General features: G+C 68.6%; 58 protein-coding genes (2 of these 58 only partly in view). 28 read left to right on the top strand and 30 right to left on the bottom strand.

The genetic code is table 11. The features are described from left to right. The 12 genes from ACU6XJ_RS24365 to pafA all read right to left on the bottom strand — a co-directional run. A protein-coding gene (locus ACU6XJ_RS24365; protein ID WP_476316167.1) for a GNAT family N-acetyltransferase crosses the window boundary here: on the bottom strand, positions 1–1,170 show its 5' portion. It extends 54 nt beyond the left edge of the window; 1,170 of the gene's 1,224 nt are visible here — the first part of the coding sequence; its start codon is at positions 1,168–1,170; its stop codon lies beyond the left edge, outside the window. A gap of 115 nt (positions 1,171–1,285) precedes the next feature. After that, positions 1,286–1,834 carry a DUF4333 domain-containing protein gene (locus ACU6XJ_RS24360; RefSeq protein WP_476316164.1) on the bottom strand — a complete coding sequence of 183 codons (549 nt, stop codon included), beginning with the start codon at positions 1,832–1,834 and terminating at the stop codon, positions 1,286–1,288. 88 nt (positions 1,835–1,922) lie between these two features. Beyond that, positions 1,923–4,676, bottom strand: a complete 2,754-nt coding sequence (locus ACU6XJ_RS24355) for a DEAD/DEAH box helicase (RefSeq protein ID WP_476316161.1) — start codon at positions 4,674–4,676, stop codon at positions 1,923–1,925. A gap of 38 nt (positions 4,677–4,714) precedes the next feature. After that, positions 4,715–5,062: a DUF3817 domain-containing protein gene (locus ACU6XJ_RS24350; protein ID WP_476316159.1), complete on the bottom strand. Its 348-nt coding sequence runs from the start codon at positions 5,060–5,062 to the stop codon at positions 4,715–4,717. Next, on the bottom strand, positions 5,059–5,466 hold the full coding sequence (locus tag ACU6XJ_RS24345) for a hypothetical protein (protein ID WP_476316156.1): 408 nt from the start codon (positions 5,464–5,466) through the stop codon (positions 5,059–5,061). The genes ACU6XJ_RS24350 and ACU6XJ_RS24345 overlap by 4 nt, the downstream gene beginning before the upstream one ends. 211 nt (positions 5,467–5,677) lie before the next feature. Next, positions 5,678–6,568 carry a diacylglycerol/lipid kinase family protein gene (locus ACU6XJ_RS24340; RefSeq protein WP_476316153.1) on the bottom strand — a complete coding sequence of 297 codons (891 nt, stop codon included), beginning with the start codon at positions 6,566–6,568 and terminating at the stop codon, positions 5,678–5,680. A gap of 9 nt (positions 6,569–6,577) precedes the next feature. Further along, positions 6,578–7,411 carry a twin-arginine translocase subunit TatC gene (tatC, locus tag ACU6XJ_RS24335; protein WP_476318613.1) on the bottom strand — a complete coding sequence of 278 codons (834 nt, stop codon included), beginning with the start codon at positions 7,409–7,411 and terminating at the stop codon, positions 6,578–6,580. A gap of 102 nt (positions 7,412–7,513) precedes the next feature. Next, positions 7,514–7,792, bottom strand: coding sequence for a Sec-independent protein translocase subunit TatA (gene tatA, locus ACU6XJ_RS24330; protein WP_476316150.1), 279 nt, complete (start codon positions 7,790–7,792; stop codon positions 7,514–7,516). 50 nt (positions 7,793–7,842) lie between these two features. After that, entirely contained in the window at positions 7,843–8,064 is a 222-nt protein-coding gene (locus tag ACU6XJ_RS24325) for a bacteriophage holin (RefSeq protein WP_476316147.1), read from the bottom strand. Positions 8,065–8,074: 10 nt separating this feature from the next. After that, the gene (locus ACU6XJ_RS24320; protein ID WP_476316144.1) at positions 8,075–9,055 is read right to left on the bottom strand and encodes a helix-turn-helix transcriptional regulator; all 981 of its coding nucleotides are present in this window, start codon (positions 9,053–9,055) and stop codon (positions 8,075–8,077) included. Positions 9,056–9,074: 19 nt separating this feature from the next. Further along, positions 9,075–10,049, bottom strand: coding sequence for a helix-turn-helix transcriptional regulator (locus ACU6XJ_RS24315; protein WP_476316141.1), 975 nt, complete (start codon positions 10,047–10,049; stop codon positions 9,075–9,077). Positions 10,050–10,192: 143 nt separating this feature from the next. Continuing rightward, positions 10,193–11,551 carry a Pup--protein ligase gene (gene pafA / locus ACU6XJ_RS24310; protein WP_476316138.1) on the bottom strand — a complete coding sequence of 453 codons (1,359 nt, stop codon included), beginning with the start codon at positions 11,549–11,551 and terminating at the stop codon, positions 10,193–10,195. A 123-nt stretch (positions 11,552–11,674) separates the two neighbouring features. Here pafA and ACU6XJ_RS24305 point away from each other — a divergent pair, with 123 nt between their 5' ends. The 6 genes from ACU6XJ_RS24305 (at position 11,675) to ACU6XJ_RS24280 (ending at position 18,132) form a co-directional block, all read left to right on the top strand. Further along, positions 11,675–13,168: a phosphatase PAP2 family protein gene (locus ACU6XJ_RS24305; RefSeq protein WP_476316135.1), complete on the top strand. Its 1,494-nt coding sequence runs from the start codon at positions 11,675–11,677 to the stop codon at positions 13,166–13,168. A gap of 45 nt (positions 13,169–13,213) precedes the next feature. Then, positions 13,214–16,264 (top strand): AfsR/SARP family transcriptional regulator, encoded by a 3,051-nt coding sequence (locus tag ACU6XJ_RS24300; protein WP_476316132.1) that lies wholly within the window; start codon positions 13,214–13,216, stop codon positions 16,262–16,264. A 103-nt stretch (positions 16,265–16,367) separates the two neighbouring features. Next, positions 16,368–17,261 (top strand): helix-turn-helix domain-containing protein, encoded by an 894-nt coding sequence (locus ACU6XJ_RS24295; RefSeq protein ID WP_476316129.1) that lies wholly within the window; start codon positions 16,368–16,370, stop codon positions 17,259–17,261. Continuing rightward, positions 17,224–17,415: a DUF397 domain-containing protein gene (locus tag ACU6XJ_RS24290; protein ID WP_476316127.1), complete on the top strand. Its 192-nt coding sequence runs from the start codon at positions 17,224–17,226 to the stop codon at positions 17,413–17,415. The genes ACU6XJ_RS24295 and ACU6XJ_RS24290 overlap by 38 nt, the downstream gene beginning before the upstream one ends. Positions 17,416–17,504: 89 nt before the next feature. Then, complete coding sequence (locus tag ACU6XJ_RS24285; protein ID WP_476316124.1) at positions 17,505–17,666, top strand: hypothetical protein; 162 nt, start codon at positions 17,505–17,507, stop codon at positions 17,664–17,666. A 100-nt stretch (positions 17,667–17,766) separates the two neighbouring features. Then, entirely contained in the window at positions 17,767–18,132 is a 366-nt protein-coding gene (locus ACU6XJ_RS24280) for a hypothetical protein (RefSeq protein ID WP_476316121.1), read from the top strand. A gap of 44 nt (positions 18,133–18,176) precedes the next feature. Here the strand turns inward: ACU6XJ_RS24280 and ACU6XJ_RS24275 are convergent, their stop codons facing one another. After that, positions 18,177–18,506, bottom strand: coding sequence for a hypothetical protein (locus ACU6XJ_RS24275; protein ID WP_476316118.1), 330 nt, complete (start codon positions 18,504–18,506; stop codon positions 18,177–18,179). Between the two features lie 215 nt (positions 18,507–18,721). Here ACU6XJ_RS24275 and ACU6XJ_RS24270 point away from each other — a divergent pair, with 215 nt between their 5' ends. Further along, on the top strand, positions 18,722–19,213 hold the full coding sequence (locus ACU6XJ_RS24270) for a Pycsar system effector family protein (protein WP_476316115.1): 492 nt from the start codon (positions 18,722–18,724) through the stop codon (positions 19,211–19,213). A gap of 32 nt (positions 19,214–19,245) precedes the next feature. On the opposite strand, the gene prcA is transcribed toward ACU6XJ_RS24270, so the two are convergent. The 4 genes from prcA to dop all read right to left on the bottom strand — a co-directional run bounded on the left by prcA (position 19,246) and on the right by dop (position 22,787). Next, entirely contained in the window at positions 19,246–19,998 is a 753-nt protein-coding gene (gene prcA, locus ACU6XJ_RS24265) for a proteasome subunit alpha (protein WP_476316112.1), read from the bottom strand. A gap of 52 nt (positions 19,999–20,050) precedes the next feature. Beyond that, on the bottom strand, positions 20,051–20,896 hold the full coding sequence (prcB, locus tag ACU6XJ_RS24260) for a proteasome subunit beta (RefSeq protein WP_476316109.1): 846 nt from the start codon (positions 20,894–20,896) through the stop codon (positions 20,051–20,053). Positions 20,897–20,933: 37 nt separating this feature from the next. Next, positions 20,934–21,128 carry a ubiquitin-like protein Pup gene (locus ACU6XJ_RS24255; protein WP_476316106.1) on the bottom strand — a complete coding sequence of 65 codons (195 nt, stop codon included), beginning with the start codon at positions 21,126–21,128 and terminating at the stop codon, positions 20,934–20,936. A gap of 159 nt (positions 21,129–21,287) precedes the next feature. Then, positions 21,288–22,787 carry a depupylase/deamidase Dop gene (gene dop, locus ACU6XJ_RS24250; protein WP_476316103.1) on the bottom strand — a complete coding sequence of 500 codons (1,500 nt, stop codon included), beginning with the start codon at positions 22,785–22,787 and terminating at the stop codon, positions 21,288–21,290. A 442-nt stretch (positions 22,788–23,229) separates the two neighbouring features. Between dop and ACU6XJ_RS24245 the strand changes: the two genes are divergently transcribed. Genes ACU6XJ_RS24245 through ACU6XJ_RS24225 form a run of 5 tightly spaced genes read left to right on the top strand, consistent with a single transcriptional unit; the run spans position 23,230 to position 26,255 of the window. Then, the gene (locus ACU6XJ_RS24245; RefSeq protein ID WP_476316100.1) at positions 23,230–23,727 is read left to right on the top strand and encodes a YbaB/EbfC family nucleoid-associated protein; all 498 of its coding nucleotides are present in this window, start codon (positions 23,230–23,232) and stop codon (positions 23,725–23,727) included. Beyond that, complete coding sequence (locus ACU6XJ_RS24240) at positions 23,727–24,083, top strand: hypothetical protein (RefSeq protein WP_476316097.1); 357 nt, start codon at positions 23,727–23,729, stop codon at positions 24,081–24,083. The genes ACU6XJ_RS24245 and ACU6XJ_RS24240 overlap by 1 nt, the downstream gene beginning before the upstream one ends. Next, positions 24,083–25,189, top strand: coding sequence for a WXG100 family type VII secretion target (locus tag ACU6XJ_RS24235; protein ID WP_476316094.1), 1,107 nt, complete (start codon positions 24,083–24,085; stop codon positions 25,187–25,189). The genes ACU6XJ_RS24240 and ACU6XJ_RS24235 overlap by 1 nt, the downstream gene beginning before the upstream one ends. Positions 25,190–25,198: 9 nt before the next feature. After that, positions 25,199–25,627 (top strand): hypothetical protein, encoded by a 429-nt coding sequence (locus ACU6XJ_RS24230; protein ID WP_476316091.1) that lies wholly within the window; start codon positions 25,199–25,201, stop codon positions 25,625–25,627. 4 nt (positions 25,628–25,631) lie between these two features. Further along, the gene (locus ACU6XJ_RS24225) at positions 25,632–26,255 is read left to right on the top strand and encodes a hypothetical protein (RefSeq protein WP_476316089.1); all 624 of its coding nucleotides are present in this window, start codon (positions 25,632–25,634) and stop codon (positions 26,253–26,255) included. On the opposite strand, the gene ACU6XJ_RS24220 is transcribed toward ACU6XJ_RS24225, so the two are convergent. The 3 genes from ACU6XJ_RS24220 to ACU6XJ_RS24210 all read right to left on the bottom strand — a co-directional run bounded on the left by ACU6XJ_RS24220 (position 26,256) and on the right by ACU6XJ_RS24210 (position 32,034). Beyond that, complete coding sequence (locus tag ACU6XJ_RS24220) at positions 26,256–28,739, bottom strand: FtsX-like permease family protein (protein ID WP_476316087.1); 2,484 nt, start codon at positions 28,737–28,739, stop codon at positions 26,256–26,258. A 69-nt stretch (positions 28,740–28,808) separates the two neighbouring features. Next, on the bottom strand, positions 28,809–31,286 hold the full coding sequence (locus ACU6XJ_RS24215; protein WP_476316085.1) for an ABC transporter permease: 2,478 nt from the start codon (positions 31,284–31,286) through the stop codon (positions 28,809–28,811). Between the two features lie 4 nt (positions 31,287–31,290). Beyond that, positions 31,291–32,034, bottom strand: coding sequence for an ABC transporter ATP-binding protein (locus ACU6XJ_RS24210; protein WP_476318611.1), 744 nt, complete (start codon positions 32,032–32,034; stop codon positions 31,291–31,293). Positions 32,035–32,216: 182 nt separating this feature from the next. On the opposite strand from ACU6XJ_RS24210, the gene ACU6XJ_RS24205 reads away from it, so the two are divergent. Next, on the top strand, positions 32,217–32,762 hold the full coding sequence (locus ACU6XJ_RS24205; protein ID WP_476316082.1) for an NUDIX hydrolase: 546 nt from the start codon (positions 32,217–32,219) through the stop codon (positions 32,760–32,762). 102 nt (positions 32,763–32,864) lie between these two features. Beyond that, positions 32,865–34,544: a phenylacetic acid degradation protein PaaN gene (gene paaN / locus ACU6XJ_RS24200; protein ID WP_476316079.1), complete on the top strand. Its 1,680-nt coding sequence runs from the start codon at positions 32,865–32,867 to the stop codon at positions 34,542–34,544. 44 nt (positions 34,545–34,588) lie between these two features. On the opposite strand, the gene ACU6XJ_RS24195 is transcribed toward paaN, so the two are convergent. Together ACU6XJ_RS24195 and arc are read right to left on the bottom strand one after the other, a co-directional pair. After that, positions 34,589–35,542, bottom strand: a complete 954-nt coding sequence (locus ACU6XJ_RS24195) for a DUF1996 domain-containing protein (protein WP_476316076.1) — start codon at positions 35,540–35,542, stop codon at positions 34,589–34,591. A gap of 175 nt (positions 35,543–35,717) precedes the next feature. Continuing rightward, positions 35,718–37,514 carry a proteasome ATPase gene (gene arc, locus ACU6XJ_RS24190; RefSeq protein ID WP_476316074.1) on the bottom strand — a complete coding sequence of 599 codons (1,797 nt, stop codon included), beginning with the start codon at positions 37,512–37,514 and terminating at the stop codon, positions 35,718–35,720. Between the two features lie 434 nt (positions 37,515–37,948). On the opposite strand from arc, the gene ACU6XJ_RS24185 reads away from it, so the two are divergent. From ACU6XJ_RS24185 to ACU6XJ_RS24175, 3 genes are all read left to right on the top strand, one after another. Then, a complete protein-coding gene (locus ACU6XJ_RS24185; RefSeq protein ID WP_476316071.1) occupies positions 37,949–38,797 on the top strand; it encodes a hypothetical protein in 849 nt (282 codons plus the stop codon). A 150-nt stretch (positions 38,798–38,947) separates the two neighbouring features. Further along, complete coding sequence (locus ACU6XJ_RS24180) at positions 38,948–39,751, top strand: hypothetical protein (protein WP_476316068.1); 804 nt, start codon at positions 38,948–38,950, stop codon at positions 39,749–39,751. 96 nt (positions 39,752–39,847) lie between these two features. Next, the gene (locus ACU6XJ_RS24175) at positions 39,848–40,264 is read left to right on the top strand and encodes a hypothetical protein (protein WP_476316066.1); all 417 of its coding nucleotides are present in this window, start codon (positions 39,848–39,850) and stop codon (positions 40,262–40,264) included. A 75-nt stretch (positions 40,265–40,339) separates the two neighbouring features. Here ACU6XJ_RS24175 and ACU6XJ_RS24170 read toward each other — a convergent pair whose 3' ends face one another. Then, positions 40,340–41,173, bottom strand: coding sequence for a tRNA (adenine-N1)-methyltransferase (locus tag ACU6XJ_RS24170; RefSeq protein ID WP_476316064.1), 834 nt, complete (start codon positions 41,171–41,173; stop codon positions 40,340–40,342). Between the two features lie 46 nt (positions 41,174–41,219). Beyond that, positions 41,220–42,353: a site-2 protease family protein gene (locus ACU6XJ_RS24165; RefSeq protein ID WP_476316061.1), complete on the bottom strand. Its 1,134-nt coding sequence runs from the start codon at positions 42,351–42,353 to the stop codon at positions 41,220–41,222. A 103-nt stretch (positions 42,354–42,456) separates the two neighbouring features. On the opposite strand from ACU6XJ_RS24165, the gene ACU6XJ_RS24160 reads away from it, so the two are divergent. Beyond that, positions 42,457–43,371, top strand: a complete 915-nt coding sequence (locus ACU6XJ_RS24160; protein WP_476316058.1) for a RecB family exonuclease — start codon at positions 42,457–42,459, stop codon at positions 43,369–43,371. Here the strand turns inward: ACU6XJ_RS24160 and ACU6XJ_RS24155 are convergent. Continuing rightward, positions 43,311–43,856 (bottom strand): DUF3995 domain-containing protein, encoded by a 546-nt coding sequence (locus ACU6XJ_RS24155; RefSeq protein WP_476316055.1) that lies wholly within the window; start codon positions 43,854–43,856, stop codon positions 43,311–43,313. The two genes, ACU6XJ_RS24160 and ACU6XJ_RS24155, sit on opposite strands and share 61 nt — an antisense overlap. A gap of 136 nt (positions 43,857–43,992) precedes the next feature. Here ACU6XJ_RS24155 and ACU6XJ_RS24150 point away from each other — a divergent pair, with 136 nt between their 5' ends. The 5 genes from ACU6XJ_RS24150 to ACU6XJ_RS24130 all read left to right on the top strand — a co-directional run bounded on the left by ACU6XJ_RS24150 (position 43,993) and on the right by ACU6XJ_RS24130 (position 48,065). Beyond that, positions 43,993–45,273, top strand: coding sequence for a sensor histidine kinase (locus tag ACU6XJ_RS24150; protein WP_476316052.1), 1,281 nt, complete (start codon positions 43,993–43,995; stop codon positions 45,271–45,273). Further along, positions 45,270–45,920 (top strand): response regulator, encoded by a 651-nt coding sequence (locus tag ACU6XJ_RS24145; protein ID WP_476316049.1) that lies wholly within the window; start codon positions 45,270–45,272, stop codon positions 45,918–45,920. The genes ACU6XJ_RS24150 and ACU6XJ_RS24145 overlap by 4 nt, the downstream gene beginning before the upstream one ends. 120 nt (positions 45,921–46,040) lie before the next feature. Continuing rightward, positions 46,041–46,964: a lysyl oxidase family protein gene (locus ACU6XJ_RS24140; RefSeq protein ID WP_476316046.1), complete on the top strand. Its 924-nt coding sequence runs from the start codon at positions 46,041–46,043 to the stop codon at positions 46,962–46,964. A gap of 31 nt (positions 46,965–46,995) precedes the next feature. Then, positions 46,996–47,403 (top strand): DUF6157 family protein, encoded by a 408-nt coding sequence (locus ACU6XJ_RS24135; protein ID WP_476316044.1) that lies wholly within the window; start codon positions 46,996–46,998, stop codon positions 47,401–47,403. A 59-nt stretch (positions 47,404–47,462) separates the two neighbouring features. Further along, the gene (locus ACU6XJ_RS24130) at positions 47,463–48,065 is read left to right on the top strand and encodes a GNAT family N-acetyltransferase (RefSeq protein WP_476316041.1); all 603 of its coding nucleotides are present in this window, start codon (positions 47,463–47,465) and stop codon (positions 48,063–48,065) included. Positions 48,066–48,115: 50 nt separating this feature from the next. Here the strand turns inward: ACU6XJ_RS24130 and ACU6XJ_RS24125 are convergent, their stop codons facing one another. Continuing rightward, complete coding sequence (locus ACU6XJ_RS24125; protein ID WP_476316038.1) at positions 48,116–49,693, bottom strand: FAD-dependent oxidoreductase; 1,578 nt, start codon at positions 49,691–49,693, stop codon at positions 48,116–48,118. 129 nt (positions 49,694–49,822) lie between these two features. On the opposite strand from ACU6XJ_RS24125, the gene ACU6XJ_RS24120 reads away from it, so the two are divergent. Beyond that, entirely contained in the window at positions 49,823–50,479 is a 657-nt protein-coding gene (locus ACU6XJ_RS24120) for a TetR/AcrR family transcriptional regulator (RefSeq protein WP_476316035.1), read from the top strand. Positions 50,480–50,496: 17 nt separating this feature from the next. Here the strand turns inward: ACU6XJ_RS24120 and ACU6XJ_RS24115 are convergent, their stop codons facing one another. The 3 genes from ACU6XJ_RS24115 to ACU6XJ_RS24105 all read right to left on the bottom strand — a co-directional run bounded on the left by ACU6XJ_RS24115 (position 50,497) and on the right by ACU6XJ_RS24105 (position 52,341). Next, complete coding sequence (locus ACU6XJ_RS24115; RefSeq protein WP_476316032.1) at positions 50,497–50,994, bottom strand: DUF3291 domain-containing protein; 498 nt, start codon at positions 50,992–50,994, stop codon at positions 50,497–50,499. Between the two features lie 62 nt (positions 50,995–51,056). Next, entirely contained in the window at positions 51,057–51,617 is a 561-nt protein-coding gene (locus tag ACU6XJ_RS24110) for a PadR family transcriptional regulator (RefSeq protein ID WP_476316029.1), read from the bottom strand. A gap of 250 nt (positions 51,618–51,867) precedes the next feature. Next, positions 51,868–52,341 carry a flavoprotein gene (locus ACU6XJ_RS24105; protein ID WP_476316026.1) on the bottom strand — a complete coding sequence of 158 codons (474 nt, stop codon included), beginning with the start codon at positions 52,339–52,341 and terminating at the stop codon, positions 51,868–51,870. Between the two features lie 254 nt (positions 52,342–52,595). On the opposite strand from ACU6XJ_RS24105, the gene ACU6XJ_RS24100 reads away from it, so the two are divergent. Further along, positions 52,596–52,796 carry a hypothetical protein gene (locus ACU6XJ_RS24100; RefSeq protein ID WP_476316023.1) on the top strand — a complete coding sequence of 67 codons (201 nt, stop codon included), beginning with the start codon at positions 52,596–52,598 and terminating at the stop codon, positions 52,794–52,796. A gap of 225 nt (positions 52,797–53,021) precedes the next feature. Further along, positions 53,022–53,624, top strand: coding sequence for a DUF4383 domain-containing protein (locus ACU6XJ_RS24095; protein ID WP_476316020.1), 603 nt, complete (start codon positions 53,022–53,024; stop codon positions 53,622–53,624). 46 nt (positions 53,625–53,670) lie between these two features. Here ACU6XJ_RS24095 and ACU6XJ_RS24090 read toward each other — a convergent pair whose 3' ends face one another. Then, entirely contained in the window at positions 53,671–54,618 is a 948-nt protein-coding gene (locus ACU6XJ_RS24090) for an LCP family protein (protein ID WP_476316017.1), read from the bottom strand. Positions 54,619–54,933: 315 nt separating this feature from the next. On the opposite strand from ACU6XJ_RS24090, the gene ACU6XJ_RS24085 reads away from it, so the two are divergent. Together ACU6XJ_RS24085 and ACU6XJ_RS24080 are read left to right on the top strand one after the other, a co-directional pair. After that, a complete protein-coding gene (locus tag ACU6XJ_RS24085) occupies positions 54,934–56,103 on the top strand; it encodes a metallophosphoesterase (protein ID WP_476316015.1) in 1,170 nt (389 codons plus the stop codon). Between the two features lie 41 nt (positions 56,104–56,144). Next, positions 56,145–56,192 carry the 5' portion of a peroxiredoxin gene (locus tag ACU6XJ_RS24080; protein ID WP_476316012.1) on the top strand. The gene runs 417 nt beyond the window's last position, so 48 of the gene's 465 nt are visible here — the first part of the coding sequence; it begins with the start codon at positions 56,145–56,147; its stop codon lies off the right edge, out of view.

Genomic DNA, 56,192 nt, shown 5'->3' with positions numbered 1-56,192 from the left:
TGCCGACACCGACTGCTCGTCACACACGGTGATCCACCCGGTGGCTGCCAGGACGCTCGGCAACGTGCCGCCCAGGAAGATCGACCCCAGCGCGGCCACGTCCAGCACCAGGCCCGCCTCCCCTGGCGTGCTCAACCGCCGAGCCCCGGTCGCCGAGATCCGGTACCGCCCGTTGTTGCGTGGCAGCAGGTGGTCCACCACCTCGATCACCACAGACGGCCCCGGCCCGTAACCCCGCGCCGCCAGCGCCGCGGGCACATCCACCAGTCGCACCCACAACTCGTCGTCCAGTGCCTCGGTGCGGCATGCCCTGCGGTCGGCCAGCAGCAGTTCCAGCGGATCGTCCAGCGGACGCCCCCACAGGCGGATTCGGCTGGCCAGGTCGATCCCGGTGAGGAAGCGCAGCAGGCCGCTGTGCGCCGCGATGCTCGCGCTGTGCATGTCCAGCACGTCCAGGCTGGAGGTGTAGGCCGAGGCGTTGTCGACCTCGTCGCGCTCGGCGTTGTAGACGAGGTAGCCGTCGTCGCCGTCCTCACCGGTATGCACCGCGGCCACCCAGTGTTCGCCGCTGGCCAGCGGGCGCCGCACGATGACCTCCCACCAGCCCTCCGGGCGACTCATCATCCCCGGCCGGTGCAGCCCCAGCCGCTCGTACAGCGGCGGGATCTCCTTCACGATCTCCTCGCCGTACACCAGCCGGATCTCCCCCGCCGCGGGCGCGCCGGGATGCAGCGCCGCCGCGGCCCGGTCCAGAGTGATCGCCCGGTGCGCGGTGGCCGCGCCGAAGCCGAAGCGCCGGTAGATGGTCGGCTCCGTGGCCCGCAGGCAGGCGACCGACTCCCCGGCCGCCGCCACCGCCGCAAGCTGCGCCTTCATCAACGCCGACAGCACCCCGCGGCGCGTCCGGTCCGCCCGCACCCCGACCCTGGACACCGCCGCCATCGGCAGCACTCCCCCACCCGGCACGGCGATCCTGGCCGCATAGGACTGCGCGGTACCGATCAGGGAGTCGTTCTCGAACGCGCCGAAGATCCGCCCCGTTTCATACGAACGCTCCGCGTAGGGCCACTGCTCATCGGGCATCGGACCGTGGTGCATCGTCGCGCGGAACAGGGTGTGTGCGCCGCGGTACTCCGCGGGCTCGAGTAACCGGACGAGAAGATCTCCCACCTCAACGATACTGCCCTGCGGAGCCGGGGAGAGCGAGCAACTTTGGTATCCCGCGACATGATCGCCGCCCACCCGTCGCTCGTGAGCGCGGAGTTCCGTGCGGACGCAACTACCCTTACTTGGGCCGCGCCACCTCGTAGAGGCCGTCCTCGTTCTTCACCGTGATGGCCACCGTCTGCTCGCGGTTGTCCACCTTCACCGTGCACTCGAAGGTGTTGCCTGGCTTGAGTTCCCGCCCCTTCGGGCAGGACACCGCTTCCAGCTTTTCGATCTTGTAGTCGGTGGTGAGCACCCGCCGGACGCCGTCCTCCAGCGCCGCGTGCTCGAACACCTTCTTCACGAACCAGCCCGGCCACACGAACCCGAGCACCGCCACCGCGGCTACCAGCAGCACCGCTGCGATACCGATCAGCAGCGGTGCCTTGGACTTCTTCGGCTGCTTAGTCGCGGGCTGGGCGTAGGCGCCGGGGTACTGACCGGGTTGGCCGTACGGGGACTGCTGGCCTGCGGGCGCGGGTTGGCCGTACAGCGGCTGACCGGCGGGCCCAGGCTGGTCTGACTGCGGCGCAGCCCAGCCGGGAGGCTGCTGCTGACCAAAACCGCCGCCCGGCGGCTGACCCCACTGCGGATCGCCCCCACCGGATGGACCATACGGGCTGGTCATGGACTGCGCCTCCCCACCTCGACCTCGCGGAGTTCCTCCTGGCCGCGATCCAACCACAGGCCCCGCGGGCCACCACCACCGGCGGTGATCACATCGTCGCCATGGCGACGACGCCGCGCCGGATGGCCTTCACCGCGTCGTCGGCCGCCCGGCCCACCGGGTCCTTGCGGCCCAGCACATCGCGGATCTGGTCCAGGAAGTCGATCACCTGGCGGCACCAGCGCACGAAGTCACCCGCCGACAGCTCCTGGCCGGCGGTTTCAGCCGCGGTCAGCACCTTCTCCAGGCTGTCCCCGCGCGCCCACCGGTACACCGCCCACACGAAGCCGGGGTCCGGCTCGCGGGTGCGCTCCAGGCCGTGCCTTCGCTCGTCGTCCTCCAGCACCGACCAGATCCGCATCGTCGTGTTCAGCGCGGTGCTCACCGCGCCCTCCGGCAGGCGTGGCGCCGCCGACTCCCGCCGCGACTCGTACACCAGCGCCGAGGCCACCGCCGCCAACTCCGGCGCGTCCAAACCCGCCCAGGCGTTTTCCCGGAGGCACTCCGCGGCCAGCAGGTCCGACTCGCTGTAGATGCGGGTCAGCCGCTTGCCGTGCTCGGTGACCTCCTCGCCCTCCCCCGTCCGCAGGTAACCCCGCTCGGTGAGCAGCGCCCGGATGCGGTCGAAGGCCCGCGCCAGCGAGTGCGTGCGCGCCGCGACCTGGCGCTCCAGCTGCTCGGTCTCGGCGGTCAGCCTGCGGTGCCGATCACCCCACCTGGCGTGCTCTTCCCGCTTGTCACAGCCGTGACAAGCGTGCGCCCGCAGCGCCCGTCGCAGCGCGGCCAGCTCCCCGTCCTCATCCGAGGCCGTGCGGCTCCTGCCGCGGGCGGGTGGCGTGATGCCGGTGTTGTGCAGGCTGGAGGCGATGTCCCGGCGCACCCGCGGCGAGCGGACGTCGACGTGCTTGGGCAGCCGCAGCTTGCCCAGCGCCTCCACCGTCACCGGGAAGTCGGTGATGGACAGCCTGCCCGCCCAGCGGTCCTCGGTGATCACCAGCGGCCGCGGCTCATGCAGCGGCTCCAAGCCGGGGTCGATGACCACCGCGAGGCCGCTGCGCCTGCCGCTGGGCACCGCGATCACGTCGCCGCGCTTGAGCTTCTCCAGCGAGGTCGCCACCTCAAGGCGGCGGGCCGAGCTGTTCTGCCTGGACAGCGCCCGCTCCCGGTCGCCGATCTTGCGGCGAAGCTCCATGTACTCGGGGAAGTCCCCGAGATGACAGCCCATCGACTCGGCATACCCCGCGAGGGCCTCGCGGTTCTTGTCGATGCGGCGAGCCAGGCCCACCACCGAGCGGTCGGTCTGGAACTGCGCGAACGACTGCTCCAGCAGCTCACGCGCCGCCGCCGCGCCGACCCGGTGCACCAGGTTGACGGCCATGTTGTAGCCGGGGCGGAACGACGAGCGCAGCGGGTAGGTGCGGGTGGAGGCCAGGCCCGCGACCGCCTTGGCGTCAACACCCGGCTGCCACAGCACCACCGCGTGGCCCTCGATGTCGATACCGCGGCGGCCCGCGCGTCCGGTGAGCTGCGTGTACTCCCCCGGCGTCAGGTCGACATGCGCCTCGCCGTTGTACTTGACCAGCTTCTCCAGCACCACGGTGCGGGCGGGCATGTTGATGCCCAGCGCCAGCGTCTCAGTGGCGAACACGGCCTTGACCAGGCCGCGCACGAACAGCTCCTCGACGGTTTCTTTGAACGCGGGCAACAGTCCCGCGTGGTGGCCCGCGACGCCGCGCTCCAGCGCCTCCCGCCACTCCCAGTAACCCAGCACCCGCAGGTCCGCCTCCGGCAGGTCGCCGGTGTGCTCGCGGATGATCTTGCGGATCTCGGCGACCTCGGCTTCGGTGGTCAGCCGCAGCCCCGCCCGCACGCACTGGGTCACCGCCCCGTCGCAGCCCGCCCGGCTGAAGATGAACACGATCGCGGGCAGCAGCCCCGCGTTGTCCAGCCGCTTGACCACGTCCACACGGGACGGTGGACGGAACCGGGCCCCGCCCGGTCCCCCATTGCGGCGCGGGCCGCCGCGGCGGCCGAACGGGACGAAGTGCCGCGCGAGGTCCTCGCTGCTGCGCACCACCTGCGGATTGATCTTCAGCTGCCCGTCCGGCGCCTCACCGGCGAACAGGTCCAGCATCCGCCCGCCGACGATCATGTGCTGCCACAGCGGAACCGGCCGGTGCTCGTCCACCACGACCGTGGTGTCGCCGCGCACCTCGACCAGCCACTCGCCGAACTCCTCGGCGTTGCTGACGGTCGCCGAGAGGCTGACCAGGTTCACGTCGTAGGGCAGGTGCAGGATGACCTCCTCCCACACCGCGCCCCGGAACCGGTCGGCGAGGTAGTGCACCTCGTCCATCACGACATAGGCCAGACCGTCCAATGCGGACGATCCGGAGTACAGCATGTTGCGCAGCACCTCGGTGGTCATCACCACGATGGGCGCGTCCCCGTTGATCGAGGTGTCGCCGGTCAGCAGGCCAACCGTCTCCGACCCGTAGCGGGCGGAGAGGTCGGCGTGCTTCTGGTTCGACAACGCCTTGATCGGGGTCGTGTAGAAGCACTTGCCGCCCTCGGCGAGTGCGAGGTGCACGGCGAACTCCCCGACGACCGTCTTGCCCGCGCCAGTCGGAGCGCAGACCAGCACCCCGTGTCCGGCCTCCAGTGCCTGGCACGAGGTGATCTGGAAGGGGTCAAGCTCGAAGGAGATCTCGGCGGTGAACTCCGTCAACAGCGGATAGGCGCTGCGCCGCTGAGCGGCGGTATAGGCCTCTGCTGGACTGGACTCGGGCGAACGGCTGGCCACAGCACCAGGTTTTCATACTCGGACCGCTGGTGTGCGGATTAGAGCGCCTGGCCTGCCTTGATCTTCCGGGTGACCTTGCGCTCGGCGTAGAAGGACAGGAACGGGATGGTGCCCGCGAGCAGCACCAGCAGCGTCTTGCCCAGCTCCCAGCGCAGCCGCTGGGCCAGCAGGAACGTGATGACCAGGTACACCGCGTAGAGGAAGCCGTGCACCTGCGCCGACCAGGTCAGGCTGGTGTTGTCGTAGCCGTACTTGAGGATCATCGAGGCGACCAGCAGCAGCAGGAAGACACCGACGACGTAGGCCATCACCTGGAACGCCTTGAGCAGGCCGCCCGCGGCCTGGACCGGGGTCTGAGCCTCGGTCACGATCTCGTTCTGGGTCATCCGCCCTGCCTCTCCGCATTGAGCTCCGCGAGATACCTGTTGTACGCGGCAAGCTCGTCGTCCTCGTCGTGTCCGGCCCGCATCGAGATCTGCTTGCCGATCTCCTGCGGCAGCGGCCTGCGCTCCACCACCGGCGTGGTGACCTTCCGCTCGACCTTGACCTCTGGCGTGGCGGTCTGGATGCCGAGGCGCCGGGCCTCCATCAGCGGGATGCGCCACCACATGTAGACGGCGAACGCCCCGAAGAAGGGCCACTGGAGGGCATACCCGAGGTTCTGAAAGCTCCCCGTGGCCGACTGTGACCGCTCCCACTGCCACCAGCCGGCCCACAGACACGCCACCACGGCGACCACCGTGGCGACATGCAGCCACAGCGGCCGCCGTGGCAGCCGGGTGTCGGACACACAACGACGTTAACACCGCTCATCAGGTGACCTACGCCCGCCTGCCTCTTCCCGTGCCGGGCGCCGTGAGGCGCTATGAGGCTCGAGGTGACATTGAGGTCCTTGATGACCACGCCGAGGGTTATCGGACTTGATTTCAGTTAGCACTGAAGCTATCGACACAATAAAGGCTGCGGACAGCGCGAAGCTCAGCGTGTCGAAAGAGGTGCGATCAGCCGACGGGGGAGATCACCGTGAGCGCGTTCGGTTCGCAGTGGACGGTGATGGGCAGGCGGGTCTGGCGCTCGCCGTCGGCGTAGGCGGTCCAGCCCTGGCCCCCGGTGAGGCGGACCGAGCGGGCCTGCAGGGTGGTGACCGCGGGGTGGCTGACGTGTCCGCCACTGCGCAGCCTGCTCAGCACGCGCAGCAGTTGCGGCACCGAGACCGCGCCCGCGACGGTGATGTCGAAGTAGCCATCGGTGGGCTCGGCATCGGGGCACACCGGGATGCCGCCGCCGTAGAACCGAGTGTTGCCCACCGCGACGAGCAGCGCGTCCAGTTCGAGGTCGCCCGATTCGGTGCTGACGATCAGCCGCTTCGGCCGAAGCCTGGCCATCTCGGCGAGGATCGCCAGGTCATAGCGCCGCCGGCCCGCGGGCCACCGCATGCTGTTGGCACGCTCGTTCACCGCGGAGTCGAACCCGGCGCACAGCACCGTGCCGAACCACTCCCCGCCGACGACGCGCCCCAGGTCGATGCTGCGGGTGGATTCGGTCCGCAGGCCCTCGGCGATGGCCTCGGCGGCGGCCAGCGGATGCTGCGGCACACCGAGCGCGGTCGCTAGGTCGTTGCCGGTACCGGTAGGCAGCACGGCCAGCGCCGTGGAACTGCCCGCCAGCGCCTGAATCGCCAGGTGCGCGGCGCCATCCCCACCGAGCACCGCCACCACATCGACACCGTCGTCTACGGCCTGCTGCGCGAGCGCCCTGGTTTCCGCGGCCGTGGTCGCCACGACCGCCTTGAGACTGTCCGTCCCGGTACGCAGCCGTGCCGCTACGGACCCGGCGATGCGCGCACCCGCTCCCCCGCCCGCGGCCGGATTGACCACCAGCACAGTGTGCATCGGCAGAGCTTAGGTCGCGTCGGCCGTGTCGTGGCGCTTGGTGTCCTGTTCGTCATCCGCCCAGTCGTCGACCCAGCCCTCTTCCCTGTCCTTGATCGCCTTCCGCCGGTCATGCACCCGGCAGATCTGCACGGCGATCTCGAACAGCACCACCAGCGCGACGGCCAGCGCGAGCATCGAGAACGGGTCCTGACCCGGTGTCGCGATGGCGGCGAAGACGAAGAGGCCGAAGATGATGCCGCGCCGCCACTTCGACAGGCGCTGGTAGGTGACCACACCGGCCCGGTTCAGCATGACGATGAGCAGCGGCAACTCGAAGCTGACGCCGAAGATCACCAGCAGCGTGAGGATGAAGCTGATGTAGTCGGTACCCGCCAGGGCGGTCGCGAAAAGTTCCCCACCGAAGCTGGACAGGAAGGTCAGCGCCTGCGGAACGATGATGTAGGCGAGGACCGCACCAGCGGCGAAGAGGATGCTGGCGAAGAACACGAACACCGAGGCGAACTTGCGTTCCTTGGCGTACAGACCAGGGGTGATGAACGCCCAGACCTGATACAGCCAAACCGGGCTGAACAACACCGCCCCTGCCGCGACGCCCACCTTCATCTGGATCATGAAGGCCTCGAACGGCTTCGTCTGCAACAGCTGGCAGGTGCCGTTGGGCTCGAAACGCAGGTGCCTGGGGATCTGGCAGTACGGGTCGGCCAGAAGCTTACTCAGCGACGGGATGCCGAACGGCGCCCACTCGAACCAGAAGAACCCGAGCGTGCCGCCGATGACGATGGCAATCGACGCGATCATCAAGCGGTGCCGCAGCTCGAAGAGGTGCTCGATGAGCGTCATGGTGCCGTCAGGGTTGTGCTTGCGGCTCCATTTGCGGCGTTTGCCCGAGCGGCGGAGCGGGTTCGCCACCGTGCCGACCGTCCCTTCGTTCAGGCGAGCTGATCAGCTGGCGTTGTTCTTGTTCTGCGCAGTCTGCTCAACCGGCGGCGCGACCTGGGGCTGAACCGGCGGCAGCGGCTGAGCCTGCGCTTGGGCCTGCGGCGGTGCGGTCGTCGTGGTGTTGGCCTGGCTGCTGTCCTCGCGCAGGCCCTTGGTCTCTTCCTTGAACGCCTTGCCTGCCTTGCCGATGGACCTGGCCAGCTCAGGCAGCTTCTTCGCGCCGAAGAGCATCACCAGGAGCACAGCCAGAATGACGAACTCCCAGCCTCCGAGAGTCGGCATAGCGAACCTCCTAAGTCTTTGTTGCTGCTACCGATGTTACGCGTGGTGACTTAGCGGTCGCCGTCGTAACTGTTGCCATCACGGCGCTGGTCGAGCGCCACCTTCAGGGCGGCCGCACGCGCCTTCAGCAAGCCTGAGCCGCCGCCCATCTGCTCACTGTAAGCCCGTTCTACCACCCTGAAGCGGCGGATGGCTGCCACCGTGCGGGCGGCGAGCGCGCCGACGACCATCACAGCGAGGACCACCAGGATCAGGGCAACCATGTACGCCACGCCCACAACGTTAACGAGCCAAGGTGGACGGCTGGTGACCAGCCCGTCGCAAAGCAAGATCGGCTCGTTCACGGATTTGGGCGGCCACCTCGGCGGGTTCCTCCACCACGGCGTCGCCGCCGAGGCCGAGCACGAGCCGGACGAGCCAGGACTCATCGGTATAGCGCAGCCGGACGCGGGCGGCGCCGCCGGGCAGTTCCGTGAGCTCGTCCACCCGGTAGTACTCCGAGACCCACCGGCCCGACGGTTTGAGGCGCAGGACGGCCGTGTGCTGGTCGGGTTCGGGCTGGTAGAGGCCGTCCGAGAAGTCCGTGGGCGCCGCGTGGGCTGGCGGGTTGGCGGGCTCGTCGCGGATCTGGACGTCGTCGATGCGGTCCAGGCGGAACATGCGGACGGCCTCGGCGTGGCGGCACCAGGCCTCCAGGTAGCTGCGGCCGTCGATGAGCAGCAGCCGCATGGGGTCCACGATGCGCTCGGTGATCTCGTCGCGGGAGGCCGTGTAGTACCGCAGCCAGCACACCCGTCCCAGCTGCACGGCGCGGGTCAGCGCGTCGCGGGTCTCGGCGATGCCGGTGCTCTCCCGCATGCTCAGCCCGACGACGACCGCGGCCGGTTCGGCCTGGCCCGCCGCGGCCTCCACCTTGGCCACCGCGCGGCGCACCGCGTCGGTGTCGGTCACGCCAGGGGTGTCGGCCAGCGCACGCAGCGCCACCAGCAGCGCGGTGGCCTCGGCGCCGGTCAGGCGCAGCGGCCTGCTCATACCGGCGTCGAAGGTCACCGTGACGGTGTCGCCCTCGAAGGACAGGTCGATCAGGTCCGCGGGCGTGTAGCCGGGCAGGCCGCACATCCACAGCAGTTCCAGGTCCTTGCGAAGCTGCTTCTCGGTAATGCCGAAGTCGTCGGCGGCCTCGGTGATCGGGATGCCGGGGCGGGCCAGCAGGTAGGGCACGAGCGCCAGCAGCCTTGGCATTCGTTCGGTGCTGGTGCTCATACGACCCCCAGTGTTGTGCTCATCCAGCCTCCACGACACCGCGCAGCCGGGTGCGCACGGTGTCGGCCAGCGATTCCGGCTCCAGGACCACCACGTCGGGGCCATAGCCCGCGATCCAGTCGGCGGCGGAGTCCGGGAAGGACAGGTCGATCTCCACGATGTCGCCGGACTCGTCGTCCAGCACGGCCTGCTCGACCACCTTCGACCTGCGCCGCAGGCCCTGGGCGCGGCCGTCGGCAACCCAGAGGCGGGTCGTGGAGGCGGGCGGGATCGGGTGGTGCTGGTGGCGGGCGACGTACTGCATGAGGTCCAGGCCCTCGGGGCGCCGCACGACGCCAGGCCTGCCGATGGGCTTGGCCTCGCCCTGGATGCGGGAGAGCCGGAAGCAGCGAGTTGCGGCGCGGTCCCGGTCGTGACCGACGAGGTACCAGCGGCCGCGCCAGGACACCACTCCCCACGGTTCGACGGTGCGGGTGCGGATCTCTTCGTAGCCGGAGCGGCGGTAGTCGAAGGTGACGGCGCGGCCCGCCTGCACCGCCGCCAGCAGGTCGGCGAAGGCGGGTTCGCTGGCACGCACCTTCGGCTCGATCACCGCCGGGGTGTGCTGGTCGACGTCGACGCCCGCGGCGCGCAGTTTGATCAGAGCGCCGTGCGCGGCGCCGGTGAGTTCGGGCGAATCCCACAGCCGCGCCGCCAGCGCGACGGCGGCGGCTTCGTCGGGTTCGAGGTCGATCTCACCGAGTTCGTAATCGCGGCGGGCGATGCGGTAACCCTCGGCCTGGTCGAAGGCGCCATTGCGCCCTGTCTCGAGTGGGATGCCGAGATCGCGGAGTTCGGCTTTGTCCCGCTCGAACATCCGGAAGAACGCGTCGTCGGACGGCGCGTCCCGATATCCGGGCACGATGCCCCGGATGCTGTCCGCGCTGAGGTACTGGCGCGTCGCCAGTAGGCAAAGCACCAGGTTGACCAGGCGTTCGGCACGAGCGGTTGACACGTCGATGGAGCTTACGACGTGTTCTTGATCAATGTGCGGAAAGGGGCATGAAACACGTCGAACAATTTTGCTAATCCCGCCGCCGTGTCTCAGCCGTACCCGAAGGCCCGAGCGGAGAGTGGGCGTTCAGGTACGGCGTGAGGTCAGAGGGATGCGATGAGGCGTTCCACGCGTTCGTCCACGGAGCGGAATGGGTCCTTGCAGAGGACGGTGCGTTGGGCCTGGTCGTTGAGTTTGAGGTGGACCCAGTCGACGGTGAAGTCGCGGCCCGCGGCTTGGGCGGCGGCGATGAACTCGCCGCGGAGCTTGGCGCGGGTGGTCTGGGGCGGGGTGTCCTTGGCGGCTTCGATCTCGCCGTCGTCGGTGACGCGTTCGACCAGAGCCTTCCGTTGGAGGAGGTCGAAGATGCCGCGGCCGCGGCGGATGTCGTGGTAGGCCAGGTCAAGCTGGGCCACCCGGGGGCTGGAGAGCTCCAGGTTGTGCTTGGCGCGGTAGCGCTCGATGAGGCGGTTCTTGATCGCCCAGTCGATCTCGCGGTCGATCTTGGAGAGGTCCTGGGCCTCCACGGCGTCCAGGGCGCGGCCCCACAGTTCGATGACACGGTCGGCGAGCGGGTCGGGGGTGCCCGCGCGGACGTGGTCGACGGCGCGGGAGTAGTACTCGCGCTGGATGTCCAGTGCGGAGGCCTCCTTGCCGCCCGCCAGCCGCACGGTGCGGGTGCCGGTGAGGTCGTGGCTGATCTCCCGGATGGCCCTTATCGGGTTGTCCAGCGTGAAGTCACGGAACTGCACGCCCTGCTCGATCATCTCCAACACGAGGTTCGCGCTGCCCACCTTGAGCAGGGTGGTCACCTCGGACATGTTGGAGTCGCCGACGATCACATGCAGCCTGCGGTAGCGCTCGGCGTCTGCATGAGGCTCGTCGCGGGTGTTGATGATCGGGCGGGAGCGGGTGGTGGCGCTGGAGACGCCCTCCCAGATGTGCTCGGCGCGCTGCGACAGGCAGTACACCGCGCCGCGGGGGGTCTGGAGCACCTTCCCTGCGCCGCAGATGAGCTGGCGGGTCACCAGGAACGGCAGCAGCACGTCGGCGATGCGGGAGAACTCACCTGCCCGTGCCACACAGTAGTTCTCGTGGCAGCCGTAGGAGTTGCCCGCCGAGTCGGTGTTGTTCTTGAACAGGAAGATGTCCCCGCCGATACCTTCGTCGGCGAGCCGCCGCTCGGCGTCGACAAGCAGGTCCTCCAGGATCCGCTCGCCTGCCTTGTCGTGCGTGACCAGTTGGGCCAGGTCATCGCATTCCGCGGTGGCGTACTCGGGGTGCGACCCGACGTCGAGGTACAGCCGGGCGCCGTTGCGTAGGAAAACGTTCGAGGAGCGACCCCAGGAAACCACCCTGCGGAAGAGGTAACGAGCCACCTCGTCCGGAGACAGCCGTCGCTGACCGTGGAAGGTGCAGGTCACCCCGAACTCGGTTTCGATACCAAATATCCGCCGATGCATGAACACACAGTAAGTCCGCGATACCCGTCTCGGCACTGCTCGTGATCCGAGTGTCGTACTTCGATCACCCGGTTGCGAGCCTGCCAACGGGCAGGAAACGCGCGGCGACATAGGCTGGTGATCGTGTTGTCATGGCTGCTCGACGTTGGGCGAAGAATCGACCGGGCCGATCGGGAACTGGTGCGGCGCAGCGGAAAACTGCCCCGTACCGGCGCCGATACCGGTCTGAAGGTGCTGACCACGGCCGCGAACCACAGCCTGTTGTGGTTCACGATCGCCGCGGTGCTGGCGACCCGCAAGGGCGTCACGCGGCGTGGTGCGTTCCGTGGGATCGCCGCAATCGCGGGTGCGAGTTTCACCACGAACCTCATCGCGAAGCCCGTCATGCCGCGCCGTCGGCCCGCTGCGGATGACCTGCCCGCTTACCGCCAGGTCCCCGATCCGCCCACGTCATCGTCGTTCCCCTCGGGTCACGCCGCGTCGGCGGCGGCGTTCGCGACGGCGGTCACGATGGAGGCGCCGCTGGCCGGGGCCCTCATCGCGCCGCTGGCCGCCACCGTCGCCTATTCGCGGGTGCACACCGGCGCGCATTGGCCCAGCGACGTGGTGGGCGGCGCGCTGCTCGGGGTCGGGGTCGGGCTGGCCACCAGGCGGTGGTGGCCGGTGCGGCCAAGCCTGCCCGCCGCGGCCCGCCACGATGTGGTCGCACCCGCTCTACCGCAGGGCGACGGGCTGACCGTGCTGGTCAACAAGTCCTCGGGCGACGAGAACGTCGATCCTGGCGACGACATCGCACGGCGGCTGCCCGCCGCCAAGCTGGTCTATCCCAGCGACGGCGAGGATTACGCCGAACAGTTCGCGGACACACTCGGTGAGGACACCAAGGCCATCGGCGTCGCGGGCGGCGACGGGACGGTCGCCGCGGTGGCCTCGCTGGCGGCCCACCGGGGCCTGCCGCTGGTCGTGGTGCCCGCGGGCACCCTCAACCACTTCGCCAAGGACGTCGGTGTGGACGACTGCGAATCGGTCTACGACGCCGTCGAGGAGGGTGACGCGGTGTCGGTGGACCTGGCGCGGGTCAAGGTCGACGAGAGCCCGGCGCGTTGGTTCGTCAACACCGCAAGCCTCGGCGGCTACCCCGACATGGTGCGGCTGCGCGAAAAGTGGCAGAAGCGCTGGGGCAAGTGGCCCGCCGCTGCCGCCGCGATGGCCAAGGTGATGTGGGAGGCCAAGCCGCTGACGCTGCGCATCGACAACCGCGTGCTCAAGGTGTGGGTGCTGTTCGTCGGCAACGGGGCCTACGAGCCGCGTGGATTCGCACCCGCGTGGCGGCCGAGTCTGGACAATGGTCTGCTCGATGTCAGATATGCGCGCGCCGACGTCCTCTTTTCCCGTTTGCGCATTGTTTTCGGAGCTATGATCGGCGCGCTCCTGCACAGCAGGGTTTATGTGCAGCAGAACCGTCCATCGCTGGATGTCGAGGTGATCGGTGCCCCCGTGGGCCTGGCCACCGACGGCGAGGTCGGGGCCACCGGCAACAGGTTCCGCTTCGCCGCAGAGGACAACGCTCTCGTCGTCTACCGGCCACGGCTGCACGCTGTCGGTGATACCGAGTAGAACATCCCATAGCGGGGTTTTCCGGGGATACGGGGCGGAGGTGGCGTGAGTCGGCTGTGGTTCGGGGTGCTCGGCCCTCTTATCGCCACCAGGGACGGCGTGGAAGCCGACTTCGGCGTCGGCGAGGGGCAACGCCGGTTGGCTGCTGCCCTGTTGCTCGCCGCCGACAATCCGGTGCCGCCCGCGCGGCTGCTGGACTTGCTGTGGGGCACCACTCCCCCGTCCGGCCGCAACGCGCTGCAACAGGTCGTCTCCCGGCTGCGTTCGGCGCTGGACCGCGAGTTCGGCGACCTCCTGCGCCTGACCTACCAGGGCGGCGGCTATCGCCTGGTGCGGCCGCAGGGAAGCTCCGACCTGGAGCGGTTCCGCTCACTGGTGACCGATGCGGCATCGAGCACCGTGGCGCTGCGCAGGCGACTGGAACTGCTGGAGCAGGCGTGCGGCCTGTGGCGCGGCCCGTGTCTGGCCGACCTCGCTCCCGAGGCGCGGCAGAACCTGGGCTGCACCGCCATCGACAACGAGCGGCTGGTGGTGGCCGCGGACTACGCGGAGGCCGCCCGCAGCGCGGGCCGTCCCGAGCAGGCGCTAGGCCTGCTGGAAGCGCTGGTCGAGGACCAGCCGCTGCACGAGAACCTGCATGCTGAGCTGATGCTGACCTTCGCCGCGGCGGGCCAGCAGGCCAGGGCGTTGCAGTTGTACGACATGATCAGGACACGATTGCGTGACGAGCTGGGCATCGACCCCGGTGCCCGCCTGCGGCTCACCCATGAGCAGGTGCTCCGCGCCGAGGCGAGCTACCAGAGCGTGGCCTTCGAGGGCCCCTCGGTGCTCCGTCAGCCGCATACCGAGCTGATCGGCCGTCAACGCCTCCTCGACTCGCTGCGGGCCACCGTTCGCGAGAACCGCCTGGTCACGATCACCGGACCCGCTGGTGCGGGCAAAACCACCCTGGCTCGCCACCTGAGCGCAGACCGCCCGCCTGCCATGGACCTGGGCAACCTGGCGGGCTTGGACGAGCTGATCACCGCGCTGGGCATGCTGTTCGAGGTGCGTGGGCGCGACCAGGAGACGCTGTGGCCCGAGATCGTCACGGCGCTGGCGGGCCAGGAATTGCTGGTGCTCGACAACGCCGAGGGCGTCGTCGGCGATACCGCCGAGTTGACGCGGCGGCTGCTCGCGGAATGCCCCGGCCTGCACATCGTGGTCACCTCCCGCCAGCCGCTGGGCATGCTGACCGAGCACGTGTTCCCCGTGCAGCCGCTGGAGCTGCCCTCCGCCACCGACCCCGACCCGCAGTCCCCCGCGCTGGCGCTGTTCCTGCTGCGCGCGCAGCAGGCCATGCCCGGCGCGGACCTGTCGGACCTGCGCAGCGCCGCCAGGATCTGCCGCCGCCTGGATGGCCTCCCGCTGGCGATCGAGCTCGCCGCGGCGCGGGTACGGGCGCTGTCCCCCGCCCAGATCGCCGACCGCCTGGAGTCGGGCCTCGGTCTGCTGCGCACCACCGGCGGCGGCCCGCGGCACCGCACGCTGCAAGCCGCGATCGACTGGTCGTATCAGCTGCTGCACCCCGATGAGCAGCTGGTGTTGGAGCAGCTGTCGGTGTTCCGCAGCGGGTTCACCCCCGAGGCGGCGGAGGCGGTGTGCGCGGAGGACGTGGACGTCCTCGCCGCGCTGGTGGAGCTGGTGGACAAGTCGCTGCTGTCGGCCTACGACGAGGCGGGCAACCGCCGCTACCGCCTGCTGGAGACGGTCCGCGAGTTCGCCGCGGGAAAGCTCAGCCAACGCGGCGCGACCGGCGCGACCCGGAGCCGTCACCTGGACTGGTGGCGCTGTCGCGCGCAGGACCTGTTCGCGATCCCGCAGTTCCAGGACCGCATGGTCGCCGCGACGGCGGTGGGCAGCGAACTGACCGACCTCCGCGCGGCGCTGCGGGCGGCGGTGTCGCTGGGGCGCCAACAGGACGCGGTGCTGATCGCCTGCTGCCTGATCGACGTCTGGAACGTCCACCCCGGCCAGTTGGCCGAGGGCAGGCGCTGGCTGGGGCTGATCGAGGACATCGCCGACCGCGCACCGGCCCAGTTGCGGGCCCGCGCCCGCAAGGACCGCGGCCAGCTTACGACGGTGCTGGGCGACAGCGTGGCGGGCACCAGGATTCTCCGCAGCGCCCTCGCCGATGCCGAGGCCCTGTCACGGGTCGAGCAGGCGGATCTGCTGGGCGTGCTCACCAGCACCGAGTGCGAGCTGTTGGACCCCCGGGCGATCGGCCACGCCCGGCGCCTGCTGGAGATCATCGCCGAGCTGTCCGACAGCGATGTGCGGTCGGCGTCGCTGCGCACGCTGGTGGAGACGCTGCTGACCTGGGGCCTGATCGACGAGGCCGCGGCGTTGGCGCGCAAGCCGAACACCCACCGCGAGGCAGGCAGGTTCTGGCTGCCGCACTACCACGGTCTGCTGGGCCTCATCGCCGCCGCGGAGTCGGATCGGGAGCGGGCCTACCGTTCGTTCGACCGGGCGCGGCAGTCGGAGAAGGACGCGACGAGCGCGGCGTTCAAGTTCAACCTGCGCCGAATGCTCGCCGAAATGCTGCTCGGCGTGGACGATTTGGCGGGCTGCCGGGATTTCCTGGAGACCGAGATCCCGCTGTTGATGCAGCGCCACCCCGAGGCTGGGTATCTGGGCGAACAGCTCAAGATCCCACTCGCCGAGGCGCTGCGCAGACACGGCGACCATAAGCGCGCTCTCGCGGCTCTGGACAGCGCGCTCCAGGCAACGGCGCCGACCAGCCGGTATCGGGCGAGCCTGCCCGCGGCGCTGGTCGCGGCGGCGCTGGCGCGGGACATCGGTGACACCACGGCGGCGGATCAGCTTGGGTCGGAATGGGAGCGGGTGCGCCGCAGGCTGAGCCTGCCGGTGCCTGTCGGCTACTACGCGGCAGCGACCAGTTTGGGATTCGAATTGAATACGAACGCAATGCGCACCGCAGTTTCACTGCCAGCGTCTTCGGTTACGCCGCAGGAGACTGCGGTGTGGCAGGAACAGCAGATCAAGGACCTGCTCGCAGCAACCGAAGCTTGGTGCATAGACGCTTTGGTGTGAGTTTTATTGCACCTACTGCAAACGTTCCCGCAATGGGGTGGATTCCAGACTCGACCGTGTTTCCCGGCATTTCTGCATTTTCGGGAGTCCACACTTGGGCAGCATGGCGGGATACAACATCACAGTCCGGGCGCAGGATCTCGGTGAGCGCCTGCGCAGCATCCGGAAGCAGCGCAAGCTGACCCTCGACGATGTCGCACCCAGGATCGACATCGACACGGCCACGCTCAGCCGAGTGGAGAACGGCCAGCGACCGGCAAGCCCCGAAGAAGTCTCGGGTCTTCTCGTGGTCTACGAGGTCGTCGGGGATTTGCGGGACGAGTTGCTCAAGCTCGCGCACACCTCACGCGAGTCGGGGTGGTGGGTTCGCGGCTCAGCAGATTTCGCCATGAGACAGAGCAGCCTCATCCTGCTCGAACGCAAGGCAACAACCATCATCAACTTTGAGGGCATGAACGTCCCTGGCCTGCTCCAAACCGAGGACTACACCCGCGCGCTGCTGACTGAATCCGGGGTCGTCCCGGACGACAAGATCGAGGCTCGGCTCAGAACTCGAATGGACCGGCGGGCGGTCCTTCGGCGGATAGCCCCACCGCAGTTCGTGGCGATTATCGACGAACTTGCCCTTCATCGGTTGATCGGTGGTCGCGAGGTGATGCGACAGCAGCTCGAGTACCTCATGGACATGGCCGCGGAACCGCAGATCCACGTGCACATCGTTCCCGTTGGAGGAGCGCACGCTGGGCAGGACGGCTCTTTCCTTCTGGTGCACCGAAGGAAGGGTCACCCGGTCGTGTTCCTCGAAAACGCGATGTCGAGCATGTTTCTGGAGAAGCGGCACGAGATCGAGTTCTATGAGCTATCGGCGCGCAACCTCTTGGCTAGGGCACTGGATCGTAGACAATCCATGGTGCTGATTGCAGACCTTGCAAGACGTCTGAGCCGGGAGGCACCGCCCCATGATCCCTATCGATCCGACTCACCTCACCTGGCGTAAGAGCACAAAGAGCGGAACCGCGGAGAACTGCGTACAAGTTGCCCGAGCCCCTGGCGCTGTGGCATTGCGCGACTCGAAGGACCCGGCAGGTGCGATGCTGGTTGTTCGGCCTGCCGCCTTCACCGCCCTGATCCGGCTGGCAGCGATGCGGTAAGCGTCCCGTAATGCGACATCACACTCCTCCCGGGCCACACTTCCGGTACAACTGAGGGGAAGGTCAACAACACTGACGGAGGCCGGGCCATGAGCGTCAAGAAGATTCTCGTGTGGGCGGGGGTCGCCTTGCTGGTCTACGCGCTGATCCAACAGCCAACCCAGTCCGCCGGAGTCGTTGGCGGCATCTTCGACACGCTCCAAGGTGCGGCGGAGGCCGTCCTCGTCTTCGTACGAACCCTGTTCGTGTAGCTATGCAGAGTTTGACTGGTTTGTGACAAATTTCCAGTCTGCGCCAGTACCGTTCTCCAGTACCGGGACGCGTTCCGCGTCACCGTCTGGAGGGGGAATCATGAGGCTTATCAGCATGTTCGCGGCCGCTGCACTGGGCGCGGCCGCACTCGGTCTGGCAGCGGCCCCGGCGCAAGCCGCCGACCCGGTCTTCCTCTACACCGGCAACAAGTCGCACTGCACGTTCAGCGGCGACAACGGCGTGCAGGGCGGCGTCTTCACCAGCTACGAGTGCCGTAGCGGCGTCGCGGGTTACAGCCTGTTGGTCCAGCCGTCGCCGAAGTTCGTCGAGGACGTGTACATCAACACCTTCGCCACCCGCGCCCTCTGCGACGACGCGGGCGTCAACGGCAAGACCGGCGGCGTCTTCACCCTGTACCAGTGCAGGAGCGGGGTCGCGGGCTACAGCCTCACCGTCACCGGCTGAACAAGCCCGTGAGTGTAAGGCGACTCGCCTTACACTCACGGGCTTTACCTAAGCCGCCCTTTCCCTGCTGATCGGAGCACCCGTCCACAGCTCTGGGCGGGCACTGTCTCCGCTGCCATCACCAGCGAGGTGGCGCCGATGGTGGTGGCCTCACCCACCCTGCTGCCGGGAAGCGCGATGCTGTGCGGGCCGAGCGTCGAACCCGCCTTCAACTCCACCGGCTCCAACCGCATCACGCGGTCGTGGAAGAGGTGGGTCTGGAGCACGCAGCGCCGATTTACAGCCGCGCCTCGACCGAGCCGGATCAGGTCGGGCTCAGGCAGCCAGAGGGTTTCACACCAGGCGCCGAGGGTGCGCAGCCACCAGTTCAGCACCGGTGTGCCGCTCCACAATGGATGACGCCCCGCGGTGAACATGCCCAGGAGCAACCACTTCGCCGCGGCGGTGACCAACCCTGCGGTCAGGCTCGCGGCGAGCAGGATCGCGCCACCCGCGGCGAGAGCGTAGAGCCAGCCGCTTTGCTCCCACAGCAGCGCCAGCGGTGTGGGGTGTGCATTTGAAGTGCACCTGCATGCGCCATGATGCGGTCATGGCGGAAACCGGAAGCAGCCTGGCTGGTGGCGACGATTCGGCCGTGGAGGAACTGCTCAAGGACGAGTTGGCGCGCGGAGACGCGGCGCTGGGGCGCACGGAGACCAAAACCAGCATTCTGCTGGCGGTGTTGAGTCCCATCCTCACCGTCGGACTTGCCGTGTCGCCTCGGGTCTCCCAACCCTTGGTGGTGACCATCCCGTTCTGGTCCGCGCTGGGTCTGCTCGCTCTCGCCCTGGTGCTGTTGTTGTGGAACGTGCGGCCGCGGCTGCGCCGAAGCGGGTTCGCCACCTACGCGTCCATGAGCGAGACCGAGCTTGCGCAGCACTTCGCACGCCTCGGGAGTGATCCCCAGCGTTGGCACCGCGAACGCCTGATCGTGGTCGCCCGACTGGGCTGGACGAAGTTCAAGATCCTCCGGGCCGCCACCAACCTGGTCATCGTGGCACTGCTCTTGGGAGTGGCGGCCGCCGTCGCGTCTACGGCCTGATGCAGGGGCGGCGCTGAAGGCCGCCCCTTGCATTAACTGCCGTTGTCGGCCGGCTTGGCGTCCTTCGTGTCCGCCTCGGGGGCCGGGTCGGTGGGCAGCAGGGCCTTGAGCGCGGCACCGGTGATGCGCCGGAACGCGCGTTCCGGCCGGGTGCGCTCCAGGACAGCCACCTCCAGCAGCTTGATGTCGAGCAGCGTCTTGCCCTCGGTGCTGCTGGAACCGCCGCTCAGGGCGCGCACGGCGATGCCGAGCGCGTCCTTGAGGGCGGCGCCCTCCTGGTAGGTCTCCTTGACGGCGGTGGAGATCGCCTCGGCGTTGCCGCCCATCACGACGTAGTTCGGCTCATCGCCGACCGAGCCGTCGTAGGTGAGGCGGTAAAGCTGGTCCTCCTCGGGCGCGGTGCCGACCTCGGCGACACACACCTCCACCTCGAACGGCTTGACCTGCTCGGTGAAGATCGAGCCGAGGGTGCCCGCGTAGGCGTTGGCCAGGCCGCGGGCGGTCACATCGCGACGGTCGTAGGTGTAGCCGCGGGTGTCGGCGTAGCGGATGCCCGCGGTGCGCAGGTTCTCGAACTCGCTGTAGCGGCCCACCGCGGCGAAACCGATGCGGTCGTAGATCTCGGAGACCTTGTGCAGGGTGCTGGACGGGTTCTCGGCGACGAACAGCACCCCGTCGGCGTAGGTCAGCACCACGACGCTGCGGCCCCTGGAGATGCCTTTGCGGGCGTACTCCGAGCGGTCACGCATGATCTGCTCGGCCGAGGCGTAGAACGGCATCGTCACGGCATGGACTCCTGGCTCATCCGGTGAGGGTTGATCTTGGCTTCGGGCACGGTCAGCCGCCGGGCTTTTCCTTGCGGGCCTCGACGACGGCCTCGGAGACCGCGCCGGTCTGCTCCTCGGTGAGCTTGACCGCGCCCTCCGCGGTGATCTTGACGACCACGGGGTAGATCTTGCGGCTCACGTCGGGTCCACCGGTGGCGGTGTCGTCGTCGGCCGCGTCGTAGAGCGCCTCGACCGCGTTGCGCACGGCGACGTCGACCTCGACGTGGTGGCTGTAGCGCTTCTTCAGCGCCGCCTTCGCGAACAACGCGCCGGAACCGACCGCGTGGTAGCCCGCGGTCTCGCCGTACTTCCCGCCCGCCACGTCGTAGGAGATGATCCGGCCCGCCTTGGCCGGGTCCTCGGCGTCGAGGTCGTAACCGACGAACAGCGGAACAACGGCCAAGCCCATGAGCGCGCCGTCCAGGTTGCCGCGGATCATGTTGGCCAGCCGGTTGGCCTTGCCGTCCAGCGTCAGCGAGACGCCCTCGAGTTTCTCGTAGTGCCGCAGTTCGACGGCGAACAGACGCATCATCTCGATGGCGATACCCGCGGTGCCCGCGATGCCGACCGCCGAGTAGTCGTCGGTGACGAAGACCTTCTCGATGTCCCGCTGGGCGATCAGGTTGCCCATGGTGGCCCGCCGGTCACCGGCGATGATCACGCCGCCGTCGAAGGTCAGCGCGACGATCGTGGTGCCGTGCGGGGCCTGGATCTCAGCATTGGGCAGCGGCCGACGCCACGGCAGCAGGTCGGGTGCGGCTGCCTTGAGGAAGTCGGTGAACGATGAGCTGCCCTGGGTCATGAAGGCCCGAGGCAGCGCACCGGCCTGCTGATTGCTGGCGGGTGGGTATTCCATCGGTTATTGGTTCTCCTGGTCGGATGGTCCTGCCGGACTACTGGCCGCCCTTTTGTACGTACGCCCGGACGAAGTCCTCGGCGTTCTCCTCGAGCACGTCGTCGATCTCGTCGAGGATCGCGTCCACGTCCTCGCCCAGCTTCTCGCGTCGTTCCTGCCCGGCCGCCGTCCCGTCCGGGCTCTCTTCGTCGCCGTCGCCACCGCCTTGGCGCTGGACCTGCTCCTGTGACATCGTCGCCTCCCGCGTGGTTTCGCCCGGGTGCGGGCCACCCGCACCATGAACATTACCTAGCGCTGAGCTGTCATGGTGCAGGCAAGCCGGTCATTCTCGTACCTGTTGTGATGCAAATTCGATCTTCACATGCCCAGCCCGCGGTGTCGAACGCGGGTTTCAACGCCTGGTCAGGGCGTTGACGAGGTCCTCGGCGGTCTCCGCCCGCTCGAGCAGCTGCCCGACATGTGCCTTCGTCCCCCGAAGCGGCTCCAACGTCGGAATCCGCACCAGCGACTCCCGGCCGAGGTCGAAGATGACAGAGTCCCAGGACGCCGCCGCCACCTCGTTGGGGTACCGCTCCAGGCAGCGTCCGCGGAAGAACGCGCGGGTGTCCTCCGGCGGGCTGGTGATGGCCCGAAGCACCTCGTTCTCGCTGACCAACCGCTTCATCGAGCCCCGCGCCACCAGCCGGTTGTACAGCCCCTTGTCCAGCCGCACGTCCGAGTACTGCAGGTCCACCATGTGCAGCCGCGGCGAGGCCCAGCCCAGCCCGTCCCGCTGCCGGTAGCCCTCCAACAGCCGCAGCTTGGCGGGCCAGTCCAGCCGGTCGGCGCACTCCATGGGGTCGCGGGCCAGCCCATCCAGGATCTCGCCCCAGGTCCGCAACACGTCCACGGAGTCCCGATCCCCGCCGTTGCGGTCCAGGTACTCGGCGGCCCGCTCGTGGTAGGAGAACTGCACGTCGAGCGCCGTGAACTTCCGCCCGTCGGCAAGCTCGACCTTCACCTTGAGCGTCGGATCGTGGCTGATCTTGTGCACCGACCGCACCGGGTCGGCCAGCCGCAGGTCGTCGAACCGTTTCCCGGACTCGATCATGTCCAGCACCAGCGCCGTGGTACCCAGCTTGAGGTAGGTCGAGTACTCCGCGAGGTTCGCGTCCCCGATGATCACGTGCAGTCTGCGGTACTTGTCCGCATCGGCGTGCGGTTCGTCCCTGGTGTTGATGATCCCGCGCTTGAGGGTGGTCTCCAGCCCCACCTCGACCTCGATGTAGTCGGCGCGCTGGGAGAGCTGGAACCCGGCTTCCTCCCCGGTAGGCCCGATGCCCACCCGGCCGGACCCGGTCATCACCTGCCGCGTCACGAAGAACGGCGTCAACCCGCTGATCACCGCCGTGAACGGCGTGCTCCGCGCCATCAGGTAGTTCTCATGCGTGCCGTAGCTGGCGCCCTTGTTGTCGATGTTGTTCTTGTACAGCTGCAACTGCGGCTGCCCGGGCACGGTGGCCGCCTTGATCGCGGCCTGCTCCATCACCCGCTCCCCCGCCTTGTCCCAAATCACCGCATCCCGTGCGTTGGTGACCTCAGGAGCGGAGTACTCGGGGTGCGCATGGTCCACATACAGCCGCGCGCCGTTGGTGAGGATGACGTTCGCCGCCCCCAGGTCATCCACATCGGGGTCCGCGGGCGGCCCACCGGGCGCCGACAGGTCGAACCCGCGCGCGTCTCGCAGCGGAGACTCCACCTCGTAGTCCCACCGCGCCCGCCGAGCCCGCGGAATCTCCGCCGCCGCCGCGTAGGCCAGCACAACCTGAGTCGAGGTGAGTACCGGGTTCGCCGTGGGGTCGCCCGGCACCGCGATGCCGTACTCCACCTCGGTTCCCATGATCCGCCGCATGCCCCCACCCTACGGGGCAGCCCCGTCATCCCGGCGCAATACCTGGCCAAACACACAACTTCGGGCATAGGCACGACTGCATCCATTCGGGTGGTCACGATCGAAGATCGCCCTCAAGCGGGAGCGAACCGATCCGATTCGGTCAAACGCGCCCCCGAGACAGTCACGGTCCGATACGGCGCAATCCAAGCCGCATTGTTGAACCGGCAACGACAAGCTGTGACTCGGCCGCACCTCGTTGCGTACAACTGTCGTTGCGGCAGCTTTGGCGGCGGAACAGACCTCGAAACAGCTTTCGACTCATCTCGATGACAGGTCTATGTGAGCCCATCAGATGGATCAGGGCAGTTGTCTGCACGGAGTTCGACCGAAACGCGGGTGGCGTTGCTGCGGATGGAGCAGGATGTCTGCCGACGGTGTGGGTCTAGGTCGAGGAGACCGGGTGTCCGACGAGTTCGAGACATTGGTGCGGGAGTTTGAGCGGTTTCAGGCGAATGTCGCCAGGGGTGAGGAGCGGCTGAGTCGGTATGAGGGCATGCAGCAGGAGATGGCGGGCATCGAGGTTTCGGTGAGTTCGCCGGATCGGAGCGTGACCGTCAAGGCGGGGCCTGGTGGGGCGGTGACCGGGGTTTCCTTTACCGATGAGGCGCTGCGACGGAGTCCGCAGGCGCTGTCGAGTTTGGTGATGTCGACGTTGCAGGAGGCGGTTGCCGCTGCGGCGCGGAAGCAGGCGGCGGTTGTGCAGCAGTTCGTCGGAGACGACCTGAACGTGTTGGACCAGGTGCTGGAGACGCAGGCGGAGGTGTTGGGGCGGCCGGTCGAGGAGTTGCGGGAGTCGGTTGCGCCCGCCTCGGACGCTCGGGAGCAGCGGCCGGGTGGGCCGCCGCGGGGGGCAGGCGATGGGTACCTGGACAACCTGTACAACCGGGAGGACGACTGATGGGTGGGGCGTTCCGGGCCGATATCGGCAAGATCGAGGGGTTTGGCGGGAAGGTTTCCGGCGAATTCGGGAAGCGGGCGGAGGCGGTGTCGGCGAAGGTGTCCGCCGCCGAGTTGCCCGCTGTGGCGTGGGGGCTGATCGGGCAACCGATCGCGTGGACGTTCTACCGGTCGATGATGGACGACTTTCGTGAGTACCTGAAGGCGGTCGGTGAAGGTACGCAGAGCGCGGGGCAGAAGCTGAAGTCCTGCGCTGATGCCTACAGCGCGGCTGAGGAGAAGATCGGGCTCAGCCTCAGCCAGACGCAGCAGGATCTCGACTCCGGGGCCAAGGCGCCCTCCGTGGGAGGCAAGTGATGTCCACCAGTGATTCCCTGCTGGACGGCGGGCGTAACGCCGATTCGGTCGGTAAGACGCTTGGGGCTTCGCATAGTCCGGGGCGCAACTATGGCGATCAGGTGTTGGAGAGCATGCCGGGGCCTGCCGGCCCCGGGTACAAGCTGATCCATGACGTGGCGACGGGCAAGGACGTCGGGACGATTGCGCAGGATGTGACGTCGCTGACCTCGTCGTGTATGTCGATCACGAGCATCGCGTCCGATCCGCTGGGGTGGCTTATCGGGCAGGGGCTGGGGTTTCTGATCAATATCTGCACTCCGTTGAAGCAGGCGATCAATTTGGTGTCGGGCAATCCCGAGGCGCTGAGTGTGGCGGCGAAGGAGTTCGGGGACTCGGGCAAGGAGTTGGAGAAGTTCGCTCAGGATCTGCTGAAGGACATGCAGGCCGAGTTGTCCGCCTGGGAGGGTGAGGCGGGGGACGCGGCGCGGGCGCGGCTGGCGGAGTTCGCTCAGGGAGTGCAGGGCGCGGCGGACAAGTCCGGTGATATCGCCATGCTGCTTCAGGTGTGCAGCATGCTGATGAAGGTCGTGGAGGACTTCATCAAGGGGCTGCTCACCGACCTGGTGGAGTGGCTGATCATCACGTGGGTGGCGGCGCTGGCGGCGGCGGTGCCGACCTGTGGTGGGTCCACGGCGGCGGCGGGCGCGGCGACCACGGTGAAGGCGGGCACGACCGCGAGCAAGGCTGCTCAGACCACCAGCAGGCTCACCAACATCCTGAACAAGATCCGCGAGTTCTTCACCAAGATCCAGGCGTTTCTCAAGAGTGCGCCGCAGAAGTTCATGGATGCCAAGGGCAGCAAGGCGTTCGCCGATCTTCAGCAGTCGATGGCGCGGGGTGAGGGCGGCAAGCTGGTTCGGGACACGCTCGCGGAGTCGGCACGCAAGCGGGTGGGCGAGTCGGTGGGGATCAGCCACAAGGCCGGTGAGGGCTATGAGTTCGATGCGATGAAGGGGCTCGGCAAGGGCGTCGGGCACGTCGCGGGTGGCAAGAAGGCCGTCGACTACGGTTCGACCGGGCAGGACCAGTCCGATGACGAAGTGCGCGATCGCTTGGACATCTGAGGGACGGACATGTTGCTGCGATTGTGCGGTCTGCTGTTCGGTGCGCTGATGCTCGCCGGCAGCCTGTTCATGGTGGTGTCCGGCGGGAGCCATGTGTTCGGCTTTGGTGAGCCGGTGACGGTTCACGTCACCCAGGGGCGGTACTTCGACGAGAGGTTCCGCAACGAACATCCCGCCAAGGGTTACTACGAGCTCGATGGCAGGCGGGTGGAGGTCACGCTGGCCAACCAGCGTGAGGGTGAAGTGGTCCACGGCCGTCTCGATGCGCTGGACAGCTCTGGCAAGACCGTGGTCACCGGGTCCGGCGGCAAGGTGGCGCAGTTGGTGTTCGGTGTGTTGTTCGGCGTGCTCAGCCTGTGGCTCATGGTGTTCTGCGTGATCGGCATGGTGCGCGGCGGCACCCGGCGCAACGATCCGCCGGAACCGGTGCGGGGCTGAGGCGGTGTCCGGCGGGTGGCTCTACGTCCTTGTCGGTGTGGTCTTCGTTCCGGTGCTGGTCTATGTGATCGCCAAAGTCAGCGGGGCGAATCTCGGCGGTTCGGCGGGGTCGAGCGGATGGGAGTTCGAGGAGCGGTTCTCCCATCCGCGGCTGGGTGAAGCGCGGCATATCGGCGAGACGCATAGCCTGCGGATTCGGGGCGAGTATCGGGGTATGCGATTCACCGCCGGCTCTACTTCGACCTTTCGTGGGGTTAGTGGCTACACCGATTCGGCTGGCAACTACGACCTCCGCCATCGCTACGACACGGACACGGTGATCACGCTGGAGGATGTCGGGCCGTTGCCGTACGCGGTGATCGCGGTGGACAGGCGCACGAAGGGGGTGGCCATCGCGGCGTTGCCGGAGGTGGAGCAGGCCATCCGGGCTTCCCCGCTGCTGCCGTGGCTGGTCCGCAAAGGACGCAGGCTCGGTGTCATCCGGATCGACGCGGACTCTGTGTCCAGTGAGTCGAGTGACGATCTGGATGTGCTGCGGATCAAGTTCCGGCTGGTCCGGCTGAGGCGGTTGATCTCGCTGTTTCCTGAGCGGGCCAGGGCGTATCACCTCCAGGGCGAGGCTCCTTGATCAGCCAGTCGCCAGGGCGGCGGCGGGCGGGATGCGGACGGCGCTGCGGGCTGCGAAGGCGGCTGAGGCGGCCGCCAGCGCGAGGACGGTGATTGCGCTGGCTGCCAGGAGGGTCCAGGAGGCGTTGGGCCAGACGAATTGGTTGAGCGACATCAGGGCGAGTTCGGCGTAGATGGCGCCGGTGAGGCCGCCGCCGATGATGCCCGCGCCCGCCAGCAGGGTGCCTTCGCCGATGACGCCCCAGCGCAGGCCCGCGCGGGTGATGCCGAGGGCTCGGCGCAGGCCCAGTTCTCGGCGGCGTTCCCAGACGGAGACCGAGGAGGTAATGCCGATTCCGGCGATGGCCACTAGGACGGAGAAGCCCAGCAGGACCGCGAACAGGATGAGGCCTAGCTGGATGTTCTCGTCTTCTTCGCGGTACTTGTCGATCTTGGTTTGGGCGCGGACGGTGGGATGGTCGGCGGTGGCGGCGGTGATGGCGTCGCGGTAGTGGCTGGGGTCGGCGCCGGGTTTTAGGGCTGCCAGGACCGAGGTGGTGGGACTGATCGTCTCGTCGGCGATCGCGAGGTCACCGGTCACGGCCTCGGGGAGCCTGCCGAGGTAGCGGAAGGTGCGGGGGCTGCCGGGGAGGCCGGCGACGGTGACTTCGGCGCCTTCGCGGAGTTCGGCTCGGTCGGCCAGGTAGTCGGCGACCAGCACGCCGTTCGCGGTGAGCTGGGGGGCGGGCTGGCCGATGCCGGTGAGCATGGCGTGCAGGGCGGCGGGGTTGACGCCGATCAGGGTCTGCTCGCGTTCGATGCCCCGCATGGTCACCTCGGCGCGGTGAATGGCGACCGCACCCGCGGCGTCCGGGTGGGTGGTGGCGATCTGGACGGCCTGGACGGGCAGCGGGCGTGTGCCGGTGTCGGAGACCACCACGTCCGGTTGGGGCTCGGCGCGGAAGTCGGCGAGGGCGCTGGTCATGGTGCCGAGTAGGACGGTGGCAAAGACGAGCAGGGAGGCGGTGGCGGCCAGGGGGCGGGCCACCGCGGCGGAGCGCTGGGGCATGCGGCGGACCTCGGCGGCGGCGAGTTTGGCGGTGGGGCCGCCGAGTCGGCCGTTGAGGGTGATCAGCTTGGCCAGGGCGGGGATGGTGACCGCACCGAAGGACCAGAACAGGCCGAACACCATGCTGATCGCCGAGAACGTGATCGCGAACAGCGCGCCCGCGGTGCCCTTCGTCAGGATGGCCAGTGCCGCCAGGAGCAGGCCGAAGCCGACCAGGAGCCAGCCGAAGACCCTGGCCTGTGGGGACAGGGCGCCGTCGGTGGCTTCGGCGTCGGAGTCACGGAGGGCGGTCAGCGGGCTGACCCGCGAGGCGGCCAATGCGGGGCGGAGTGCAGCACCCGCCGAGAGGACGGCGGCGATGATCACACCGGTCACGGTCTGGCCCGCCGAGGGCAGCAGATCTGGGGTCAGTTGGGCGGAGCCGAGCAGCGCGGAGACGCCGGTGGCGTCCAACAGGCCTGCCAGCACCGTGGCCAGCGGGCCTGCGGCGAGGACACCGATGACGCCTGCCAGGGCGCCGGTGATGGTGGCCTCGATGAGGCTGGCGACCACCAGCGGGCCTCGGGGGCCGCCGACGCAGCGCAGCAGGGCGGTCTGACGTTGGCGTTGGAGGTAGACCGCGCGGTAGGCCGACACCGCGACGACGACCGCGGTGGCCAGGGCGAGGATGCTGAACAGCAGCAGGATGTCGGCGCCTTCGGCGTTCGCCCGATATGCCGTGGCCGCGGGAATGACGTCGTTGCCGCCTGCGACCGTGGCGACGGCGGAGCGGACCGCGGCCGGGTCGGCGGTCGGGCTCAGGACCAGGTCGAACTGTTTGGTGGTCGGCTCGGGGTTGAGCTTGGCCGCCAGCAGCGGGCCACCCACGAGCAGCGGTTCCTGGGTGCCCGCGCCGCGGACGGTGACGCCGGTGACCGCGACCTGAAGTTTGCGGCCGCCCGTGTCGGCGAGGTCCAGCAGTGAACCCGGTTGCAGGCCGAGGCGCTGCGCGAGGACGCGGTCCACCGCCACCTCGTTGTCCGCCTCCGGGGCACGGCCCTGCCAGATGGGCACGCGGCGCAAGCCCGATTCGGCCGGTTCGATCTCCATCCGCGCCTGGTTGCCCGCCCTGCCATCGCGTTCCAGCACATCCACCTCGGCGGTGCGCACCGGCACGACTCTGTCCACTCCGGACACACTCGCGACACGTGCCGCCAGCCCGGCGTCCAACGGCGCGGGTTTCGCGTCGAAGTCGACGGGTCGTCGCACGGTGAGCGTGACGCTGCTCGGCTTCTGGGACGCGCCCTCGGTCTGGGTGCTCTCGAAGGCGCCGCTGAGCAGTTGGGAGCCGATCAGGCAGGCGATGCCGACGACCAGTGCCAAGCCGGGCAGCAGGGCGCGTCCAGGCCGGGTGCGGAGTTCGGCCAGCGCAAGCCGGAGCAGGGTGGACGGGTTCAACGGAGCTTCCTTCGCAGGTCAGGGCTCGTGAGTGCGCAGTTCCAACGCCACTGCGCACTCACGAGGGGATCAGGTGGCGGTGATTGCCTGGAGCGGGCCGACCTTGGCCGAACGCTGGGCGGGCAGGACCGCGGCCAGCAGGGCCAGCGTCAGCAGGCCGCCGCCGACCAGGGCTATCTGTCCGGTCGGGATGGTCAGCACATCGCCCATGCCCATGGCGCGGGCGCCGAGCATGCCGTAGGCGATGCCCAGACCGAGGCCGACGACGGCGGCGAAGCCGCCGAAGAGGACCGCCTCCCAGGCGAGCATGGAGCGCAGGCCGTTGCGGTGCAGCCCCAGCGCGCGGAGCAGGCCGGATTCCTGGGTTCGCTCCACAACGGACAGTGAGAGCGTCACCCCGACGCCGACGACCGCCACCAGCACGGTCATGCCGACGAGACCGAGCGCGACGTAGGTGACGTTGCGCATGGCGCTCTCGTAGGACGCGCGGATGTCGGCGGGCAGATCGAGGGCGATGCCCGGCGTGGTGCCGATCGCCTCGGTCAGGGCACGGCGGATCGCCTCGACGTCGGCGCCCTTGGCGTCGACCAGCAGCCGGCTGATGCCCGTATCAGGTTGCAGGCGGCGCAGATCGGGGAGGTTCACGGCGAAGTCGCCGAGGACGCCCGCACCACGGTGGACCGCGGCGACCTTCAACTCCAGCCGCCGCTCCCCCACCGTCAGCGTCACCGCGTCGCCCGCTTTGAGGCCCGACTGCTTCGCTTGTGCGGCGCTGACCAGTACGGTGCCGGGCACGAACGACGCCAGGTTGCCCTCGGCCATCTTCGTGGCGGCCAGCGGAGGGTAGGCGCCCATGTCGATGCCCGCCAGGTATGTGGCCGCGGTCTTGCCTGCCACGTTCGCCTCGGCTTCCAGCCCGGAGACCGGCGCGGTGGCGGTCACGCCGGGCACGGCGCGGACCTTGTCGATCACCTGGGAGGGAATGCGATCCTCTGGGTTGTTCGTGCTCAGCATGGCGACCGCGGGGAACTCGCTGTCCAACGAGGCGTTCGCGGAGGCCTGGCCGGAGGACATCACCACCAGCACCGAGGACAGCAGCGTCACGCCAAGGGTGAGCACGGCGGTGGCGGCGGCGGTGCGCTTGGGCACCCTGATGGTATTGCCGACAGCCATCCGGCCGGGCACCCTGCCGACGGCCTTCACCGGCAGGCCGATCACCCTGGCCAGCAACGGGACCAGCAGCGGCCCGATCGCGAGCAGTGCGGCGTAGGTCAGGATGCCCGAGGCCGCGGTGGCGAACATCCGCGGCTCGGCGCCGCTTGAGGATTCCGCGTCCAATTGCCCGAACACCGCCAGCGCCACCGCTCCCGCGAGGAAGACCGCGCCCAGGACAAGGCGGGGTGTCTTGCGGGGTGCGCCCGCGTCGGTTTGCTGGCTGGCACCGAGGGCCGCGACCGGCGGCACCTTTGTGCCCGCGACGGCAGGCACCACCGCGGCCAGGGTCGTCACGACGGTGGCGAGGCCGATACAGATCAGCATGCTGGACAGCGAGATCGCCAGCGCGGGCATCGGGAAGTCCGGCGAGTCGAGCACGCCGATCACGGCGTAGCCCAGCAGAATAGCGATGCCGACGCCGATCAGACCTGCCACCGCGCCCGTGATGGCGGCTTCGGCCAGCAGCGAGCGCAGCACCTGTCCCCTGCTCGCGCCGACACAGCGCAGCAGTGCGGTGCGCCGCTTGCGCTGCGCCACGATGATGCGGAACGTGGAGGACACCACCACCGCCGCGGCGAACATCGCGATGGCCACGAACAGACCGAGCCCGATGATCACGGCGTCGAGTTGCCGCAGGTTGTCCTTGATCTCCTCGGCGATCACGTCCTTGCCCGCTCGGACCGGGGTGGTGCCTGCGATGTCCTTGGCGGCGCCCAGCACGGCGTCGGCCTTGCCGGGTTCGGCGGCGATGTTGACACGTTCCCAACCGGTGGCGCCCGAGATGGCCCTGCCGAATTCGGGCAGCGCGATCATCATCCCGCCGATGTCGGTGCGCACGTTCACCACGCCCGCGACGGTGACCGTGCGGGTGCTGCCGTCGGCACCAGGCACCTCGATGGTGCTGCCCGTCTTGAGGTTTTCGCGCTGTGCGGTTTTCTCCGACACCAGAACCTGATTCGGTGACTTCAGCTCGACCGGGTATTTGGACAGCGGGCCGCTGCCGGGGTCGGAGAGCACGATCCACCGATCGCCGCTCTTGGCCATCGGCGCGGAAGCGAAGTCGACGGGCGCGACCTGGCGGACGCCGGGGATGGCCCGCAGCCGCGCCACGGTCGCATCGTCGAGGCGTTCGGCGCCGCCGTCGGAACCGACCACCACATCCGTGGCGGCGGGGGTGTCGCTGCCCTGCGCGGTGATCGCGGCGCGGGCGGTGTCGGAGATCAGCAGGGTGCCCGCGGCGAACACGGTGGCGACCACGACGGCCAAGCCGGTGAGCAGCAGCCTGCTGGGGCGCTGGCGGATTTCCGCCAGCACGGTGCGGAGCACGATCACGGTCTCAGGCCCCCAGCCGCTTCAGGGCGTCCAGCACGGTGTCCGGGGTGGGCCGGAAAATCTCGCCCGCGGGTCGGCCGTCGGCGAGCAGGACTACGCGGTCGGCGTAGGAGGCGGCCACCGGGTCGTGGGTGACCATGACCACGGTCTGGCCGAACTCGTGCACCGAGCGGCGCAGGAAGTTCAGCACCTGCTGGCCGGAGCGGGAGTCCAGGTTGCCGGTCGGCTCGTCCGCGAACACCACCTCGGGTCGGGTGATGAGGGCGCGGGCGACGGCGACGCGCTGCTGCTGGCCACCGGAGAGTTGCGCGGGGCGGTGGGACAGGCGGTCGGCCAGCCCCAGGATGTCCACCAGCTGACCCAGCCAGGGGCGGTCCACCGGCCTGCCCGCCAGGTCCAGCGGAAGCCGGATGTTCTGCTCCGCGGTGAGCTGCGGGAGCAGGTTGAACGCCTGGAAAACGAACCCGACGCGGTCGCGGCGCAGCGTGGTGAGCTGGCGGTCGGTGAGCCGGGTGAGCTCGGTGTCGCCGAGCATGATCTGACCGCCATCGGCGGTGTCGAGCCCGGCCAGGCAGTGCATGAGCGTGGACTTGCCGGAGCCCGACGGCCCCATGATCGCGGTGAACTTGCTTGCGTGGATGTCGATGGAGACTTCGTCGAGTGCCCGGACGGCGGCCTCGCCCTTGCCGTAGGTCTTGGTGAGGTTGACGGTGCGGGCGGCGATGCGGAGCTGCGTCGGCGCTGTCATCGCGGGCGGTGCGCTGGTCACTGCTTCTCCCCTGGTTCGGTGGTGAATGCAGGATTGAAGCTATGAACTGCGCTGGTCAGAGCACATCATGCGGGCGAATGGACGTGGATCAGCCCTCGGGGGCAAGCAGGCGCCCGGAACATCAGCCCGCAGTCGTACAACCCCTGTGCCAGCATCGGGGTGTGACCCCGGCACAGGAACTTGTCGCGATCCACGACGCCGCAGGCCAGGTGATCGGCAGCACCCCGAGATGGCGGATGCGCGCCGAGGGTCTGTGGCATGCCGCGACCTACGTGCTGCTCCGCTCGGGTGACGGCCGGTCGGTGTACGTCCACAAGCGGACTGACACCAAGGACATCGCGCCAGGCGAGTACGACTGCTGGGCGGGCGGCGTCGTGGCAGCGGGCGAGGACCCCGACGACTGCGCCCGCCGCGAGCTTGCCGAGGAACTCGGTGTTCGCGACGTCGCTCTCCAACCGCTGTTCACCGACCGCTTCGACAGGCCGCCGTGCCGCATCCACATGCACGCCTACCAGGCATTCTGGGACGGCCCGGTGATCCACCAGCCCGAAGAGATCGCCTCTGGCGGCTGGATGTCCCTCGCCGAGCTCCACTCCCGCCTGGCCGACCCCGCATGGCCATTCGTGGCGGACGGGCGGGCGCTCCTCTCCCGAATTAGTGTCCAAGATCGGGGAGTAACGGCGTTACTGGCGGAATTCGGACACTGATTCGGGGAGGATGTGTCAGTTGGAGGCTTGCGTGAGGGTCTAGTGTCACAAGCGTAGCTAGGGTGGGATTGCTGGACAGCGACGTCTGCAGGGAGAGAACTCGTGGCAGTGGACTTCTTCGAGCGGCATCGTGAGCTGCTCGACCGGGCCGTAGCGGCCATCGATGCCAGGGAGTACTTCAGTCAGTACCCGGAATCACCGAGCAAGTCCGTGTACGGGGAGGACGCCGCCGAGGTAGGCCAGAAGGCCTTCGAGGCGTACCTGAACTCCGAGTTCAACCTCGACCAACCCGGCAGCCGGGGCACCGTGGGCGACGAGGTCTCCCCCTACGGCACCCCGCTCAACGTCAAGTACCCGCACAGCGACCCCGCCGCGCTGGTGGAAGCCGCGAAAACCGCGCTGCCCGCATGGCGGGACGCCGGCCCGCAGGCCCGCGCCGGGGCGGCGGTGGAGATCATCAACCGGATCAACGGCCGCAGCTTCGAGATGGCGCACGCCGTGCAGCACACCACCGGCCAGGCGTTCGTGATGGCCTTCCAGGCGGGCGGACCGCACGCCCAGGACCGGGCGCTGGAGGCGGTGGCCTTCGCCTACGCCGAGCAGGTCCGCCAGCCGCAGCGGGCCCGCTGGGAGAAGCCGGCGCGCAAGGGCGAGCCGCTGCGGATGGACAAGAAGTTCACCGTGGTGCCCCGAGGCGTGGCGCTGGTGGTCGCCTGCAACACGTTCCCGACCTGGAACAGCTACCCCGGCCTGTTCGCGAGCCTGGTCACCGGCAACCCAGTGATCATCAAGCCGCACCCCAAGGCCGTGCTGCCGCTGGCGATCAGCGTCAAGATCGCCCGCGATGTGCTGTCCGAGGCGGGCTTCGACCCCAACCTCGTCACCCTGGCCGTGGAGGCACCCGGCGAGAAGATCGCCAGCGACCTCGCCCTGCACGCCGACGTGCGCATCGTGGACTTCACCGGCTCCACCGAGTACGGCGATTGGTTGGAGGCCAACGCCAAGCAGGCCGTGGTCTACACCGAGAAGGCGGGCCTGAACACCGTCGTGGTGGACTCCACGGACGATTACAAGGGCATGCTGCGCAACCTGGCCTTCTCGCTGTCGCTCTACAGCGGCCAGATGTGCACGACCCCTCAGAACATCCTGGTGCCGCGGGACGGCATCAGCACCGACCAGGGCACCAAGACCGCCGAGGAGTTCGCGGGCGACCTGGCCGGGTCGGTGGAAAAGCTGCTCGGCGACCCGGCGCGCGCCGTGGACGTACTGGGCGCGCTGGCCAACGACGGCGTCAAGCAGCGCCTCGAGCAGGCTGCGGGGCTTGGCGAGGTGGCGCTGGCCTCCAAGTCGCTGGAGCATCCCGAGCACGCGAATGCCACCGTGCGGACGCCGATCATCGTCAAGCTGGACGCCTCGGAGGAGAAGACCTACCGCCGGGAGTGGTTCGGGCCGATCTCGTTCGTGATCAGCACTGACTCCACGGCGCACTCGCTGGATCTGCTGCGCAGCACCGTGAAGGCGCACGGCGCGCTGACCGCCTCGGTGTACTCCACCGAGGAGCAGGTGTTGACCGAGGCGGAGCAGGCCGCGCTGGACGCGGGCGTGCACCTGTCGGAGAACCTGACCCAGGGCGTGTTCGTCAACCAGAGCGCCGCGTTCAGCGACTTCCACGGCAGTGCGGCCAATCCCGCCGCCAGCGCCAGTCTCACCGACCCGGCATTCGTCGCAGGCCGCTTCTTCGTCCTCCAGTCCCGCCGCCACACCCCCGCCGCGGCGGACTGACCTGAAAACTCCCCGGGGAGCCGCGCGGGCTCCCCGGGGAGCGGTCAGCCGAGGTAGTAGGACGCGTAGCCGTCCAGTACGAACTGCTGCCAGCCGTTGATGAACTCGGCGTAGGCGGCGGTCGGGGGTCGACCGCCCGCCAAGCTGACCTCGCGGTCGTTCGGCAGGTGATAGCCGAAGACTAGGGTCAGGCCGGGCACCTTCTCCGGGAAGGCCTGCGGGCAGGCTCCGTCGCGGCTGTAGGCCAGGTGCGAGTTGTGCGTGGTGCTGTCGGTGTTGCGGCCGTCCCAGCAGTCCGGGAAGGACATCCGCAGCGTGGTGAAGCGGCGGGAGCCGCACTGCGGAACGGCGCTCGACGAGCCGCCGTTCTCCTCGCCGTCGCAGCTCCACTTGACCACCGACTCCGGCTGGGGCGCGGTGGCTGTCGCGTCGCCGATGGCCATGCGCAGGCCGGGCGGGAAGGGCTGCACTCCGCTCTTGTCGCGGGCCTCGTAGTTCGCCGATACGAACGCCGGGGTGACCTCGCGGCCGCCCGCGTACAGCGCGGGGACCCAGTAGGCGGAGGCGTCGTTGGTCTCGTCACAGGTGCTGAGCGGTGACTCCCGAAGACTTTCCGCGGTAGTCGCGGCTCGCGTCGAGGTGTTTCCGAAAAACACGTGTTTAGGTGACTTTCCTGGCTCCTCGGGAAAAACAATTGGGTCATCCGGCCTGCCGTGGCTGTAGCGGCAGGTGATGGTGAAGAAACGGTCGATACCGGTCCGAGTTTTTTCCGGTGCTCCCGTCGCTCCGTAGGTGAAATGCGATGCGTGTCCGGCGCGCCCCCCAGCGACCTGCGCCGACCCCGCACCCGGCGGTTCCGCGTGGGCACCAGGGGCTTCCACCTTGTTCGGTAGATCAGCGGAACCCGTGGCCGTCGAAACCGTTGTAGTGAGCAGGACGCTGAGCGCCCCGATCACTTGTTTGGGAGATGGTAATCGGAATGGTGTGCTGATGCGCATTGTCCGGTTCGCTCCCTGCGGCGTTGACAATGGACATGAAGTATCTTCATGAACATTTTCAATACTGTCAAGACCCGAATAACAGTTGAATCACGAACTATACGCGGCGTTACCGGGGCGCAAACGCACCTGCGCCCCGGTCCACAGGGCCGGGGCGCAGGCTTTGATCAACAAGTTACAGATATTGACCGGTGTTGGTCGTGGTGTCGATCGCCCGACCGGACTCCTGGTTCTTCCCGGTGACCAGGGTCCGGATGTAGACGATGCGCTCACCCTTCTTGCCCGAGATACGTGCCCAGTCATCCGGGTTGGTGGTGTTGGGCAGGTCCTCGTTCTCGGCGAACTCGTCCACGATGGCGTTCAGCAGGTGCTGCACGCGCAGACCCGGCTGCCTCGTCTCCAGCACGGCCTTGATCGCCGCCTTCTTCGACCGGTCCACGATGTTCTGGATCATGGCGCCGGAGTTGAAGTCGCGGAAGTAGAGCACTTCCTTGTCACCGTTGGCATAGGTGACCTCCAGGAAGCGGTTCTCCTCCGTCTCGGCGTACATCCGCTCCACGGTGTGCTGGATCATGGCCTCGATGCACGCCGTCTTGTCGCCGCCGAACTCGGCGAGGTCGTCGGCGTGGATCGGCAGGCCGGTGATCAGGTACTTGGAGAAGATGTCCTTGGCCGCCTCGGCGTCCGGACGCTCGATCTTGATCTTCACATCGAGCCGACCGGGACGCAGGATTGCCGGGTCGATCATGTCTTCCCGGTTGGACGCACCGATGACGATGACGTTCTCCAGCCCCTCAACACCGTCGATCTCGCTGAGAAGCTGCGGGACGATGGTGGTCTCCACATCCGAGGACACACCACTTCCTCGGGTGCGGAAGATCGAGTCCATCTCGTCGAAGAACACGATCACGGGGGTGCCCTCGGAAGCCTTTTCCCGAGCGCGCTGGAAGATCAGCCTGATGTGGCGTTCGGTCTCTCCCACGAACTTGTTCAGCAGCTCGGGGCCCTTGATGTTGAGGAAGTAGGACTTGGCCTGACCGTCCTCATCACCGCGGGCCAACGCGACCTGCTTGGCGAGGGAGTTCGCGACCGCCTTGGCGATCAACGTCTTGCCGCAGCCGGGAGGTCCGTAGAGCAGGACTCCCTTCGGCGGCCGGAGCTGGTACTCGCGGAACAGCTCGGCGTGCAGGAACGGAAGCTCGACCGCGTCCCGGATCTGCTCGATCTGCCGGGACAGGCCACCGATGTCGCGGTAGTCGACATCGGGCACCTCCTCCAGCACCAGATCCTCGACCTCGGCCTTGGGCACCCGCTCGTAGGCATAGCCCGCCTTGGTATCCACCAGCAGCGAATCGCCTGCCTTGAGCGGAGAGTCCACCAAGGGGTCCGCCAGCCAGACCACGCGCTCCTCGTCGGCGTGTCCGACCACGAGAGCACGATGCCCGGCGACCTCACCATCGCCGGCCAACACCTCTCGCAGCGCACACACCTCGCCGGTGCGCTCGAATGAACCGCCCTCCACGACCGTGAGGGCCTCGTTGAGCCGGACGGTCTGGCCGAGGGCCAGCTCGTCGGTCTCGACCGCGGGTGAGACCGCCACCCGCATCCGGCGGCCCGCGGTGAACACGTCCACCGTGCCGTCGGTGTGGCGGGCCAGGAACACGCCGTAGCCGCTGGGCGGCTGGGCGAGCCTGTCCACCTCTTCCCGCAGCGCCATCAGCTGGCTGCGCGCCTCGCGAAGCGTGTCGACCAGCTTCGCGTTGCGCTCGGTCAGCTGACTGACCCGGTTGGTTGCCTCGGCCAAACGCTGTTCTAGTAGTCTCACGTGCCGAGGCGATTCGGTCAGCTTGCGGCGCAGCAGCGCCACCTCATCTTCGAGAAAACGGATCTGCGCGGCCAATTCGGCCGAGCTGCTTCCGGTGTTCCGCTCGCCGCCCTCTTCGGGTCGGCTGCCGGGACGGTCGTGCTGCATGTCGGCACCCTCCTCCCGTGCTGCTACTGAGAACGCCAACGGTACCGGCGATCACCGACAAGATGGGTATCTCTTGGGCCACCCGGGCGTGCCGTGGTCAACAACCGCCCACTCGGCCGGACGAGCTACTCCATCTCAGTGGTCAGCGGAACCGGATCAGCGCTACGTTGCGTCGCACACAGGTCCAGCTCTTTCCCAATAGTCACCTACGTGGTTCCCAGGAGTCTTCCTGGCAATAACGCGGAGTTCCAGGGGAGGTGATGACTGTCCCGTCAGACGGGACGGATCGGGCCTGCGAAACCAGATCGTTACCTGTGAACTGCCGGTTTTGTACCACTCGCCCGAACGCAGCACCCCGGTGCGTGGCGGATGGGGCATAGCGACATCATTCAAGCCAGCCGTTTGGCAGATCAGACCGGCCCAGAGGGGGCGCCATGACCTATCCGCCGCAGCAACCCGGCCAACCGGACCCGTACGGGCAGCAACCGCAGCAGCCCTACGGCCAGCCGACCCCCCAGGGCGGATTCCCGCCGCACGGGCAGCCCCAGCCGGGCCCGCAGACCGGCCCCCAGCCCGGTTACGGCCAGCCCTACGGCGCCCCGCAGCAGCCCTACGGCCAGCCTCCGCAGGGCTTCGACGCCCCCGGCCAGCCGCAAGGCCAGTACGGGCAGCACCCTTACGGCCAACCCGGCTTCGGCACTCCCGGCGCGCCCGCGCCGAAGAAGAAGAGCCCGCTGCCCTGGATTCTCGGCGGCGTCGGGCTGCTCGTCGTGATCGCCCTGGTGATTGGCGCGATCTTTGTCTTCGGCGCTGGAAGCTCCGACCCCAACAAGGTCGCGCAGACCTACGCCACCTCGATGGTCGAGAAGAACCGCGACGGCATGCTGGGCGCGTTGTGCGCCTCGGACCGGTCCAAGATCGAGTCGCTGGCGGGACGCAACGCGGACGAAGAGCTCAAGAAGGCCGAGGAGGAGCTCAGGAAGTCGCAGGAGGAGGCCCGCAAGCAGATGGAGGAGTTGCAGAAGTCCATGCCCCCGGGCATGACGATCCCCTCCTTCCCGGTCCCCACCTTCGACAGGCAGAAGCTGGAGGAGCTGACCAAGACCTTCGAGCCGGTGGGAGCCACGGTCTCGGGCGTCAAGACCAGCGGTGACAGCGGCAGCTTCACCCTGGAGGTGACCACTCGGGGGGCAGGCAGCCACAAGCTGGAGCACACGCTGGTCAAGGAGGACGGCGACTGGAAGGTCTGCGGCGCGAAGCTGCCCTCCGGCACCGGCTCCTGAGCACGCGTTTTCGCAAAACCCGTCGCAGTTTTCCGCGGCGGGTTCTGCTTTTTGTCACGTTCTTCGCCCGAGTTTGACCATTCCGCGTACAGGAATGGTCTTGATGGGTGATGCTGCCCCGGCCAAGACCATCACCACCGGGGGATCATCGTGACCTATCCACCGCAGCAGGGCCCGCAGGGCGGCCACCCGCCGCAGAACCCGTACGGGCAGCAGCCTTACGGTCAGCCCAACCCGTACCAGGGCGGACAGCCGGGATTCGGCCAGGGTGCGCCGCAGTTCGGCCCTCAGCACGGGTACCAGCCGAGCCCGCCGCCCGCGGTCGGCGGCTACGACCCGGGCTTCGGGCCGGGTGGGTTCGGCAGCGAGCCCGAGCCGCAGCCCCCGAAGAAGAAGACCGGGCTGATCATCGGGGTGGTCCTGCTGGTGATCGCGCTGCTGGGCGGGGCGGGCTCCGGGGTGTACTTCCTGTTCATGGACAAGGACCCGAAGCCCACGGCGGGTGGCGGGCACACCGCGCAGTCCAAGCCGGTCAGCGACCCCAAGGTGGTCGCCCAGGAGTACGCGACGGTGTGGCAGGAGCAGTTCCGCAAGCTGCAGTTCGACCCGAGCAAGATGGACCACCTGCTGTGCCCGACCGCGCAGCAGAACATCCGCAAGTCGGTCGCCTCCCTGGAGGAGAAAAAGAAGACCAACCCGCCGACGTCGGAGGAGATGCGCGCCATCGCGGGCTTCACGATCAGCGTCAGCACCGTCTCGGTGCAGGGCGAGAAGGGCAGCGCCGAGTTCGACAGCACCGTGCCCGGCCAGAAGAAGGAGTCGATCAGCATCCCGCTGGTCAAGCAGTCCGATAGCTGGGTGCTGTGCACCAAGGACTCCTCCGCCGCACCCACCACCAAGCCCACCTCGAAGTCGACGCCGAAGTCCACGGCGAAACCGACGCCAACCGGCTGATCGTGCTGCGCCGAGCAGGTGAGGTTGGTTGTGGCCGCGATCACAGCTGACGCAGCCTGAGAGGGCTGGTCTCCCACGGGCGAGAGGGGGAGGGTCATGAACCCTGCGACAGCAGGCACGGTCATCTCGACCGCGCTGGTCCTCGGCGTCCTGATCGTCAAACTGACCGACCTGCTCAAGTACGCCTGGGATTGGGCGTTTCGCCGCAACGGCGGCGACGGCAAGAACGGCCTGCTCACGTTCCTCGTCGCCACCGCTGCCGGTGTGCTGGCGGTGTTCGTGTTCCGCTCGACGCAGTGGGCGGATGAGATCGTGATCGGGGATCATCCGCTCTCCCAGCTCAATGTCTGGTCGACGATCGTGTTCGGTGTGGTCGCCGCCTCGGTCGCGGCGACGATCTACGACTTCAAGAAGGCCATCGACAACTCGGAGACCGCGAGCACGCCGCGCCTGCTGGATGTGGCGGAACGCGAACGCAAGACCCGGATGGCCAGGTACTTCGAAACCGGGTAGATCCCGGTTCACCCAAGTGCCGGGCATGGTGGTCGTCCGGCCGCGGGTATACCGGTGATGTCGGGGCCTCCCCGACTACCCCCTGCTTGGCCGGCGTTGCGGCTTGGGCGTGGTCACGCCCTCCGCAAGCCGTCGCGTGGTGAGAAGAAAAGCCGTGTGGGCCACCATCCGGTGTTCCGGCCGCACCGCAAGGCCCACAACGTGCCACGGCCGGACCAGCGTCTCCCACGCCTCGGGCTCGGTCCAGCACTGCTGTTCCCGGATCGCCTCGGTGATCCGGGACAGCTGGGTGACCGTGGCGATGTAGACGACCAGCACCCCGCCGGGGATCAGTGCCTTGGAGACGGTGTCCAGTTGCTCCCACGGGGAGAGCATGTCCAGCACGATCCGGTCCACCTCGCCGGTGTGCGTCGCGAGGTCGCCGACGTGCAGAGTCCAGTTGGGCGGCTGCTCACCGAAGAACTGCCGCACGTTGCGCTCGGCGTGCTCGGCGTGGTCATCGCGGATCTCGTAGGAGGTGACGCTGCCCTTCTCCCCCACCGCGCGTAGCAGTGAGCAGGTCAGCGCGCCCGAACCGGCACCCGCCTCCAGGACCCTGGCGCCGGGGAAGATGTCGCCGTACATGACGATCTGGGCGGCGTCCTTGGGGTAGATCACCTGGGCGCCGCGCGGCATGGACAGCACGTAGTCGTTGAGCAGCGGCCGCAGCGCGAGGAAGGTCGTCCCGGCCACCGAGGTGACCGTGCTGCCCTCCGGGGCGCCGATCAGGTGATCATGGGCGATCGCACCGCGATGGGTGTGGTAGTCCTTGCCCTCCTCCAGCACGATCGTGTACCGCCGCCCCTTGGGGTCGGTCAGCTGCACACGATCGCCCGGCCGGAACGGCCCGCTGTTGTTGACCACGCACATCCCATCATTTCGTAACGGTGTGATCTTCAAGTTTAGGACCCTGCGATCAGGAGCGGGCGTCCAGGGCGTCGCGCAGGTCGATTCGGCGGAGGACGCCGCTGGGGCGGCCCTCGGCGTCGACCACCAGGAACTGCCAGGCCGCGGTTTCGCGGACCCGGTCGATGATCTCCTCGAACGGCTCGGACTCCAGCAGCACCGTGTCCGCCCTGATCGGCTCCACCGCGCGCTCGGCGGGGGCCAGCGGGGACTGCGCGGACAGGGTGGTGGCGCTCTGCTCGTCGAGCAGGCCGACCGCGACCCCGTCGGAGCGCACCAGCACCACGCCGCGGCCCGCGGCGGCCGACAGCGCGTCCGCGACAGGGGTCTCGGCGGGCAGTTGCAGCACGGGCCGCACCACGCCCGCCAGGGTGAGGTGCTCCGGCACGTCGCGGCGGCGTTCGGCGTCGAGTTCGCCGCGAACGCCGACCACGATGAAGCCGATCATCACCAGCGAGATGACCAGCCGCGCCCACTTGCCGTCGGCGCCGGTCAGCACGCCGTGCACCGCCCAGGCCGCGAGCAGGGCGGCGACCAGCACGGCCCCGACCACGCCCGCCTTGGTGCCGATCTCGCGGCGTCCGCAGGCCGACCAGACGACCGCCCGCAGCACCCGGCCGCCGTCCAGCGGCAGCCCTGGCAGCAGGTTGAACACGGTGACCGCGGCGTTGGCGACCGCGGTCTGGGCGACCAGCAGCCACAACGCGGTGTGCGGCGGGGTGTACAGCCACAGCAGCGTGGACAGGCCGGTGAGCAGCAGCGACACCACCGGGCCCGCGACCGCGACCCAGCCCTCGTCCCGCGGGCGGCGCGGTGGGCGGCCGATTTCGGAAACCCCGCCGAGCAGGAACAGCCGCACCCGGCGGACCGGCAGCCCCAGCCACATCGCGACCACGCAGTGGCCAAGCTCGTGCAGCAGCACCGACACCCCGAGCGCCAGCGCGAACGCGGCGGCGATCAGCAGCGCGCCGAGCGGCCGGATCCCGGGCAGTTGGTGCACGACGATCGGGAGGTAGAACAACACGACGGCGGCGGCGCCGAACCACCAGGATGGAGCAAGCAGTACCGGCACTCCCCTGATCCGGAAGATCAGCAAACCGGACGGGCCGACCGGCCTGTCCAGCGGCGTTGGCTGGGAGAACACGGGCAAAGCCTACGGGCAGGTGTGAGAAGGCGGTGTGGGGCGCCTGGCGACACGGCCGGGGCAAGACACTGATTTGTCGGTGCCCTCCCCTACTGTTCAGGTCATGACGGAGACCGAGTCCCTGACGCGTGCTGTGGCGATTTCCGTCCCGGCGCAGTCCGCCGACGAGCCGAAGGTGGTGCGCCGCCCGGCCCTGTCCCCGTCACGGGCGGGCGATTTCAAGCAGTGCCCGCTGCTGTACCGCTTCCGCGCGGTGGACAAGCTGCCGGAGCCGCCGACCCGCGCGCAGGTGCGGGGCACCGTAGTGCACTCGGTGCTGGAGCGACTTTTCGGTCTGCCGCAACAGGACCGCCGCCCCGAACGCGCCAAGGAGCTCCTCGCCCCCGCCTGGGACGAGCTGCGGGAGACCCGCGAGGAACTGGGCGCCATGTTCACCGGCACCGACGACCCGGAGCTCGCCGAGTGGCTGGAGTCGGCGTCCCGGCTGCTGGATTCCTACTTCACGCTGGAGGATCCGCGGCGTTTGCAGCCGGAGGCCTGCGAGCTGCTGGTGGAGACCGAGCTGGATTCCGGTGTGCTGCTTCGGGGTTACATCGACCGCCTCGACGTCGCGCCGACCGGTGAGATCCGGGTGGTGGACTACAAGACCGGCGTCGCGCCGCGCGAGATCGGCGAGGCGAAGGCCATGTTCCAGATGAAGTTCTACGCCGTCGCGCTATGGCGGCTGCGCGGCGTGGTGCCCCGCCAGCTGCTGCTGATGTACCTCTCCGACGGGCAGTCGCTGGCCTACACCCCCGACGAGGGGGAGCTTCGCCGCTTCGAGCGCACGCTGGAGGCGATCTGGAAGGCCATCCTGCAGGCGGGCCGTACCGGCGACTTCCGCCCCAACCCGAGCAAGCTGTGCGACTGGTGCACGCACAAGGCGCTCTGCCCGTCTTTCGGCGGCACTCCCCCCGCCTACCCTGGCTGGCCTGAACCCGATCCGGGTGCCGAGACGCTCATGGACCGAGCGGATTGATTCCAGCCCGCGGCTCGCTTGGCGGTGAGGCCGAAGAGCAGGGCGCCGATGGCGAACCAGGGCAGCCAGCCGAACAGGAACCAGCGGGCCAGGTACAGGTAGCCCGCCCAGAACTCGGCGGGTACCTCCAGCACTCCGGTCAGGCCTAGGCCGAACTCGATGTAGATGTCCACCACGCGCAGCACGAGCAGTGCCGTGCCCGCCCAGGCCAGGGCGATCACCAGCCGCCGCGGTACCCGCCAGGGGCGCACGGTGGCCAGCGCGACCGCGCCGCCGAACAGGCAGAACACACCGATCGCCAGGTTCAGCAGCTGGAATCCCATGCCCGCGTCGCGCACGATCTGCTCGGACAACGCGGTGAGCAGGCCCGCTTTCGCTCCGGTCGCCCAATAGAAGTGCGGCGCGGCGAATGCCACCGCCCAGCCGCAGGCGGCGTAGGCGGCCCACCGTCCGGCGGGGCTGGGCGTGCTCAGGGTGTGGTTCACGGTGTTGTGCTCCTCGTTCCGACGATGCCACCGAGTCTGTCCGCGGGCACCGTCGCCGCGGCTCCTGCTGCGGCGGGGTTCGGGCTCCCTCCCTGGAGTGAGGTCAGGGCGCGGGCGGTCTGTCAGGATCAACGCCATGACGGGGGTGTTCAGGATGCTGGTCGCGCCGCTGACCAGCCGCGCGACCTGGCAGCGGGCGACGTTCCTGCTGTTGGGCGCGGCGCTGGCGCTGCCCTACCTGATGCTCGGCGGCTCGCTGAGCGGCGTGCTCCTCAACGGGCTGGACCCGGTCCCCTACCGGCCCTGGTGGTTCGCCGGGCTGATGGCCGTCTTCAGCGTCGCGCTGGTGACCGCGACCGCGTTGATTCCGGCGGTGATGGTGCTGGAGGGCACCGCGGTTCGCCTGCTGTTGGGGCTGCCGATCGACGAACGTTCCCTCGGCGCCCGCCGCTCGTGGCTCTCCCGCGGACTCGGTGCGGGCTGGTGCCTGCTGCACCTGTTCGCGGGCCTGGTGATCGGCGTGCTGGGTCTGCTCGGGGTGCCGATCGCGGCGCTGCTGCTGTTCTTCCCGCTCTCCGGGAACCCGAACCTGGTCATCTTCGATTTGCTCACCCTCACCCCGACCGGCTGGCAGACTCCGCTGCTGCCCCTGGTGGCCATCCTGCTGCTGATCGGCATGGCCTACGCGGTGGCCGCCGTCGGCGCCGGGCTGGTGCGGGTGGGACCGCTGCTGCTGGGACCGACGCCCGCGGAGAAGCTGGCGCAGGCCGAGCGGCGCGCCGAGCAATTGGCCGAGCGCAACCGGCTCGCCCGTGAGCTGCACGATTCGGTCGGGCACGCGTTGAGCGTCGTCACCATCCAAGCGGGCGCGGCGGGACGGGTGTTGGACACCGATCCGGCGTTCGCGCGGGAGGCGCTCGTCGCCATCGAGGAGTCGGCGCGCAGCGCGCTGGAGGACCTGGACTACGTCCTCGGCCTGCTCCGCGAGGACGCCCCACCGCGCACCCCACAGTCCACTTTGGACAGTCTGGATCAACTACTGCGGCAGAGCAGGGTCGGCGGAGTCGAAGTCGACGCCGAGGTGAGCGGCGACCCGACCGCGGTGCCGACCGCGGTGTCCAGGGAGGCCTACCGGATCGTGCAGGAATGTCTGACCAACGTGTTGCGCCACGCGGGCAAGGTGCCGGTCCGCCTGCGGCTGGCGGTGTCCCAGGACGAACTGGACCTGGACATCGGCAACCCGCTCGCGGACCGGCACGACCGGCCACGCCGCAACGGCGGCGGACACGGGCTGCGCGGCATGGCCGAGCGGGTGACCGTGCTGCGCGGACAGTTCAGGGCGGGCAGCGAGAACGGGCAGTGGCGGGTCCGGGTGCGCCTGCCGCTGCGGCCCGCCGTGATGAAGGAGGAGCGGTGACCATCAGCGTGTTGCTCGTCGACGACGAGGAACTGATCCGCGCGGGGCTGCGCACGATCATCGACGCCGAGCCGGGGCTGGAGGTCGTCGGCGAGGCCGACGACGGCGCCGCGGTCCCGCCGCTGGTCGGCAGGCTGCGCCCGGACGTGGTCCTGATGGACGTGCGGATGCCCGCGGTCAACGGCATCCAGGCCACCGAGCACCTGATGGGCACCATGGCGGAGCCGCCCCGCATTCTGGTGATCACCACGTTCGAGAACGACGAGTACGTCTACGACGCATTGCGGGCGGGGGCGAGTGGCTTCCTGCTGAAGCGGGCACGGCCCGCGGAGATCGTGCAGGCGATCCGCACCGTGGCCACCGGCGACTCGCTGTTGTTCCCGGCCGCGATCCGCGGGTTGGCGGCCGCCCATGGCGGTGGACGCGGACAGGATCGACTGGCGGGCGCTCAGCTCACCGAGCGCGAGGCCGATGTGCTCACTCTGATGGCGCGCGGGCTGGCCAATGCCGAGATCGCCACCGAGTTGTACGTGAGCGTGCAGACGGTGAAGACCCATGTCGGCAACCTGTTGGGCAAGCTGGGTGCTCGGGACCGCACCCAAGCCGTGATCGCGGCCTATGAGTCGGGATTCATCAGGCCGGGCTGAAACCACTCGAAGCGGGCATTAAGGTCGCGCCCGGATGACACAACGGGTGACGTGCCGCTGCGGACCCGCTCACCGCGCTCCAGCATCGAGGCTCCGGGCAGAGAAGGACGGAGTTTCCGCATGTCGTTCACCAACAGACGCGGCGCGCTGGCCGCGGTGGCGATGGTCGTGTTGGCCGCCGTGTCGGTTCCCGCACAGGCCTCACCGTCGGAGCTGCTCCCCGACCTGCGCCAGGCGTTCGCGGGCTGCCCCGGCGGCTTCACCGGACCGCCCGCCGCCTGCCAGTCCTGGCGTGTCTGCCCGGTGGCCGACGCCAACGCTCCCGACGGCAGATGCGTGTCCCCGGACAGCGCGGCGGCGGTGCGGCTGCTGTTCACCAGCTCGGTGGACAACGTCGGCGACGGGCCGCTGCTGCTGTTCGGCCACCGTGACAGCACCTCACAGCCCACCATGGCCATGCGCCAGGCATTCCAGCACGGCGTCAACGGCCCGTTGCCCGACAGCTACGCCGCTGCACAACATCCCACGGCCACCTACGCCTACTACGAACCGGCGCCAGCGCACGTGCACTGGCACGTCATGGGTTTCGAGCGTTTCACGCTCCGCACGTTCGATGGCACCATCGTGGTCGGCGACCGCAAGAACGGTTTCTGCCTCGGCGACCGGTACCGCGTCCGGGACGCCGACCAGCTTTCCCACCTGCCCAACGCCGACGGCCCCACCACGGAACTGGCCAAATACCTCCGGCGCAATCAGTGCGAACCCAAGCGGCCGGAGGCGCTGGACCTGAAGGTCGGCATCTCGGTCGGCGCGGGCGACGACTACGCCTGGCACGTCGACTTCCAGTGGCTGGACATCACCCACGTCCCCTCCGGCACCTATCACCTGGTCAACACCGTCAACGGCGACCGCACCCTGGTCGAGAAGAACTACGACAACAACTCCTCCAGCGTCACCGTCTCGATCGAGTGGCCACCGGGCTATCCCACCGGAGGCACGCCGGTCGGCGCCGTTCCCCAGGTCCGGTTCCTGCACGGTCGCTGAAACTGTCGGACCTGGCCGGATACTCGACGCCGTGGGATATGCCGACACCTTCATCGTGGTCGCCGAGGACTGCCCGGCCGAAAGCGGCGTGGTGCCGCAGCCCTACCGCGGCAAGCCGACGGTGGCGACCGTGCAGTACGAACTGCTGTCGACCGCGCCCGGTGAGCTCGCCGAAGAGGACGTGATCTTCGAAAGCTGGGTCCGCCGCAGACCGAGCGCCGAGGGCCTGACCGAACAGGAACGGGCGGCGCTGCGCGATGAGCTGTTCGTCAAGCCGCAGCCGTGCCTGCGAGCGTCGCCGCTGCCCAAGCAGTTCGGTTGGGGCCTGCACTACGACGGCGACGGCCGGATCACCATGCACGCCATGGAGTCCGCCGAGTACCGGGAGCTGTTTGTGAGCACACCGACGGTGCTGAAGGCGATGCGCTCCAAACGTTGACCGCGGGGCTGGTCGCCAAGGATCAGGGCTCGGCCCACTCGCTGAGGCAGGATGGTGCCGTGACCAATGCGCACAATCCGGCCCTGCGCAGGATGCCCGCCGATGACCTGCCGCAGATCCCGAGACTGACGGCGATCGGGCAGGTCGTTGGCGAGCGGGTGCTGCTGCGGCCGTGGGAGGTCGCGGATCTGGAGGTCATCGCCGAGGCGGGCCGCGACCCTTACATCCCGGTGATCACCTCGGTGCCCCGGGCCTACAGCCCCGACGAGGGCGTGGCGTGGTTGCGACGCCAGCACGACCAGGCGCTGCGCGGAGCTGGCTGCTCGATGGCGGTCGTGGCCCGATCCACCGGGGAGACGGTGGGCTGCGCGGTGATCCACAGCATTACCTGGGCGCACCGCCGCGGCGAGATCGGCTACTGGATCCTCGACCGCCACCGCGGCAACGGCTATGCCGCCGCCGCGGTGGCGCTGCTGGTCGAGATGGCCCGGCGCTGGCAGCTGGAACGCGTCGAGGCGATCATCGAGGTCGACAACACGGCCTCACAGAAGACCTGCCGCGCGGCGGGCTTCGATTGCGAGGGCACCCTGCGCTCCTACTACCGTCTAGACGGTGTCCCACGCGACATGATGATGTTCGCCCTGCTCACCAACAGCGGCTGACCCGGATTGCTCACGAAGGTCCGCGACCACCTGGCGCCGCAGTACGGCGATCAGGCCGCCAAGTCGCGTGCGGCACGGTAACCGAGCACGAAGGCCGAGGAGATGATGGCGCCGAAGGCGGGGCTGGCCGGGCCGAAGATCCGGGCGGCGGCGTTGCCCGCGGCGTAGAGGCCGGGGATTGGCACGTCGTCGTAGTTCAGCACCCGACCCTCGGCGTCGGTGACCGGCCCGCCCTTGGTGCCGACCGCGCTGGGCAGCAGCGGCAGCGCCCAGAACGGCGGCTGGCTGACCCGGCCCACGCTCGGCGACAGGTACCGCCGGTCACCGAGATAGCGCTCGTAGACGCTGTCGCCGCGCCCCCACTCCGTGTCCACGCCTTGGTCGGCGTCTGAGTTGAACCGGGCGATGGTCTCCAGCAGCGCCTGCTGGTCGATGCCCAGCACCTCCGACAACTCGACCAGCGTGTCCGCGCGCACCGCTCGCGGGGGGTCCGGCTCACCGGGCAGAACTCCGCCAAAGCGGTACCTGGACCGGTACTGCGCGTCCACGATCACCCACGCGGGCAGGTTCGCCCAGCCGCCGTTCGCGGGGTCGATGGCGGAGAAGGCCAGTGCGCTGTTGTGCGCGGACTCGTTGACGAACCGGCGACCCCAGCGGTTGATCCAGATGCTGTGCGGTGCGAACCGTTCCGCCATGCACAAGCTGACCCCGTCGTCGTCGGTCGTGGGGCCGGGCACCGCGGCCCAGGCCCACACCTCCGCCAGGTGCGCCATCCGGGCGCCCGAGGCACCGCTCATCCGCAGCGCGTCCCCCTCGTACAGCGCAGGCGTGACCCGGTGCAGCAGCGGAGCGGTGAGCAGTTCCCCGGTGAGCTGGTCGTCCCACTCGAAACCACCGGAGGCCAGCACCACCCCGCGGTCGGCGTAGAAGACGTTGCCGTTGCTGAGCTCGGCGCCGATCACCCGGGTGCCGTCGTTGACCAGGCGCGTCACCCGCGCCCGGCCGCGGAACCGGACGCCCGCGAGCAGGCAGCCCTGGAGCAGGCCGATCACCAGTCCCCTGCCGCCGCATTGCAGTTCGGCCATCAGCCGCTGCTCGACGAGTTCCTCGGGCAGTTGGGTGGGGTCCAGGTGCAGGCCGTAGGCGTAGATCTCGTTGTTGGTCAGCGCGGTCGGCCACTCCGGTTCGCGGATGCGCTCCCGCCAGCGACCAAGGTCGCGTTCGGTGATGGGGCCGACCTCGAGGTGGCGGCCGCGGCTGCGGCCGGTGGGTTCCTCGGCGAAGGTGTCCGGGTAGTCCATCACCTGCCAGCGGATCGGCGTGGTCTCCTCGATGAACTTCACGGCCTTCGGAATGGTGTAGACGAACGGCGCCAGCAGCGGGTTGCCGCTGGTGGTTGCCCGGCAGTAAGCCAGCGCGTCGCCTGCGGAATCCTGCAGGCCCGCCTGAAAGGCGAGGTGGTGGTCGGGCGCCCACACCATGCCGCCCCACATCGCGGTGGCCCCGCCGATCAAGTCGGAGCGTTCCAGCACCAGCACCGAGCAGCCGTGGTGCGCGGCCGTCAGCGCGGCCATCAGGCCCGCCGCGCCGGAACCGACGACGATCACGTCCACCTGCTCGCTGTCCAACGCCCGCACTCCCCCGTTCGGTACACGGTCTTTATCAGTCAGCAATGTAGGTGACAGAAGTTGAAGGAAGTGTTCACACGCTTGTCGCGTCCGGGCGACGTGATCGCGATCAGTGCAACACTGAGCCTCGTGACCGACGTTGCTCAGCGCAGACCAGGAAGGCCACCCCGGTTATCCCAGGAGGCGGTGATCGATGCCGCGGCCCACATCGTCGGCACCGAGGGCATCGACGCACTCACGATGCGCCGCGTCGCCGATGAGCTGGACAGCTCGCCGATGGCGCTGTACCGGCACGTCAGGGACAAGGACGAGCTGCTGCTCCTGCTGCTGGACCGGGTCGCGGCCACCGTGCCCCGGCCGGAGCTGCCCGCGGCGCCGGTCGAGCGGATGGTCGCGCTGTGGACCACGGTGCACGCCGCGCTCAGCGAGCACGCCTGGACGGTGCCGCTGCTGATGCGCAGCGACCTGATCACCCCGCGGATGATGTGGGTGCTGGAGGAGACCTGCTCGACGCTGGCGCAGGTCGGCATGTCGGCGGAGGAGATCGTGCGGGCCCACGGCGCGGTCTGGCAGCTCACGGTAGGCGAGATCCTGGTCCGGGAGGCCACCACCCAGCACGCGGCGCGGCTGTCCCGCGCGTCCTACCTGGACATGGCGCTCGAGTCGGTGGACGCGCGGGACCATCCCACACTGGCCCGCTTCGCCGACCAGCTGGTCGGCAACCGGCCGTCCGAGGAGGCCTACCGGGTGGGGCTGCGCGCACTCGTCGAAGGCCTGCTCCGCTAGGGCTTCGAGGACACCCCCTAGCCCGCTGGGCAGTGCCAGTCGTCCTCCGCGGTCACCGTCTCCTGGGTGGGCGCGGGGAAGGGTTCGCGGAAGGTGAAGGCGTAGGGACCGGGGCCATGGCGGCGGAGGCTGTCCAGCCGCTCCTCCGCCTCGGACACGGTGGGCAGCTGTCCCGTGGGCACCCACCACAGCACGGCCGTGGCTTGCCCGACGTGTTCGAACCATTCGCGGCGGCGGCGAAGCGCCGCGCGGTGCTCGGGGTTGCGGTAGACGTAGTCGGCGAGCGACTCGATCGAGTCCCAGACCGACATGTTGACGATGATCCGGTCGTCGCCGAAACCGCGGACGGCCGTGGCGTCGCCGTCCTCGGTCTTGAGCCGCCAGACGAACCCGGGGGCGGCCTCAGCGAGCGCATTCACCTCGTCGAGCGCGGCCACGAAGTCGGCGAGGCGGGCGGAACCCAAGGGCTCCAACGGGATCGCGATGTTGACCTGAGCCAGTTGGTGGGCAGTCACCTCCGTCAAGTTACTGACGGACGGCCGCACTGTCCCCGGATTTTCCCGGGGACAGAGACAGCTCAGGAGGGCTGTTCGCCCGCCAGGATCAGGTACAGCTTGCGCCGGGTGTCGGCGAGCAGCTCATTGGCCCTGCCGAGTTGGGTCTCATCCCCCGCCTGCGCGACCTGCGATGCGGCCTGGACGACCTGGGAGACGATCTCCCTGAGCTGGCGGGTGGGCTCGTCACCGGTGCCGCCCGCGTTCTGCCAGACCGCCGAGAGCGCCTCGGCGTGCTCGGTCACATAGGCCTGACCGTTCTCGGTCAGCCGGAAGGTGCGTCGGTCGGCGTCCGCGGTGGTTTCGATCAGGCCCTCGTCCTGCAACTGCTGCAGCGTCGGGTACACCGAACCGGGGCTCGGCCGCCAGCCGCCCTGACTGCGGTCACCGATCTCCTGCATGAGTTGGTAGCCGTGCATGGGCGCTTCGGCGAGCAGCAGCAGAACCGCGGAACGGATGTCGCCCCGCCCCGCCCGGCGCCCCCGGCCGCGGCGACCGCGGAACGCGTGCTCGAAATGCCCGAAGCCGTGGCCTCGGGGGCCGCCGTGACGGCCGTGTGCTCCGTGTCGGTGTCCTCGCATCATGCGATACCCCCTTCTGTCGTGTTCGTGAAGTTCGTTGTCGTTGAGTGGTGTTGCCGAATCCATTGCTGGACCTCCTTGAACTATAGCGATGAACCATCGCATGCTTTCACGATATATCGCGAACTATTCGCGGTCAAGGATTCGGTGGACTCCCATGCCAGGATGGGGCCGTGGATCACGGCTCTGACCTGGGCGAACGATGCCTTTCTTCGCCTGCGGAGCTGCCATCGGCGGGCCTGAGCGGGCGGGATCAGCGCTGAAGCAGGTCGAGTACGTCGGTGAAGTCGGGCTGCCAGTCCTCCAGGCACACCACGCCCTGCCCGCGCAGGGTGGCCAGGCTCGCGGCGTAGGCCGGGTGCCGCCGCAGGCTTGGCTGGCAGCTCACCGCCGCGATTCGCGGGATGTCGGCGCAAAGGAACTCGCAGAGCAGCCCCACCGCCAAGGAGTCGGCGATACCGGCGGCCCACCTGTTGAGGGTGTTGAAGGTGGCCGGGGCCAGCAGCACGGCGTCCGGCGGCGGCAGGATGTTCTGCTCATGCGGTAGCCGCTGCCGCACCCGTACCGGATGCCCCGTCGCCTCGGCGAGCCGATCGACCTCCAGCCAGGAGGCTGCCGTGGGCGTGAGCACCGCCCACACCTCCCACCGCAGGCGAAGCCGCTCGACCAGCGGTTCCAGCTCCAAGGCCACGGGCGCCGCCGATGCGATCAGATACAGATTTCCCACCCGGTCATCCAACCCCAGCAGAGGCCGAGCGGTTCGTAAGAGGCATGGACGGTCGAGGCGTCACATGATCCTTCCCGGATCGTCAGGAACCCTGACCAGAAGAGCCAGACGGGGGCGATTCGACTGATCGGCTATTCACCGACAGCCGGATTTGTGCTTACCGTGATCATCGATGGAGCCGACGGCGGTGGCGTCACCGCATGGAAGACACGAGGTGCTGACCTGCGCAGCTACCTGGCACGAGAGGACCAACCGTGACGGAACAGCCGACGAAGACACGCCGCGCGGCGATTCGCGCGGACTACGCAGCAGAGGAAGCCCAGGCCGCGGAGGCCGAAGCAATCGAGAACGAGCAGACGGTCCTCGCCGAGGCAATCAGTGGCCCCACCACTCCAGTTCTGACGGCCGAACAGGTGGAGGACATCGCTCGGCGGGTACACCGGGAGAGCTCCTGATCCTCGGTGCCCGGAACACCGGTCGCGACGGGGCGCAACCGGAAACGGGAATGATCGCGCGATGAGCTGAATGTGCCGTTCCAGGGGTGAAAGAATCCGGTTTCAGGTTGTGGCCATGGGTATTCCCTCTTATGACGAATAGCAGAAAGGAACTAACCCACAAGGAGGCGAGGCGGAATGTCTCGGCTAGAGCAGCCTCATTCATCCAGGTTCACGTGGCCCCAGGTGCTGTCGCTGATTATCGGCGGCGTGTTTTTCCTCATCGGGCTGGTCGGGTTCGTTCCGACCGGGTTCGACCACTTCGCGTCGCATAGTGGCGACACGCTGATGGGCTTCGGTGTCAACCCGCTGCACAACATCGTCCACCTGATCATCGGCGTCGCGGGTATGGCGGCATCGACCAGCCTCCGTGCTTCGGCGGGCTTCGGCTGGCTGCTGCTCATCGGCTACGGCGCGGCCTTCATCTTCGGCCTGTTCGCGGTGAACCGGCCCAACATCAACTTCTTGAACCTCAACGTGGCCGACAACTGGCTGCACCTGATCAGCGCCATCCTGGGCGCCGCCATCGCGTTGGGCGCGGCATCGCTGTCGAAACGGGAAGGCTGGACCGACGATCCTCGGGCCACCACCACCGAGCGCACCACCCGCACCAAGTCCACCGGTATGACCGGCGGCGTCGACCCGACGGTCCAGCCGGGCACGACCCGCAGTGGTGCCCACGAGATGGGCGGCATGGACGCCCCCGGCCAGCGCGCCGCGGAGCACGACACCCCGGAGCGCCTGCGTCGGGGCCGCGATGACCTCCGCGGCCGGGGCGACCAACTCTGAGGAGCACAAATACAGGGAGGGGCGAGTGATCGCCCCTCCCTTTTCTCTACTTCGGTGCGGTGATCACGTCCGCAGGCACCGGCTTGTCATCGCCGAGTGCCTCGAACATGCGCTGCGCCTTGGGCTTGTCCCACTGCACCACCGAACCGGCCCCCGGCACCGAGCCGAGCCTGCCGATGGGCACCGTCGTGGTGACCAGCTCGCCGGTGCCCGCACCACGCATGGCCAGCGCCAGCCCCAATAGGTGGTGCATATGGTCGCCATCGTCGACGATGAACGCGTCCGGCGCGTTGAGCACCAGCGGAACGGCCCGGAACGGGTTGAGCAGCACCCCCAGGCTGGTGGACTTGGCGATCAGCGCCGACAGGAACTGCCGCTGCCGCTCCACCCGGTCCAGGTCGGCCCGCGCTGTGGCCCTGGTCCGCACGTAGCCCAGCGCGTTGGCGCCGTCCAACTCCTGGCAGCCCGCGGGCAGATCGATGCTTGCCTTGGGGTCTTTGATCGGCTTGTCGAGGCAGAGCTCAACTCCGCCAATGGAATCCACGATATCGGCGAAACCGCCGAAACCGACCTCGGCGTAATGGTCGAGACGCAATCCGGTTGCTTCCTCGACGGTTTTCGCCAACAACTGCGGGCCGCCGATGGAGAATGCCGAGTTGAGCTTGTGGCGACCCTGTCCCGGCACATTCACGTACGAGTCTCGCGGCAAGCTCACCAAGGTGGCACCGGAACTGCCGGACGGAATGTGCAGCAACATGATGGTGTCGGTGCGCCGCCCTGCCGCGTTTCCGGTGCCAAGCTGTTCCCGGTCGACGTCGGTCAGTTCCGAGCGGCTGTCCGAGCCGACGATCAGCCAGTTGGAGCCTGCTGTCTGCGCGGGCCTGCCCGAGTAGTTGCTCAGCGCCTCCTCACGGTTGAGCGAGAAGTCCAGGTACACCCACAACGCGGCAAGCAGCACGAAAATGACGAGCAGAATGCTGCCCAGCTTGCGCATGAACGAACCCTTCCTGCGCGGCCGGGCACCTCTCACCGGCGGCGGCTGCTGATAGCCGTACTGCGGCGGGTGTCGCCTGTCCCGCGGCACGGGGGCAACAGTACGCACACCGCCCCGTTGTCCCGATCCGGCTCGTCCGCCGTCCGTCCACCTGGTCACTCGCGCCCTCCCGACAAGCGCAGTACCGCCATTACACACAAAGAGACGCATCAGCTACGCCGGGGTTGATTGTGCAGGTTCCGTGGAGACTCCTCCGACCGCGTCCTACCTCGTGATTCGATGGTGATCGAGACAGGCCGAAAGTGAGGGGCGCACGTGTTCTACGCGTTGGTCATCACCGTGGTGCTGGGCGGCAACGCCTACATCTGGTTACGCATGGTGCGCGACACCACCCGCCCCGGTCTGGCCAGGCGCATCGCCACCGCCGCGGTGATCGGGATCGGCTGCCTGCACCTGGTGCTGGTGTTCTTCGGCAGACCCATGCCGAACCGGATCGAGCAGTACATCGCGTGGCCGTCGTTCATCTGGCTCGGCCTTGCCCTCTATCTGGTGCTCGCGCTGCTGCTTTTGGAGATCCCCCGCTTCCTCGCCCTGCGCCGCATGCCCACGGCGGTGACCGAGCCGTCGGCCGATCCGGCGACGCCCGCTCCGATGCAGAGCAGAAGGCTGTTCATCGCGCGCTCCGGCGCGCTGGTCGCGGGCGTGGCCGCGGCCTCGGTCACCGGCTACGGCATGTCCAGCGCGCTCGGCGCCCCCGTGCTCGAAATCGCCCGCATCGCCCTGCCCAAGCTGGGCAAGGACCTGGCGGGACTGCGGGTGGCCGTGGTCGGCGACATCCACCTCGGCCTGCTGCTGGGCCGCGACCACACCGAGCGGATCGTGCGGATCATCAACGAGCAGCGCCCGGACCTGGTGGCCATCGTCGGCGACCTGGTCGACGATTCGGTGGCCGAACTCGGCGGGGCGGCCGCCCCGCTGCGCGACCTGGTCAGCACCCACGGAAGCTTCTTCGTCACCGGCAACCACGAGTACTTCATCCGCACCGAGCCGTGGCTGCGGGAACTGGAGCGGCTCGGCGTACGACCGCTGGCCAACGAGCGCACCAGGATCACCGCGGGCACCAGCTCGCTGGAACTGGCCGGGGTCAACGACATCCAGGGGCGCAGTCGCGGCCAAGGTCCGGACTTCGACCGGGCGCTCGACGGTCGCGACGAGGCACTGCCCACGATCCTGCTCGCGCACCAGCCGGTGCAGGTCGCCGAGGCGGCCCGCCGAGGGGTGGACCTCCAGTTGTCCGGCCACACCCACGGCGGGCAGTTCTATCCCGGTCACGAACTCGTCAAGCTCGTGCAGCCCGCGGTGTCCGGTCTGTCCAAGATCGGCGGTACCCAGCTTTACGTCACTCGCGGCGCGGGTTTCTGGGGCCCGCCGGTGCGGGTCGGCGCGGATCCTGAGATCACTCTGCTGGAACTCCAGCCGGAGTGAGTACGTTGCACCCACCACTCCCGCCACGCCGGAGGACGCACATGAGGCCCGGAGACGTTGTCGACGACTTCACCCTGCCCGACCAGACA

It is taken from the genome of Actinorectispora metalli (assembly GCF_056323685.1).
This window is presented reverse-complemented; position numbering and strand designations above follow the sequence as displayed.

What these genes read in the sequence shown, in the direction of transcription:
- arc (WP_476316074.1), bottom strand. Translation starts at nt 37,514, where the DNA reads ATGCAGCACGACCGTCCCGGCAGCCGACCCGAAGAGGGCGGCGAGCGG.
- tatC (WP_476318613.1), bottom strand. Translation starts at nt 7,411, where the DNA reads ATGACGCTCATCGAGCACCTCTTCGAGCTGCGGCACCGCTTGATGATC.
- ACU6XJ_RS24150 (WP_476316052.1), top strand. Translation starts at nt 43,993, where the DNA reads ATGACGGGGGTGTTCAGGATGCTGGTCGCGCCGCTGACCAGCCGCGCG.
- ACU6XJ_RS24255 (WP_476316106.1), bottom strand. Translation starts at nt 21,128, where the DNA reads ATGTCACAGGAGCAGGTCCAGCGCCAAGGCGGTGGCGACGGCGACGAA.
- ACU6XJ_RS24140 (WP_476316046.1), top strand. Translation starts at nt 46,041, where the DNA reads ATGTCGTTCACCAACAGACGCGGCGCGCTGGCCGCGGTGGCGATGGTC.
- ACU6XJ_RS24340 (WP_476316153.1), bottom strand. Translation starts at nt 6,568, where the DNA reads ATGCACACTGTGCTGGTGGTCAATCCGGCCGCGGGCGGGGGAGCGGGT.
- ACU6XJ_RS24230 (WP_476316091.1), top strand. Translation starts at nt 25,199, where the DNA reads ATGTTGCTGCGATTGTGCGGTCTGCTGTTCGGTGCGCTGATGCTCGCC.
- ACU6XJ_RS24175 (WP_476316066.1), top strand. Translation starts at nt 39,848, where the DNA reads ATGAACCCTGCGACAGCAGGCACGGTCATCTCGACCGCGCTGGTCCTC.
- ACU6XJ_RS24210 (WP_476318611.1), bottom strand. Translation starts at nt 32,034, where the DNA reads ATGACAGCGCCGACGCAGCTCCGCATCGCCGCCCGCACCGTCAACCTC.
- ACU6XJ_RS24110 (WP_476316029.1), bottom strand. Translation starts at nt 51,617, where the DNA reads ATGATGCGAGGACACCGACACGGAGCACACGGCCGTCACGGCGGCCCC.
- ACU6XJ_RS24350 (WP_476316159.1), bottom strand. Translation starts at nt 5,062, where the DNA reads ATGACCCAGAACGAGATCGTGACCGAGGCTCAGACCCCGGTCCAGGCC.
- ACU6XJ_RS24360 (WP_476316164.1), bottom strand. Translation starts at nt 1,834, where the DNA reads ATGACCAGCCCGTATGGTCCATCCGGTGGGGGCGATCCGCAGTGGGGT.
- ACU6XJ_RS24320 (WP_476316144.1), bottom strand. Translation starts at nt 9,055, where the DNA reads ATGAGCACCAGCACCGAACGAATGCCAAGGCTGCTGGCGCTCGTGCCC.
- ACU6XJ_RS24160 (WP_476316058.1), top strand. Translation starts at nt 42,457, where the DNA reads ATGACGGAGACCGAGTCCCTGACGCGTGCTGTGGCGATTTCCGTCCCG.
- ACU6XJ_RS24240 (WP_476316097.1), top strand. Translation starts at nt 23,727, where the DNA reads ATGGGTGGGGCGTTCCGGGCCGATATCGGCAAGATCGAGGGGTTTGGC.
- ACU6XJ_RS24195 (WP_476316076.1), bottom strand. Translation starts at nt 35,542, where the DNA reads ATGCGCATCAGCACACCATTCCGATTACCATCTCCCAAACAAGTGATC.
- ACU6XJ_RS24295 (WP_476316129.1), top strand. Translation starts at nt 16,368, where the DNA reads ATGGCGGGATACAACATCACAGTCCGGGCGCAGGATCTCGGTGAGCGC.
- ACU6XJ_RS24270 (WP_476316115.1), top strand. Translation starts at nt 18,722, where the DNA reads ATGGCGGAAACCGGAAGCAGCCTGGCTGGTGGCGACGATTCGGCCGTG.
- tatA (WP_476316150.1), bottom strand. Translation starts at nt 7,792, where the DNA reads ATGCCGACTCTCGGAGGCTGGGAGTTCGTCATTCTGGCTGTGCTCCTG.
- ACU6XJ_RS24280 (WP_476316121.1), top strand. Translation starts at nt 17,767, where the DNA reads ATGAGGCTTATCAGCATGTTCGCGGCCGCTGCACTGGGCGCGGCCGCA.
- ACU6XJ_RS24235 (WP_476316094.1), top strand. Translation starts at nt 24,083, where the DNA reads ATGTCCACCAGTGATTCCCTGCTGGACGGCGGGCGTAACGCCGATTCG.
- ACU6XJ_RS24285 (WP_476316124.1), top strand. Translation starts at nt 17,505, where the DNA reads ATGAGCGTCAAGAAGATTCTCGTGTGGGCGGGGGTCGCCTTGCTGGTC.
- prcB (WP_476316109.1), bottom strand. Translation starts at nt 20,896, where the DNA reads ATGGAATACCCACCCGCCAGCAATCAGCAGGCCGGTGCGCTGCCTCGG.
- ACU6XJ_RS24090 (WP_476316017.1), bottom strand. Translation starts at nt 54,618, where the DNA reads ATGCGCAAGCTGGGCAGCATTCTGCTCGTCATTTTCGTGCTGCTTGCC.
- pafA (WP_476316138.1), bottom strand. Translation starts at nt 11,551, where the DNA reads ATGCATCGGCGGATATTTGGTATCGAAACCGAGTTCGGGGTGACCTGC.
- ACU6XJ_RS24185 (WP_476316071.1), top strand. Translation starts at nt 37,949, where the DNA reads ATGACCTATCCGCCGCAGCAACCCGGCCAACCGGACCCGTACGGGCAG.
- dop (WP_476316103.1), bottom strand. Translation starts at nt 22,787, where the DNA reads ATGCGGCGGATCATGGGAACCGAGGTGGAGTACGGCATCGCGGTGCCG.
- ACU6XJ_RS24170 (WP_476316064.1), bottom strand. Translation starts at nt 41,173, where the DNA reads ATGTGCGTGGTCAACAACAGCGGGCCGTTCCGGCCGGGCGATCGTGTG.
- ACU6XJ_RS24290 (WP_476316127.1), top strand. Translation starts at nt 17,224, where the DNA reads ATGATCCCTATCGATCCGACTCACCTCACCTGGCGTAAGAGCACAAAG.